Below are 49,501 nucleotides of genomic sequence, written 5' to 3' on the forward strand. Positions count from 1 at the left end.
AAATCTTAAGGGAAATGATTCAAACTCAAATTAAGCCATATGAAATCATCGTTTCTGAACTTTCAATGACCATCGCCTCACACGTTGGTCCAAATATGATCGCTGTGGCGTTCATGGGCGATAGTAGAGAAAACATATAGCGATAGCCTCACTGATTTTTTAAAAATCCGTGGGGCTTTTTTAATGGCATGGCTAGCCTTAAGCCACTAATATTTTCTATATCTTGTAAGTATTTTAGATCATATGATCCTTATTTCGATTTATGATGCAATCTTTTATGAAATGAGTCTTGATTTGATTTATAATGCAATCCTTTGTGAATTGAGTCTTGATTGGATTTGATGACACTGGGATTGATAACATGATATAATGCTATTGTTAAATAACAAGGATTTTTAAGTAAAGGTAGGAAACACATGAAAATTGCTGTGGGCATGAGTGGTGGCATAGACAGCAGCACCACTGCGCTTTTATTAAAGGAACAAGGCCATGAGGTGATTGGCGTTACCATGTTTCTCTTCAATCATCAAGTGGCTGAAATAGAAAATGCAAAACGCGTCTGTCAGGCCCTAGAAATGGAACACTATGTATTGGATTATAGGCTAGATTTTGAACGTGAAGTCATCGGCAACTTTATTACCACTTATGAGCAAGGTGGTACACCCAATCCCTGTATCCATTGCAACCGAATTTTTAAGTATGGTAGGCTTATCGACGATGTTTTAGCACTCGGTGCAGAGGCCTTTGCAACAGGCCACTATGTAAGAGTCAAGTATAACGAAACAGAATCAGAATATGAAATTCACAGAGCCCTCAATGCTCGAAAAGACCAATCCTATAACCTATACCACCTGACGCAAGAAACCCTCTCGAGGCTCTATTTTCCCTTGGGGACCATTGATTCCAAGGAGACTGTGCGTCAATACTTTGAGAAAATTCACATAGAAACTGCCAAAAAGAAAGACAGCTTAGGTATTTGTTTTATTGATCACAAGCGACACGATGTTTTTCTAAAAGAAAAGGAAAGTAGGGCCATGGTTGGTGGCCGCTTTGTGGATAAAGCCGGAAATTTTTTAGGTTATCACCAGGGCATAGCCGCTTATACACTGGGTCAAAAAAGAAAACTTGCCGAGGGGCTCTCCGGCAAGTATGTTGTCACCGATATTTCATCAAAGACCAACGAAGTGACGCTTGGTGAGGAGTCTGATCTCCTTAAATATGAAATCCATGCAAAGGCCTTTAACTTAATCAATAGCTATCACGCTTTTCCACTTAAGGTAAAGGTGATTGTAAGTCAATGGTCTGAAGTCTATGAGGGTATTCTGATGCCACATGATGATGGGTCTGCTCATATAAAATTTGAAAAACCTGTGAGAGCACCATCCTGTGGACAAGCAGTTGTCTGTTATCAAGACAGCCTCTTAATCGGCGGCGGTGTTATTACTCAAGTAATGTAAGCAACCAATTTTTCACGTCATCATCAGCAAAGGCACCCTTGACACTGTTTCTATAAAGCGCTTCATCAAATGCTCTTCCAAGGTCAAAAGCCTCTTGAACAATAGAGAACTCATTGGTCATGTTCGTATCTGAAACCGTTCGATTATCAGTATTCATGGTTACCAATATGCCATCTTCAAAAAATGCCGCAATGGGGTGTGCATTTAAATTGGAGATGGCTTTTGTTTGCAAATTGCTCGACGGACAGCATTCAATAAAAATGCCGTGTGTCTTCACGCAGTCATATGCCTTGGCATCTTCCATCATGGCAACGCCATGACCAAGCCTTTCCGCACCCAGCATTAAAATTGAATCCGACATATTTTGTGCAATCCCCGTCTCACCTGCATGAACTGTCACATGATATCCCAAGGATTTCGCATAGAGAAAGGCCTCTTTAAAACGCGGTGCAAACAAGTCACACTCACCACCACATAAGTCTAGTGCCACAACCCCATTACTTAAAAACGGCTGGCCCGCGTTTATAAGGTCATAGATCCCCTTTACCTCACTATTTCTCATATAGGATAGGATGAGATTTCCCCTGATTTCAAAAGCCTCTTCTGCTCTTTTTATCCCCTTTAATGCACTGCTAATAATTGCCTTATAGCTTAGGCCTTCTTGTGTATGCTGCTGGGGGGCAAATCTTATTTCAATATATTTCACGTTTTCGCTTGCAGCATCCTCCATGAGTTCATAAGAAACCCTCTCAATGGCTGCTTCCGTCTGCATCACCTTGATTGGTAGATCAAATCGTTTCAAGTAAGTATCCAAAGAATCACAATCCATAGGCGCAATTAAAGAAGCCGATACCCCTTCAATGGATTCATCTGGTAAAGGGATCTTCATTTGTTTAGCCAGCGCCAAGACTGTCTCGGGTCTTAGGCTGCCATCAAGATGACAATGTAGCTCAACTTTAGGCATTTTAAAATAATTCATGACTTTCCTCCACTTTGTCTTCATTCGCTTGTTGCTTATCTACCCCTAATAACACCTATTTTCCCAATAAAGTCAAAAAACGCTTGATTACGAAGAAAATGCATGTTGCATCTTCCTCGTAATCAAGCGTTTAAGGTGCTTGGTAGAGACCCCCATACCATATTAATGGGGTTATACGACGATTTATTAATTCACATTTTACAAAATTACCGACCCCACGTCAATTTTTTTGTGAAAATGTTCTAAAACGACTCATAAATACTGCCCATATAAGCGTCTTTACCGTTTGGTCTAGTCATTTTACCATATACACCGCGTAATCTTCAAGCGTATTTTTACGATTATTTAAATTCTATGACTTCAAAGTCATTCCAATACAAGTCCATAATCAAAAGCCTATGTCTTAAAAGGTCTCCTCTACCTAGCAAGAGCTTCAAAACTTCACTGACTTGTGTAGATGCGGCAAGCGCCGGTGTAAAGGAAGGGTTTCCTAGCCTTTGCTCTATACCCTTTCCAATATGCGATTTATAAATTCGATTCAAGGTGTCATCACCCGGTAGAATTGTACAAACCTGTGCATACCAGCCCCCTATAGCACCATAAACCAGTGGAATCTCCAGTTTTTTTGCCATTTCTTGAAGACAAAAGCGCGTCGCTATGCCATCTGTGGCATCCACGATCACATCGTGTGCACTCAAGATTTCAAGGGCATTTTCTTCAGTGAGAAAAGCTTCTATTGGGTTTACTTCCACTTCAGAATTTACTGCCGCCATCCTCTGTTTGGCTTCAAAAGCCTTGCTTTGGGATAAGTTGTCTTCCTGTGAAAGCAATTGACGGTTTAAATTTGACATGTCAAAATCATCGCCATCAACGACAGTCAAATAGCCAATGCCCAGTCTGCCAAGCATCTCTATCACGTAACCACCAAGGCCTCCACAGCCCACAACACAAACTCTTTTTTCATGAAGCATATCACACTCTTGAGTCGAAAGCATCTCTCTATTTTTTTGATAGCGATCCATCTTCAGCCCCCTCCTACTGGTGGAAATATGGAAACGACGTCCTCTGCTTCTAAAACCTTATCCAGACTACCGTCTCGACCATTGATCAGAAGGATTGCAACATCTTCTTTTTTAATGTCTAGGGTCTCAATGATCTTTTGGGGCGTTGGCCTTTCATCCATTTGAACCATTAACTCCTTGCCCCTACCCTCTCTCAAAGTTGCAAACAATCTCACTTTGATTTCCATTCAATCACCTCTCATCTTCACAAACAACACTTTAATCATATACAATAAACCAAGTTTCTCACCCAGAGGCAATCACCACATGATGGTGCATTTCCATAGCAATCACCAAAGGTATCATTTACCATATCACACCCATCCACGAGTTCACAATCTGTACAGGAGGGGTAATGGTTGTTGTAGACCATATTTCGATATAACTCATAAGCTCTCGAATGCCATATCGTGCCTAAGTCTTCATGCATGATATTGCCAAATGTATGAGCTTGAATATTTTTCAAGCGGCCAAACACAACCTCTGAGCCACTATGTGCAAATCGGTAGCAGGGTGCAACCTCCCCTTTAGAATTGATCACCGCTGTGTTATTGTCAACAAATCTACATCGACGTTCCGTTTTTAGATGATGGTCTGATAATCTTACCGCAAGCCCCCGTTTTAGGGCATACCTTTGGATTTGATTATAATAAGCGACCATTTCCGGGTCCTTGTACATGGTGTACAGACACTGGCTACTTTCCTCAAGGTCAACCGGCAGGATATTGGAAACAATCAGCTGCGACACACCATATTCACTGGCTAAATCAATAACGCCAAAAATATCGTCCTTATTGGTAGCAGACAGGACCATTTGAAAAATAACCTGTAAGTTCTTTCTTTGCGCTTTAGTTTGGTTTTTTTTAAGGGTGTTGATTTGCATTAACTGGTTTAAAACAGCATCTAATTTCACCCCTCTAATCTCAAAAAAATTATCCCTAAGACCATCTATAGAAATTACTAACTGATCCACATAAGAAACGATTGCCGCTCTGATTTCAGGGCTTAAACTAACCCCATTTGTAGTCAAGCTAACCTTATAGGGAGACAGGCGCTCTAAAACCTCTATGATTTTCGGATGAATCGTCGGCTCGCCTATGCCACCCACAACAACCTCATCTATGGTTTCTATGCCCTCTATCTGTGTTAGGATTGCTTCCAGCATTTCGTCTGACATATCCACCGTGGCCTCATGCCATGAATGCCTATAGCACATGGTGCAATTTAGATTACAAGCATCCGTTAACTCCAAGCACACCTTTTGAACCGGCATTTTTACCTCCTAATCACATAAATCATTAAAAGAAAGAGGGTCCTAAGACCCTCCTTTATCACTAAACAGCATATCATTTATAATCCCAATACTGTTTTACGTGCATCCGTTGGAATACCGTCAGCACTCCAGCCTCTTAATTCATAGTACTCAGGGAGAAGTTCAGAAAGTCTTGCAACGTTGCCCTTAGAAGGACCAGCTTCAATTGGATCCTCGAGCAATCTCTTAGGAAGTGTATCTTGTGAAGGATCAATACCTGCATCGAGGTTAAACAGCCTTTCTATATTCCAGATACGCTCACCAGCAAGCAATACATCTTCTGGCGTCCAATCCGTGCCAATAACAGCATTGATCATAGAAGAATAATCGCCAGCACCCATAGCAAATGATGTAAACAGACATAAGCCTGAAGCGTCAATAAAGGCTGTTAGATCTTGGAATACTTTAACCCAGCCTGCTTTTCCCTCTAAGCTAAAACGGTCTAACTTCTCAGGCAAGCCTAAAATTTCAGGCGAAATCAAGTAACCTCTAACGTGACAACCACCTCTGTTTGAAGTAGCGTATTGTAAGCCTTGTCCTTGAATTGCCCTAGGGTCATATGCAGGAAGCTCTTGTTTTTTAACAGACATCGAAAGTTCAGGAACACCATAAGATTCACAAAGACGGTATGAACCATCAGCCATCTTATCGCCAAAGCCTTCTCTTAGACCCATTCTCTTTGTCCACTCAACCACTGCTTCATTGTTGCCAAACTCAAGTGATAAACCACCTAAATCAGAATCCTTGATAAATCCCTTTTGATAGAGTTCCATGGCAGCTGCAATCGTAGCACCTGCAGAGATTGTATCAAGTCCCATTTGGTTACACCAGTAATTTGCTTTTATTACTGAAGCCATATCTGAAACGCCACAGTCACCGCCGAATGCCCAAATTGTTTCATACTCAGGACCGCCACCTTCAATATCGTCTACCTTGCAGTATCTACCACAAGCGATTGGACATCTGTAGCAAGGATCTTTTCTGACCAAGTATTTTTCAGCAAGCGTTTCACCACTGATTTCTTCTGCTTGACCAAACTGTGAGGTTTGGAAGTTGTTTGTTGGGAAAACACCATTTTCGTTGATAATATTTACAAGTACCGCTGTTCCATAAGCCGGTAAGCCCTGACCTGTAACACCGTTTTCTCTAATTTTTGCATTACAATCTTTAACAATTTGCTTTAATGCTTCTGCGTCAGCCACTTCAACATTTTTTGTGCCTCTAACCGCAATAGCCTTAAGATTTTTAGAGCCCATAACAGCGCCAACACCTGATCTACCAGCAGCTCTGTCATTTTCATTCATAATTGCAGCCATTTTTGAAAGCTTTTCACCAGCAGGGCCAATGGTAAGAATTCTCGATTTCTCAGCCACTTCTTTACTTAGCGTTTCACTTGTCTCAGACACTACTTTGCCCCAAACATGACCAGCATCTCTGATTTCAACCTTGTCATCTTCAATACAGAGATAAACCGGTTTGTCAGATTTACCTTCAACGATGATTGCATCATAGCCAGCAAACTTAAGTTCAGGCCCCCAGTAGCCACCAGAGTTTGAAGAAGCGATTGTGCCGGTCAATGGCGATTTTGTAATTACCATGTAACGACCGCCTGTAGGTGTTGGTGTACCCGTTAATGGTCCTGTTACGATGAAAAGCTTGTTTTCTTCGCTAAGTGCATCCACACTTGGAGAAACTTCATCTGTAAACAACTTGGTACCAAGACCTCTACCACCGACAAACTTCTTTGCCACTGTTTCGTCTAGTTTTTCAACTGTACAAGCACCCTTTGTCAAATTCACTCTCAATACTTTTCCTTGATAACCGAACATAAATAACCTCCTTTAAAATTTGGCGCAACGCAATGCATTGCTTATAAATGTGACATTTATTCCAAATCCTTTCCAAATATCGGGAGGCATCACGGTTTCCCATTCTACCCATTGGTCAAGTCTCATGGCATTTGCTTTAGAGCGGTTGACTCGGATTTTGGTACAGTTTAAATTAATCTATGCTATTCTTGTGATTCAAGAGTGCCAATATCATTCAAAACCACGATGTCATCACCTGTTTTGATCACACCACTTTTAAGCACCCTCGTAAAAATGCCCTCCTTAGGCATAATACAATGCCCTACCTGTGTTTTGATCTCGCAACCGTTGTGACATTCTTTTCCGATTTGTGTCACTTCATGCATGGTTTCTCCAATCATGAGTTTTGTACCCACTGGCAGCTCGTATAAACAAATCCCCTGTGTGGTTAAATTCTCTGCAAACTTACCACTGCAAAGGCCTTCAACACCAAGCGCTGTCATCTTATCCACGCTCTCCTGTCCGAGCAAACTCACTTGTCGGTGCCATTTTCCTGCATGAGCATCCCCCACAAGTCCGTGTCCTTCCTGGAATTCCCCTTGAGGAATGGTCTCTTTCACAACGCCTTTAACCTTGCTGATATTTATCGCGAGTACTTTTCCATTCATTTTCATTCCCCCTGTCTTATATAATGTCCAGATTTACCACCTAATTTTTCTACGAGTCTGATGCCATCAATTTGCATTTCCTTGTCCACGGCCTTACACATATCATAAATGGTAAGTGCCGCAATGTTAACCGCAGTGAGCGCTTCCATCTCTACACCAGTCTTGCCAACAGTTTTAACAACGGCTTCTATCAAAACGCGATCCTCTAAAATTTCAAAGTCAAGTGTCACATGGGTCAACATCAAGGGATGACACATGGGAATGAGATCACTGGTCCTTTTCGCACCCATTACACCTGCAATTTGAGCCACTTGTATCACATCACCCTTGCTAATGGCTGAATGCTTAATGGCTTCTATGGTAGAGGGTTTCATAAGGATTTGACCTCTTGCAATTGCAGTCCTATGTGTATCTGTTTTTTCGGTGACCTCCACCATATGTGCTCTTCCCTTATCGTTAAAATGCGTAAATGTCATGAAGACCTCCTAAAAACCCTATCTCAGGCTATACCTATATTTTGAGACATTTCTTGAACTCATTTTTTAACTGTTAATTGAACTTTATTTTTATTTTAATTTTGGTCTAAATCTTGATTTAATCTTGGCCTTTGGGGGCTTAGCCTCCCACCTGGACCATATTTCTAAGTACGGTATTGGTCTTGCCAATTTGGTGTTCTAATGGCTTTTTTAGGACAGACGCTTGTATATAATCTCTTAAAACCAATTTCTGATCTATGGCCCATTTGAGATCAAATTCTTCATCCGAATGCAGACAATACTTCAGTTTACCCTCCGAAGTCAATCGAATACGGTTGCAGTCTGAACAAAACTTACATGATATAGGACTTATAAGGCCTACTCTGCCCTTGCCGTTCGGCAGTCTGTAATACTTTGCAGGTGAAGAAGGATCCTTGCTCACCAGTTCGACCAAGTCTGGTACGCGGTCCAAGACCACCGTATTAGGCAAGTAGTTCTTAATGGACCATTTGGCAACCTCGCCTATGGGCATTAGCTCTATAAAGCGCACGTCTATATCATCGTCCTCTGTCAATTTGACGAAATCCACGATTTCATCATCGTTAAAACCACCGATAATGACGACATTGAGTTTAATGGGGGTCAGGCCTACTTTTTTAGCCTCTTCAATACCTGCCAAGACGTCATCCAAGCTGCCACCTCTGGTCATTCTAAAATACTTGTCTGGCTTTAGTGAATCAATACTGATATTAACACGATCCAACCCCGCCGCTTTGAGGGGTTCGGCCATTGTCTTTAAAAGTAACCCATTCGTTGTCAATGCAAGATCTTTGATCTCAGGGTGGTTTTTAATCTTCTCAACCAATGTGACAATGCCGTTTCGAATTAAGGGTTCACCACCTGTTAGTCTAATTTTATCAATGCCCATGTCCACAAATGCACTGATGATTTCATCTATTTCTTCAAGCGAAAGAATATCACTATGCTTCAATTTTTCAACGCCCTCTTCCGGCATGCAGTACTGACACCTTAAATTGCATCGATCCGTAATGGACAATCTCAAATAGTTTATTTTTCTACCAAACCCATCAATCATAAGCTGCTCCTATCTCAATGATATCGCCTGTGCCCTCCAGTGAATAGCCGCCAATTTCAGTCATCTGTCTTTCGAAATAAGGGGATTTTATCCACTCAATAAATCGCATGACTCTAAAGTCCGAAAGTAGTTCATGGGGGATTAGGAAGTCATAGGCTTCGTATCCGACTTCGATGAAATCCAAATCCATTGATTTGGCTGCTGAATAAACCCCTAAACCTGCATCTGCACTTCCTGAAGAAACGGCTACTGCAACAGCAGTGTGTGTTATAGCTTCTCTTTGATAGCCATTAATCTCTTCACACGCAATCCCTCGCTTTATAAGCTCAAAATCCAGAAGCTGTCTCGTTCCAGCACCTTTTTGTCGATTGATGAAGGCAATTTCTTTTCGTCTTAAGTCTTCAAAGCCTTTCACTTGATGTGGATTGCCCTTTTGCACCATAAGTCCCTGTAATCTTTTAACACCCTTTATCAAGGCCATTTTTCGATTTGGAAAAAACCTTTCAACACTGCTAATATTGTAAACACCCGTCTTCTCATCAATAAGATGAATTGGGGCCATATGGCATTCGTTTTTAAGAAGAGACATAATGCCACCTAAGCTTCCAACATGTGTTGAAGTCATTGGCATACGATCTGATATGATATCCAAAAGAAGATCATGACTGCCTATGACCACAAGTCTTTCAGACAATGTGTGAAGGGGCTTCAAGAGCTTAATGTTAACGCGTTGTCCTTTTTCAATCCCTTCAGACAGCCTTGGTATGGTCAAAACACCATCTGCTTTCACTAGGCTCATGGTCGTTCCAGCACCTCTATTGAGAGGGGTTACCACCCAGTTTTGATTGACCTCACCTAGAGTAACCCTGACAAGCTCCTCGTGCTTGAGTGAAGAAACCACCCTCTGAGTCAGTATGCCCTCATGGGAGGACATTAAATCAAGTTGCCCCTGCCAGCTTAGGATAAGCGGCTTTACAAAGGCTTCAAATGCAAAGAAAGCAGATACGGGATAACCCGGTAACCCCACGATACTCTTCTCATTAATTTTGCCTAAAATCGTTGGTTTTCCTGGTTTAATAGCGACCCCGTGTACGACCACTTCTCCTAGAGCCTCTATTGTGCTTACGGTAAAGTCCTTAGCGCCAGCGGAAGAACCTGCAATTGTAATGAGCATGTGATTATCTTCTAGGCCCTTTTGAACAGCCTCTTTGAGCAAATGAGGATCATCTTGACAGGGCTTGTATACCTTTGGGATGCAACCCATCTCAATCAAGAGACCTTCTATGACGCTGGAATTTGAATCTATTATCTTGCCCTTTGTCAGGGCTTCAATCTCTTGAACAATCTCATTGCCTGTGGGCAGTATGCCTACCTTTAAGGATTCGAATACTTTTAAACTTTGAACCCCACCGCTAATGAGGGCGCCTAGGTCCATAGGTCTGATCTTATGAAGTGAAGGCAAGAGCATCTCACCTACGATTATATCCTCTCCCACTTGTCTTACATGCTGCCAAGCATATGCAGCCTCAACAATTTCGACAAGCCCATCACCGATGGGTTTTACGTCTTCAATCATAATGACACTGTCAAAACCATCCGGCAATAGATTACCAGTATTCACATAGACAAAATCTACAGTTTCCACAAGTTGCATTGGTTTTTTTTCATTTGCACCCTGCGTTTTTTCAGAAAGTACGGCAATACCATCCATTGCCGCACAAGGATCACTCGGGGATGATCTTTCTGCAAATACCGGATGACTCGTGATTTTTTGCAAGGCTTCTCTGACAGAGACAGACTCATGTCTTAATGGATTAGAAAGGGCTTCTTTGTACTTATTAAGTGCTTCTTCTAGTGGCATGTTTGAAATATAGACATTGCGCTTGGCCATTAAATTTCACCCCTTTTAAATAATGTAACGACAACTTCTTCCTCTTTATAAAGCCCCTCTTGATCACTTTTTATATGAATATAGCCTGATGCACCTGCCATCAAAGAAATCAAGCCAGATTTTCCAAGTATGGGCTTAGCCATCCAACCCTCTTGAGCCTTAAAAAGCGTCACCATGATAAAGGTATCTCTTCCAGGTGAAGAATGAACACTTTCAGTTACCTTTGCCACAATTTCCATGGCCTTAGCCTCATGCCTTGATAGCTTTTCCATGTAAGGTCTTACCAAGACTTCAAAGACAAGCGCCGAAGCCGTCGGATGACCGGGTAGGCCAAATATCATTTTATCTTGAACCCTACCGACAATTGTGGGTTTTCCAGGTTTAATAGAAATACCATGTACCAGAATCTTGCCACCCTCAAAGGACTCTATGACCCTTTGGGTGAAATCTCTTGTCCCTACAGAAGACCCCCCGGACAGGATGATGACATCTGCCATCTCTAAAGCCTTATTTACACTTTCTCTCAAAGCAGCCATATCATCCTTGACAATGTCTTTGAATACGACCTCTCCACCCAGTGCCGTAATTGCACCTGCAAGTGAATAGCCATTTATATCTCTTATTTGTCCAAGGCTCATGGGGCCATTGCAATCGATAATCTCATCACCTGTGGATAAAACTGCTACCCTTATCTTTTTATACACAGATAATTCACCAATTCCCGCACCCGCTAGCAAACCCATATCATAGGCACTTACGCGTTTTCCATGGGATAAGATCAATTGTTCTCTTTTAAGGTCATCTCCACAGTAAATGATGTTTTCACCAAAGGCCACAGGATGATATATCAATACCATGTCCTCTGAAATCTTTTCTGTATGCTCTATCATCACCATGCCGTCTGCCCCCTCAGGAAGCATTCCACCTGTTGGCACATACATGGCTTGGCCACTTTCGATGACGTCACAGGTTGCCTCTCCCATTATCGAATCGCCCTTTAGGGTCAGCATTGCGGGAATGCTATCTGTGGCACCTGCAAGATCCTTGACCTTCACGGCATAGCCATCAACTGTTGATCTATCAAAAGAAGGTATATCCACCTTCGAGTACACATTTTCACTGCAAACACGACCTTGACTTGAAAGAAGGGCTACCCTTTCACTTTCAAGACCTTGTGTATTTGCGATCGTCATAACTTGGTCCATTGCTTCGTTTAATGTGATTATTTTAAAAAACTGCATATTAAAATCCTTTCTTTATCCCTTATGATGCGGTGTTGCACATTCTGAATCATCACCAACTAGAATTTGAATACCATGAAATATAGGATTTAAAATATACTCTAATGTCTCCTTGACTGCTTTGGGACTTCCTGGCATATTGATAATAATAGAATTGCCCCGTATGCCTGAAACCCCTCTTGACAACATGCCTTTCGGTGTGATTTTTAGACTGTTGTAGCGAATTGCTTCAGAAACACCTGGTGTTTCTCGCTCAATGACGCTTAAAGTCGCCTCAGGTGTTATATCTCTTTTGCTAAAACCGGTACCGCCAGTTGTCAAAATCAAATTGACGCCAAGGACATCCGCCATGTGGATCATGGCATTTGACAATGCTTCTTTTTCATCCGGAACAATCACTTGTTGCACGACCTCATAGCCCGCCTCAATGACCATATCACAAATTACCTTGCCACTTAAATCTTCACGTTGGCCCTTCGACCCCTTATCACTTGCCGTAATTACCCCTACTGTATACATAATTTTTTCCCCTTTCCAACAAAACGACTTCATGACTTATCCGATTGATCTGATCTGTATCATGCGAAATTGTAATCACTGTCATTTTTTTCTCTCTATTTCTTTTGATAATGGCTTCTTCAATAGTCTTGATGGTGTTTCTGTCTATACTTGCTGTCGGTTCATCCAACAAGACAACTTCTGGATCGAATATCAAGGCACGCGCAAGTGCCACCTTTTGCGCTTCACCACCTGAAAGTTGAGTTGCCAATTGATCTTTAAAACTGGTGATTTGAAACTCATCCATAATTTGATGGACGAGATGGCCGACTTCAGCCTCGGACTTCCCCCTGATTTTTAATGGATATGCAATGTTATTGTAGACAGAAGTCTGCATCATGTAGGGGGTCTGACTCAAATACGTGATGCGTTTTAATTCTGATTCTCCCAAGGATTTGCCATTATAGTGGATAGACCCACGTTCAAAAGGCTCAAGACCTGCAATAATTTTCAGGAGTGTTGTTTTACCAGCACCATTCTCTCCTATTATCCCATAAATTTTTCCACTTTTAAAAATATTTCTCTCTATATCAACAACGACCTTGTCTTTATACCGCTTCAGCAGTTTTTTTATTTCGATATCCATATCAGTCTCCCATCGTAAAATGATAAAGGATTGTGTTAACACCAAAAGAAATAGAAAGGAGTACAATGCCCATAGCAATGGCCATGCCATAATTCCCCATGCTGTTGTTCATGGCGATAAAGGTCGTCATTACACGTGTATGATCTTTGATGTTGCCCCCTACGATCATGACTGCGCCGACCTCTGATATGGCACGTCCGAAGCCAGTGACAATGGCAATGAGTATGGTCACGCGCATTTCTACCACCATGAGCTGAAGGACTTGAAGCTTGTTTGCGCCAAGTGTCTTGCCCACGTTGTAAATCGCCATACCCTTATCCTTTGAAGCGTTAAATACAATCCCCATGATAATAGGAGAAACTAAAATCACCTGTGCAATTACCATGGCAGTAGGCGTAAACATAAGTCCCCATGTCCCAAAAGGACCACTTCTAGACAAACAAATAGCAACCATCAGACCCACCACTACTGGTGGTAGGCTCATGGCTGTATAGATAAATCTTGTAAAGACTTTTTTTAATCTGAACTTTTTAATGCCTAAATATATGCCAAGAGGTATGCCGATTAAGGCAGAAAAAAAGGTAGACGATAAGGATAGTCCTATGGACAGTCCTATAATCTTATATACCTCTTTATCTAACCTTAATAAAAGCTGCAAGGCCTCTTTAAAGCCCTCTGTGATGAAGTTCATCTATTTAGCTCCTCAATTATGCGTCTTATTGATGCACTTTTAAAAAGTATTATTTTGCATTTGGGAAAAATAGAGGTTGTCCATAGGCTTCAACACCAAACTGTCCAATTCTCTTTTGTGTCTCATCAGACAAGATCCATTTAATAAATGCCTCTGCGCCTTTTGCATTAATCTGTTCATTTTTATTAGGATTTACAGCAATGACACCATAGTAATTGAGTAAGGCTTCATCTGCTTGGAATACGATATCAAGGTCCAACTTGTCCTGCATTGCAAGATAAGTTGCTCGATCTGTCAAAGTGTAGGCCTGAAGCTCGCTTGCCATCATAAGGACGTCACCCATGCCCTTGCCTGCAGAGATATACCAATCCCCACTTGGTTCAAGTGATAATCCCTTCCATAAACTAATCTCTTTTTTATTTGTGCCCGAATCATCTCCTCTTGACACAAATTTTAGTTGATGTTCACTAATATATTTTAAAACGGATTCAATATCTGTCATACTTGAAGTCTCTAAGCCATCATTTGAACCCTTAGGCCCCACGAGTACAAAATCGTTGTACATGACATCAAATCGCTCGACACCATCACCATCGCTGACGAATTTTTCTTCACTTGCTTTTGCATGCACAAGGAGGACATCGGCTTCACCGTCAACACCCATTTGGATGGCCTTACCTGTTCCAACTGCTACAACCTTAACTTCTATTCCCGTTTCCTTCTCAAAGTAAGGCAAAATTTCATCTAAAAGACCACTATCTTGTGTACTGGTTGTCGTAGATAAAATAATGGACTTTGGCGTGTTGTCACGCGTCATTCCAATTACTGCAAGACCAATCACCAAACATATTAATATCCCTACGATTACTTTCATATTTCGATTCATCATGTATTCTCTCCTTTGAAATAGCCCTAACCCTATTAAATGTATTCAAAACGATCGCCTTGCACTTATTATTATACAATACCATTAATACAAAAACTATCTGATAATTCAGAAAAATAGCCTAATTTTAAGAGGGTCATGCAATAAATAGGATTTTAAGTGGGACATCTACCGTTGTTTCATCCTTATGGCTGTGATACTATAAAACTAATTATTGTACTTTACTCTTGGGGAGGGCTTGCTTTGATTAAAAATTTCGATCGCTATTTTGAAAAAACGGATGGTTTGGAAACAGAGTATATGAAAATCCTATATTATGACCTTGATAAGGATTTCAAAGGCACATACAAGACCTATCAATATACGAGATTATGTACAATTACGAGCGGCCTAAAACACGTTCGAATTAACGACGGTCAAGAATTCACTTATTCCGACTCGGATTTTATTCTCTTACCACCTCACGCTAGTGTGGATATGGTAATTCCAGAGAAAACCATCGCAGTGGTATATGAGCTCAACGACAAGCTCATCGAAGATACCCTTAAAAAAGTGGAAGTCAAGCATGAGCTAAATGTGGATATGACGACCGATTTTGTAAAGAAAAATCTATTGCTCCCTCAAGTGAAAACGCATATAGAACGCATAAAACAATATGCACTCAGCGATGACCCCAACAAGCAATTTTTAATTGACCTCTGTTCACAAGAGTTGACTTATAATCTCATAAACCACTACCGTTTGTCACTTGATCAACGTAAAAAGCAGGAACCTGTAGAATATGCCATTCATTGTCTAAAAAACAACCTGAGTGATCCAGATCTCACAGTTAAAGAAATTGCATATGCGCTTAATATGTCACCCTCAAATTTAGTCCTACTTTTCCGCAGGGCGACAGGTATGACCCCAAAGGCTTATCACAACCGCTTAAAACTCAATAAAGCCAAAGAGCTCCTTAAGCATAAAAACGTTTCAGAGGTTTGCTATGATTTAGGCTTTGAAAGTATCTCCTACTTTATAAAACTCTTCAAAGGACACTTTGGCATTACCCCTAAACAATATTCACTAAAGGTTTTACAGGGAACGTCATATGAAGCATAGCCAGCCATCACACAAGTCCTATCAGGTGGTCATAGACAGTGGTATTCCCATTAAATACATTCAGGATTATTTCAGACTTACTTCAGAGGAAGTGACCCCACATCATTATAGGGGCTCAAACTGGGAACTTATTTTAATGCCGCAATCACTTGAGCCTAAAGGTCGCAAGGTTTCCCTTTATATACCAAGAACCCAGATGCGTTTTATAGGCGAAAAGACTGAGGTGGACCAAGTGGTCACTGCCTACCGATTAGAATTTTTATCCGCGGGTGGGTAATACCCCTCAGGTACTTAATACCCTCTGGTGCGTAATCCCCTCGGGTGATTAATATCAATGAGTGCCTAATATCGATGGGTGCCTAATATCAATGGGTGCCTGATACGATTTTAGAAAAATTTAAGAAACAGTAAAGAATTATTTTAAAAATATGCTCTAGAATAATATTAGTTTCAACATACAAATTTCTATTTGTATAACCCCGGAACTGCAAAACCCTTATTGTCACCGTTAATTAGCGGTGATTTTTTTTATGATCAAACCCAATAGGGCATGGCTAAAAAAACCGCCACTTGGTATAATGTCCATGAGACATTAATTTGGAGGTTTGAATGCGCAAAACATATCCTGAAATTCACTTTTTTAGAATCCTAGCCTGCATCATGGTCATTATCATACATACGACCGCAACGCCTGTCGTTACACTTACGCCAAACAGTCCACCTCAGTTGCTCTTCACCCTTTTAAACCGTTTCTCTAAGCCATCAGTACCCATGTTTGTCTTCATGAGTGGCTTTCTTTTAAATACGCTCTATATTGGAAAACCACTTAAATGGCTTTCCTTTTGGAAAAAAAGACTTCCTAAGCTCTTTATGCCCTATTTTATTTGGGCTAGCCTATACTTTATAATATATGCCACACAGGGCTATTACCCAGTGGACTTGAAGTTTTATCTAAAGGGCTTGCTTCAGGGCAGCTTTATCTATCACCTCTATTTCATGGTGATTATCATACAGTTCTATTTGGCATATCCCATTTTTCATTGGCTCCAGTCCAAAGTGGGCACTGAAAAATTGTTTTTACTGACCTTGATGGTTCAATTTTTATTTATTTTCATACCGCTCCCCCTACAAGACAGGATCATGCCAACCTATTTAAGCTATTTTACCTTGGGGATGCTTTTAAATACAAATGCTAAGCCAAGTCAAAAATCGCCATCCTATTATCTGATCGCCTTTGGAATCATGGGAAGTGTTTATACTGCTGAATTTATACAATCCACAAACAATGGTGTCTATATCAATGCAAGGCTTGCCACTGTAATTTATATCCTTTTCAGCCTGATTGCTTGCTATACGCTTTTGATGACTTTAAAAAGTCTTGGCAGACTTTACCAAGACATTGCACCAGGGGTTAATTTTCTGAGCCAATCAACCTTAACGCTTTATTATGCGCATCCATTAGTCTTGATCCTGCTCAATCTAGTTCTTGATAAACTGGGGATCGCATCCATAAGTTTACGTGCCCTGATTGCCTTCCTCGGCATATTTATAATCCTAATCCCCATACTTTTAATCATTGAACATTTTAAACCTAAACTTGCATTTGTAAATAAACCGTAAACCCTTTTCTAAGGCATTGACACACCTATTTATCAGGCGTAATATAAGTATTAGCTGTTATGCCACTGATTGTATGAATAGGAGAGTCTTAATGGTTCGTAAAATAGAAATATTACTGGTACTTGTTACAATTGTCTTGTTGACATTATTTAGCGCTTCCTTTGCGGATCCAAACGCTGGGAATAAGAATTACGATCGTCAATCTGCTTTTTATGGCAGAGACATCCTGTCAGAATCTTATGACGAGGTGCCTGATGCGGCAAGCGCTGACACTGAAGGTCACAAGGCTTTAATCACCGAAAAAAGAAATGTCGATTTAGATATGTATTTCTGGGGCATTCCAGATTTTTCCCACCAATAAATGATTACTTTAGTGGTGTCCTAAAACTAAAAAAATATATCATTAAGCCTCTATATTATAAATAGAGGCTTTTCTTATATGCTAAAAAGCGCAAAATCCAATAGGATCTTGCGCTTTATGATATTTTAGTATGATATTATTTCAAACGCTTCAAGACTTCACAAAGGAACTCATATACGCGCTTAGTTGAAGAAATACTGAGTTTTTCAAATGGCGTATGCACATCAAATAAGTTTGGTCCTAAAGAAATCATATCAATATCGCCTACTTTTTCTTTTAAGAAACCACACTCAAGGCCTGCATGGATTGCATCTACCTTAAGTTCTGCATCAAACATTTCACCATAAACCGTCTTCATTAACTCTCTAATTGGAGAATCAAGTTTAAACTGCCACTCTGGATAATCCGCCACAAGATAGTTTTTAGAACCTGTCATTTCACTGATAATTGCAAATCGCTCGTTGATTTCAAACTTTAATGATTTAACTGAGCTTCTCACTGCATTTGTGAATTTAACCACTGTGTCTGTTTGCTCAAGAACACCAAGGTTAGAAGAACTTTCAACTAAACCTGCGATACCACCACTCATCGTCTCAACGCCAAACGGTGTCAATCTAAGGATGTTTGCGATATCTTTTGCCGATTTTTCAGTCATAACGACTTTTGGTGCTTCTACTTCAGTGAGAACGAGGTCGATGCCACCATCCGTCGCTAAAACTTCATTAACAAACATTTCTTTAAGAAGCGGCACGAGTTGCTCTAATGTTTCAACGTCAGATGCACGTACACCGAAAGTCATTTCAGCACGCTTTGCAATGGCATTCATTTTTTCGCCACCAGAAATGTGAGCAAGCTCAAACTTAAAGTGGTTTTCAAATGATTTAAGCACTCTACCCAAAAGTTTTAAGGCATTTGCTCTATTTTTATTAATTTCAATCCCTGAATGACCCCCGTTTAAGCCTTGAATAACGAGTTTAAAGCCCTCTGTACAAGTTGCTTTTTGAGTTTCATATGGGTATTCGATAATATTGTTAACGCCACCTGCACACGATGCAAGGAGTGTACCTTCTTCTTCTGAATCGATATTGATGAGAATATCACCCTTAACATTGTCTGGATTTAAAGAAACCACGCCGTCCATGCCCGTCTCTTCAGCCACTGTGAAAAGTGCCACAAGTGCAGGATGCTCAAGCGTTGTCGATTCTAAGATGCTCATGGCCATGGCCACAGCGATTCCGTTGTCCGCACCTAAAGTTGTACCTTTTGTCTTTATAAAATCACCATCGATTACAAGTGGAATCGGCTGGCTGTTGAAATCAAATTCTAAGTCATCATTTTTTACACAAACCATGTCTGTATGGCCTTGAAGGATTACAGTAGGCCCATTTTCATAGCCTGGTGTTGCAGGTTTCTTGATGATGATGTTGTTTGATTCTTCCTTAATCACTTCAAGTCCTAGATTTTTTGCAAATGTAACCAGATATTCTGCAACTTCACCTTCATTTCCTGATTCTCTTGGAATTCTAGTAAGTGCTTCAAAATTCTTAAATACGCTTTCTGGCTGTAAACCCTTTAATACATTTTCCATTATAAATCCCCTCCCTGTTCCCAATGATAAGTTTTTTGTCGTCCTTCAGTGATTAAGCCCTTGCGCATCATATCCGCAAGAATTTTATCCAAAATCTCAGACGGATCATTGACGATTGCCTTGTTTTTGCTCCAAAATAAGGATGCTTTTGTGCCTTTAACCACCTCTGCAAGCTCAACATAGCTCAACAAATTGTTCTTCTTAAAAGCCTTAAGCACTTTTTTTTCACAGCTGTACATGAGTCTAGTGACGAGCTCTTCAGATTGTCTTTGTTTCTTGACATAGCCCCAAGCCATCAATAGGGTAAAAGCAACTGCAAACAATATAATTTCAAATAAAGTAGTAAGCATCTTCAAAATCCTTTCGACATCCTAATTATTGCACTTTTAGGATTTCTTTTCAAGTTTAACAAACTCGTTATTTCTTAATATATTGACATATGATCCCAGTCTCTCATAAAGGGGCTCAACTTCTTGTCCGAACTTTTCTTTGAAGCCCTCTGCAATTTCACTGATGTCACTTTTTCCATCTATGGCTGTCCAAATATAAGAACCATATTGGTCTAAATCTATTTTCATCATCGTTGGCGTTTTAAAGAAAACTCGAACCACTTTATCCAGCCAACTGTTTCTGTCTATTTGAATTTGTACGATATCATTTTCAAGTGTAACCCAATTAATTTTTTCACTTCTTACTGGAACTAGATCTAAAAAATTATCCTGATTTGTAAGTTTTTTAGCCATCTTTCACCTCTTTATAAAATATTGAGAGGATATCAGATACCCTCTCAATATAGTTTATCACATCTTGTTAAAGATACGATTTCAATTTAAAGACTACTTAGAGTATTTTCTTAAGATTGAAAAATGTACCAATGAATACGTTAATGCACCGAAGAATAATAGTGCCCCAATTTGCCCGATACTAGTGCCAAGCGCTAAGTTGATACCACCTACTGCAAATACAGCAAGTAAGATACCGATTAAACCTTCACCTGCGATTAAGCCTGATGCGTAAAGGATACCTGAATCAATTTTGTGTTTGAAGATTGACTCTTCAGTTTGGTTACCTTCAGCCTTGTTAAGTTTCTTATCAAGTAAGCCTCTTACGAAACCACCCACCATGATTGGCGTAGAAAGGTGAATTGGTAAATATAAACCGATTGCGATTGGAAGTACTGGTAAACCTAATAATTCAATTGTTACACCAACACCGATTCCTGTGAATACAAGTGCCCAAGGTAAGTTACCACCCATAACACCTTCAATAACAAGTCTCATTAATGTTGCTTGTGGTGCAGGAAGCTCTTGAGAACCAAAGCCCCATGCATTGTTCAATAAGATTAATACATAACCGATTGCAAGAGCCGCAGCAACTGCTCCGATTAATTCACCAATCTGTTGTTTCTTAGGTGTAGCACCTACTAAGAAACCAGTTTTTAAGTCTTGTGAAGTATCACCAGCCATAGCTGCGATGATACAGATGATTGCACCAACTGTTAAAGTTGCGATCATACCTGATTGTCCATCATTACCAGTTGCTTTGAAAGCAATAGCAGTGATGATTAATGTTGCAATTGTCATACCTGAAACTGGGTTAGAAGATGAACCTACTAAACCAACAATTCTAGATGAAACTGTCGCAAAGAAGAAACCGAAGATTGCGATGAGTAAACCACCACCGAAACCAACTGGTACGAATGGTAACATCATCATTGCAAGTACAACTGCTAAAGCACCAATAATAACAATTTTCATTGATAAATCTTGATCAGTTCTAGCTGTACTGCTACCGCCAGTAGTTGAACCTAAATCTTTCATTGCTTCAGAGAATGTTTGAACGATTAATGGTAAAGACTTAATTAAGCTGAAAATACCACCAAATGCAACTGCACCTGCTCCAACATATCTGATATAGTAGTTCCAAACACCCCAGTATCCTAATTCACTAATAGGTACTGATGCTGGGTACATGATAACTTCGCCCATGCTGCCGATGTTTAAAATTAATGGAATAAATCCGAACCAACCTAATACGGCACCTGCTAACATGTAAGCTGAAATTTTAGGACCAATGATGAAACCTACACCTAAAAGTGCTGGTAAAACGTCTGCACCGATTGCTGCGCCGTGGTAACCAGGAATTTCAGTTTCGATTTCACTTGGGAATAATTTAAGACCGTCTGCAATAAATTTGTAAGCTGCACCAACACCTAAACCGATGAAAGTTACAGCAGCTTTATCGCCACCTTCTTCACCAGCTAAAAGTACTTCTGCACAAGCTGTACCTTCTGGGTAAGGTAATACACCATGCTCTTTTACGATTAATGCTTTTCTTAAAGGAATCATGAAAAGAACCCCTAAGACACCACCGCAAAGTGCGATCACTGTAATTTCCATTACGCTTGGAGTACCCATACCCCATTCTTTCATCCAGATGAACATTGCAGGTAAAGTAAAGATTGCACCTGCTGCTAAAGATTCACCTGCAGAACCGATTGTTTGAACCATGTTGTTCTCAAGAATCGATTCTTTCTTTAAGATACCACGGATAATCCCCATTGAGATAACTGCCGCTGGAATAGATGCTGAAATTGTCATACCTACTCTTAAACCAAGGTAAGCATTAGCAGCACCGAATATGATTGCTAATAAAACCCCTAATACAATTGATGTCACAGTAAATTCTGGCATTACTTTGTCTGCAGGAATAAAAGGTTTGAATTCCTGAGAATTGTTCTTTGACATATTATTTCCTCCCAAATTTTCGATTTTTGGCATTTATGACCATGCGCATGATCATAAACAGCTCATTTTGTATAAGATACTTGATAACATATTCGCACTTGACAAGCATATCAAGATGGTCCATGCTAAGAAGAACAAAATGAGAATCTTTCGGAAGCGCTTCTTAACGACATTATAAATCGAAGTATTCTGAAAATCAACTGGTCGCCCATTTGTCAAATTCTCATTGATATTCAGTAAAAACAAGGGTTCAGGCTTATCTACCACTCGGTAGGCGGGACATCTTGGCATTTACCTACCATTAGGTAGGTTGTACCTTAGATGCCTTAAATCCTATTTTCTTACTTTTTTTTACGTCAACTGCCCTTCACTGGACTTTTTACATATTGAACTCATTCAAGCGTTTTGAATATTTATTCATTCGATCCGGTCAAAAGTGTATTTTTATTAATTTATTAAATTTACTTAATAGGCTAAAACCACCTATTTCCATAGTTTTCGATAAAAAAAATCCTCATTGAACCTATTATTTATAAGTTCAATGAGGATTTCTATTCATTATGGTCAATTTTCATTTAAGATTCATATACCCTTTTAAAAACAGATACTTTTAAGAGGACAGCGATCACGACTGAGAAGCAAACGACTGTCCCAAGAGGTCCAGCATTAAAGCCAAGGTCAATATTCATACCTGCAACCGCTAATATGGCCAGAATGACACCGACAATCCCCTCTCCTGCAATCAAACCTGATGCAAATAGTATACCACTGTCTACCTTGATCTTTCTTTCAAATGTATCCGTCTCTTCATCTTCTTTATCCAGCAAGCCTCTTATGAGGCCACCAATAAAAATAGTTGTTGTAAGTTGTATCGGGAGGTATAAGCCTATGGCAATGGGTAAGATGGGTAAACCTAAAAGTTCAAAAATCAAACCGATTGCGACACCGATAAAAATCAAAGCCCAAGGTAAATTACCCTGCATTACACCTTCAACGATTATTTTAACAAGTGTTGCCTGTGGTGCCGGTAAAGCTGGTGAACCAAAACCCCAAGCCTTATTGAACAGTGTTAAAACACTGCCGAGGACAATTGACATCATCATCACCCCGATAAGTTCTCCCAATTGCTGTTTATAGGGTGTTGCCCCTACAAGATAGCCTGTTTTTAAATCCTGTGAGGTATCACCTGCCATGGCTATGATAATGCATATGATTGCACCAACTGTAAACACTGCAAATATGCCATCTGGCGAGGTTCTACCCAGCAACCTAAATAGAAATGCAGCCATTATAAGGGTTGCCAGTGTCATGCCTGAAATCGGATTGGATGAACTACCGATAAGACCTACAATTCTCGAGGACACTGTGGCGAAAAAGAAACCGAAAATCGCCACAAATAGTGCACCGATAATGCCGATGTTCATGATTGGCAAGACTGCTATGGTCACTGTAATGACCAGTGTAAGCACAACAACTGTCGAAATGGGAATATCCTGATCTGTCCTTAAAAAGCTCCGGCCCTCAAGCAAATGATTGTAATCCCGCATGGATTCAATAAAGGTTTCAACAATCAAGGGCATTGACTTAATCAAACTCAAAAGACCGCCAAAAGCAACAGCGCCTGCGCCAATATAGCGAATATAATAGTGCCATAGCTCTTCCGTTTTGAGTATGCCTATTGGAAATTCTGCAGGGAAAAGCGCAACAATACTGCCTTCACCAACAAGGGCGATGAGGGGTATAATAACAAACCAGCCCAAAAGAGAGCCTGCAAGCATCAAACTTGAAACATTTCTTCCTATTATAAACCCAACACCAAGCAGAGCTGGCATGGCATCCACACCTAGGAAGGAGTGGATCGGTCTAGATATTACATATTCCAGTCTTGAAGGAATTAACATTAAACCCTCTGATATTAATTTATAAACACTGCCAATGGCAAGCCCCTGGAAGGTCGCTTTTGCCTTTTCGCCCCCCTCTTCACCTGCAAGCAGTACATCCGCACATGCAGAACCCTCAGGATAGGGCAGGTGATCATGCTCCTTGACAATTAAGGCCTTCCTCAGCGGAATCATGAACATGACCCCTAAAATACCACCACTAAAACCAATTAAGGTGATTAAAAGCATCGATGGCGGTTCTATCCCCATGCTCTTAGACCATAGGAACATTGCCGGAATTGTAAAAATAGCGCCTGCTGTCAAGGATTCACCTGCAGATCCAATAGTCTGCACCATGTTGTTCTCGAGGATTGAATCACGCTTCATGATGATTCTGGTGACGCTCATTGAAACCACCGCTGCCGGAATGGAAGCGCTAATGGTCATACCAACCTTTAAGCCCAAATAGGCGTTGACAACGCCAAAGACAATTGCAAGCACAATTCCAAAGATTACAGAAGTAATCGTGAGCTCAGGAATGGATTTATGAGCGGGAATAAATGGTTTAAATTGCTCTTTTTTCATATTTTAACGTCCTTTAAAACCCGTAGTTTATTGCTTTCTATACTATTTTACAGTTTTTAAAGACCTGTGTACAGAATTGTTTATAAAATGTAGTATTCGTGCTATAATTAGCCTAACGGAGGGTAGGTTATGTCAAATAAAATGAGTACAAAGGATAAAATCCTATATGCAGCCTTAAAGAGTTTCTTGAGCATCGGCATTGATCAAACATCACTAAACAACATCGCTGAAGCTGTAAACATTAAGAAGCCTTCTATATATTATCACTTTAAATCAAAAGAAGACTTGGTGAATCAGTGTATCAACAACATCCTCGACGACCTTGAACACAGATTGAATTTAACACTTAATGCACTTGATAACCCTAGGGCTCAGCTGGAAGCTTTTTATGAATGCATGATTGAATTTCATAAAAATCTCTCCATTATGGTATATGAAAACCACCATCAGTTGGTCAACTTAAATTCCTTCTTTCAAAGCGCCTCTATTGACAACGAGGTCAACCAGCAGCGGATTGAACGTTATTATCACAACCTTCAGGTCAGCCTTATTCACATGCTATCCAACGGTCAGAAGCAAGGTCTTATTAAAAACTCAATCAACAAGGAGATCATCTCCATCGACCTCATCTCAAGAATTGACGGCATGATTTCTCTAAGTGCCCTCTATAAAAATGCAAATATCAATACGCAAAGACACAGTTTATATGAAAGTGTCTGGGACAGCTTAAAATCGGATCACACCCCTAAAAAGAAAAAAATTCTAGATTACAAGAGCATCGACCTAGGGCGAAAGTGGTAGGATCACAAAATTAAATTAAAAAGAAAGTAGAGGTTTTCATTCACCTCTACTTTTTTATATACGTCGGGACAAGGTCCATAATGGATTCCATAATAAGCTACATATATGTTCTACATAATATGTTCTTGATACGCGCCACAAGATGTTCCTTAATAGGCTTCATAAAATACTGAATTGACGATAAACTTACCTGCCATAGAGCTTTGTCATAAGCTTAATCTTCTCGCTCAATCCCTTGCTTAAATCCTTTTCTGTAATTCTAAAGACCCAATTGCCACCAAGGGTCGAAGGCGTGTTCATTCTCGCTTTCGAATCAAGCCCTAAAAAATCTTGCATTTGTGCAATGGCCAAGTTTGCTGTCGAGGCCCAGATGCCTCTGATGAAGCCCCAATTATAGCCTTCATGCTTGTCGAGTTTCAAGTATTCAACCGCAAATTCACGATCTGATTTCATGACATTGTCCATCCAGCCCATAACCGTATCATTGTCATGGGTTCCCGTATAGGCAATACATTCTTTCTCATAATTATGTGGTAGATAATCGCTTTCTTCACGGGTATCGAATGCGAACTCAAGCACCTTCATGCCTGGAAAGCCAGTGTCTTTTCTTAGTTTAACGACACTCTCCGTAAGGAAACCCAAGTCCTCTGCAATAATGCTCACATCACCAAGTTCCTTCTTAATGGCATCAAAGAGCTTTATGCCCGGACCATCAACCCATACGCCATTTTCAGCCGTCAAATCCCCATAGGGAATTTCCCAGTAGGCATCAAAGCCTCTAAAATGATCTATTCTTATGGTATCAAAGAGCTTAAGACTGTAGTCAATCCTACCAATCCACCATTTGAAGCCATTTTTCTCCATGTAGTCCCAATCATAAATTGGATTGCCCCATAATTGGCCCGTAGCAGAAAACGCATCAGGTGGACATCCTGCCACACAAATCGGTTTAAGGTCTGCACCCAGCTTAAAATATTCTGGATGTGCCCAGACATCCGCACTGTCCTCAGCCACATAAATTGGCAAGTCTCCAATGATTTGAATGCCCTTGCTGTTCGCCACTGCCTTGAGTGCAAACCACTGCTTAAAGAAGAAATATTGCGTAAAGATCCAAAAATAAATTTCAGATTCATGCGTCTCTTTAAATTTTACAACAGCTTCCGAATCCTTGCTGCCATATCCCTCAGCCCAGTTTGTCCAAGATTGGTTGCCATTATAGCTCTTTATGGCCATGTAAAGCGCAAAGTTTTCCAGCCAATCCCCTTCAAGTTGTAAAAATCGATCCAGTTCATGTCTGATTTTAATTTTTGCATTCTCATAAGCCGATTTCAAAAGGGGCATTTTATGATAATATAGTTTCTCATAATCTACCCTGTGCTTATGCTTGCCCAAATCAGTCTTTTCAACTTCCTTTTTATCTAAGTACCCCAACTGAATGAGTTCATCAAGATCTATAAAGTAAGGATTACCCGCATATGCAGAAAATGACTGATATGGTGAGTCACCATATCCCGTGATGCCAATCGGCAGTATTTGCCAGAAATGCTGACCTGATTTTTCTAAAAAATCGACGAAATCATAAGCACCTTTCCCAAAATCACCAATGCCATATTCACCTGGTAGTGATGATATGTGTAATAAAATCCCACTACTTCTCTGCTTCATAGTATCTCCTTCTTTCCTTTGAGGCTTCAAAATCCTTATGTTTAACCTTCATTTATACTTTTATTGTGACGAATACTCACTTTTATGCTTTGAATCTTTTGTGGTTTTAATACTTTATGATTAGCGTTCAATAATCTGTGTTTCCACGATATAGTGGTTCACAGTTGAAACTTTTTTTAGTTTTTCTATGAGCAACTTTGCCGCTTTATAGCCCAGCATCTCAGAATTGATGTCCACAGAGGTCAACATTCTCTTGTGAAATTCATTCATGGAAATGTTGTTAAAGCCAGTCACCCTGACGCCTTCAATACCATTCGTTTCCAAATAGTTTAACGCACCATGTCCCAATAGGTCATCCGTTGTAACAATCGCCTTAGGACTCCCCTTGGAAAATATTTTTTCACAGGCCATATAACCACTTTCAATGGAAACTTCCGCTTCATGAATCACCTGTTCTGGATCTATTGATATGCCTCTAACATTCAAAGCACTTCTAAAGCCTTCAAAACGATCCTTTGAAAAATTGTAGGACAGGCTACAGCCAATATAAGCAAATTTATCGAGACCGGCGTTCACTAGCAAATTCACCATATTGTACATGGCCTGAAAGTTGTCATTATCTACCCACAAGGTATGATCTGCATGCTCTGGTCTCCCTATGACAACAAAGGGGAAATTCTCATTTTTAAGATACTCAATACAGGCATCGTTTTCCATGGTGGTCATCAAAATGATGCCGTCCACCAAATTGGAATTCACATAGTCCTTTAAGAACTTGAGCTCTTCTGCTTCATTCCGAGTATAAGTGTACATAATGTGGTAACCGCTCTTCTGAGAGTAAATACTGATGCCTCTCATGGCCCTGATAAAAAAGGGATTGTCGAACAAATCTGTTTCAGAGTTGGGAATAATGAGACCTAGTGTATTGGTCCGTCTATTGGCCAAGCTTCTTGCGATAGCATTGGGTCTATAATCAAGTGTTTCCATTGCTCTATTGACTCTTACTTTGGTCTCGTCAGATATACTTGGATTGTTAGCGATTACGCGTGAAACTGTCGATGGTGAGACACCTGCAAGTTTGGCTACATCTTTTATTGTAATTGGCATAATAACATCTCCTAATGATAAGTTCACTTCACTCTTTCAGTATATCAAATATTAAGTCCAATGAATAACACTAATATAATTACCCATTTTTTAGCATACTTCACATTCTATTTTATAGCCCCTTGGGTAATGCCCTTTACAATATGCTTTTGCATAACAAAGTAGAACAATACAATCGGAATCATTGCAATAACAAGACCTGCAAGTGCCAGATGCCACTTTTTACTAAACTGGCCAAAGAAGTAGAACATCTTAAGCGGAATTGTCTGCCACTGGGGTCTATTGATCACAAGCTGAGGTAGGAGAAAGTCATTCCATATCCACATGACATTTAGAATCCCAACCGTAACAGTAATTGGCTTAAGCAGGGGTAAAACGATGTACCAGTAAATTTGGAAGATATTACAGCCATCAAGCAGGGCCGCTTCTTCTAGTTCGAGCGGTATGCCCTTTATAAAGCCATGATAAAGGATAATGGCAAGGCTCGATCCAAAACCGATATACATAAAAATCAAACCTGCAGGGTTTAAGAAATGTAGTTTACCCATGAGGTTAATGAGTGGTAGCATTACCGATTGAAAGGGAATCAACATAGCGGCCGCAAATAGGTAATAGAGGATAACCGCTGTTTTTGATTTAGTTCTCACCATCATCCACGCTGCCATTGATGCCAATAATATAATAATGAGACAGCTTGTCAAGGTGATCATCAAAGAATTAGAAAAAGACCTGATGAAATCTAATTTCTGAAAAGCATCCACATAATTTTGAGGGTTGAAATATTGGCCAAAAGGCAATCCTGTAATATTGATAAAAATACCTTTTTGCGTCTTAAGAGAATTTGTCAAAACAATGTAAAAGGGTGATAAAAATAAAAATGCCAATAGCCAGCTGATCACCGAAAGTATCATTTTATTGCGTCTTTCTGACTTCATTATAGTTCGACCTCCTTACTCTTTGTTAGATAGATTTGAGTCAATGTAATGACTGCCACCGAGAGTAAGAATATGACCGCTTTTGCCTGTGCAAATCCCAGTTGATTTCTCGCGAAAGCCGTCTGGTATATATTGAGTGCAAGCATTTCTGTGGATCCGTAGGGTCCACCGTTTGTTAGGGCTAAGTTTTGATCGAATAATTTAAAGGAATTGGATAAGGATAAAAACAAACCTACTGTGAATGCCGGCATTACCATAGGAAGTGTTATAAATCGTAATCTCTGTAAGCTGTTAGCACCATCAATTTTAGCGGCCTCAATCAAGGACTCAGGTATACTTTGAATCGCTGCAATATAGATAATCATCATATAGCCGGACATTTGCCATGACATGAGGATAACAAGTCCCCAAAATCCAGTCGTTTGAGTTGATAACCATCCTTCAAGGAAAGGCAGGTTCAAAGAGCCACCTATATTGTCAAATGCCTTTACAAAGATAAACTGCCAGACGAAGCCAAGGATCAGACCGCCTATTAGATTGGGCATAAAAAATATGCTCCTCTGAAAATTAGCCCCTTTAAGTCCTTGAGTTACAAGTAGAGCCAATAAAAATCCCATTATATTAATTGTAAAAACAGATATGATTGCGAATGTTGCTGTGAATTTAAATGCTGTGAAAAATTCTGGATCTCCAAATGCTTTTTTATAGTTTTCAAGACCTACGAAGGTAACTTGGTTAGAAATGCCATTCCAGTCTGTAAACGAAAAGTAAATCCCCCTGAACATCGGTATGATGACGACAATGAGAAATGCCAGGAAAATTGGTCCTACAAAAAGCCAAAACCATAATTTTGATCGCTTCAAGTCAAGCCTCCTCTGTGATATTGATTTAAAAAAGAGGGGGATTAAGCTCCCCCTCTATACAATTACTTATTATCTCATTTCAACCCATTTGTCTTTTACAGTCTGTACGAGCTCATCCCAAGATGTTTCGCCAGCGTAGTATTTCTGGATTTGCTCACCAAGAACGCCCATACCCCAATCTGTAGGATAGCCCATAAATACCCAAGGCATTGTCTTGCCTTCGCTTGCAAATCTCAAGATATCTTTTGCAAGAGGATCAGCTGGTTGAACATTGTCATAACCCTGCATAGGTGGAATAAAGAACATTTCGTTTACGATGATATTTTTACCTTCTTCTGAAGTGTAAAGCCAGTTTAAGAAATCTTTTGCTGTCGCTTTTCTAGCATCATCTGCATCTTTATTGATTGCCCAGTACATTGGAACACCAATTGCAATTGAATCTTCCTTAACACCCTTTAAAGGCATTGGTAAAAAGCCTAAATTGTCTGCAACAGTTTCGTCAATTGCCTTTACACCACCGTAAATCCAGTTACCCTGTTGGATCACTGCAACTCTTTCAATTGCAATACCTTCATCAACTTGAGTTGCATAATCAACAGCGTTTAAGCCAGATGTTTTTTCTGAACTTGATGAATATTTTGCCATAAGGTCTAAATAGGCTTTAAAACCGTCTGCATATTTGAATTCAATTGAAGGTGCATCAAACGCATCGATTGAACTTGCAAACTCATTTGCAAAAGCAATATTTGATGAGTGTAGTCCAGTTACCCAAGTTTCTCTTGCTGCATACTCAATAGGTGCTTCAAGTAATGGGAACTCAACTTTTAAATCACCTGCATCGATTTTAGTTTTAAGTGTTTGAAGTGCATTTTCAAGTGCATCATAGCTTGTAATTGCAGATGCATCAATACCAGCTGCTTCGAAAATCGCTTTATTGTAAGCTAAGCCATAACCTTCAATGTTGTAAGGCAACGCATATACTTTGCCATCAACGGTTACACCAGAGAGTACGCCATCAAGCGGTAAACCAGCCCAAGGTGCATCTGTCAAATCTTCTAATTTATCCATCCAATCCTTTACGTCTTGCGGTCCACCAACATTGTAGATGTCAGGCTCGTTACCTGATTGGAACTGAGCTCTTAATGCAGCACCGTAGTCGTCACCACCGCCAACTGTTTGAAGATTGATTTTAACGTTTGGATGCTCATTTTCATATAGTGCAATGGCATTGTTCAAGGCATCGACAATTTCAACCTTGAATTGGAAAATGTTAATTTCAACTGGCTCAGCTGCTTGGTCCGTAGCAGCCTCTTGTTCTACTGCTTCTGTAGAAGCCGGTTCTGTAGCAGGTGCAGGCGTTTCTGTTTTTGCCCCACATGCTGATAACGAAAATACCATGACTAAGATTAATAGTAAACTTAATACTTTTTTCATTTGAATCCTCCCCTTGAGTCTAAATGCGATTACTTTATGCAACCGTTTTCATAGATTATTATATTCTCAGCCAATGTGTTTGTCAATTTCATTCTCATCCTTTTTTATGTATACATTCAAAAAATAAAGCAAGTCACACTCAAAACCCTGTTTTTACAGCATTTTAAGATGGCTTGCGCATTTTGAAATTTTACTTATAAAATTAATTAGGCAGATTTTTTATGCAAACGTTTTCATTATCTCGTTTAACATTTCACTGTTTTGACTAATAATTATGCCATTTCCACTTGTCACCGCTTCAACACCCATGTCGACATTCGTCACACAGCCAGCTTCCAAACACAGCAATAGTCCAGCAGAGATTTCCCACAATCGTTTTGTAAACAAAACATGCGCGCCAGATCTTCCCGAAGCGACAAAAGCAAAGTCTATTGAGGACGCCCCCTGAATTCTAATTTTCATAGCCTTATGCATTAAATTTGACATGATTTCCAACTGAACTGGTCTCGACGTAGGATTTGATTTAGAAAAATCTCCAAAAGTAACAATGCTTTTATCCAGTGTTTGATGCTCATCCGCATGCAGAGGTATATCATTCAAAAAGGCCCCCTTACCCTTCTCAGCGAAATAAAACTCATCAAGCATTGGCAAGTAGATAAGACCAACCGTAGGCACCCCATTTTCATAAAGTGCAAGTTGCGTCCCAAAATAAGGTGTATTTTTTGTATAATTCAAGGTGCCGTCTATTGGGTCAAGGACCCAGGTCCGCACCATTGACAAGTCAGCATCAAAATCTTCTTCTTCTCCGATAAACCGATCCTTCGGAAACTTTTCAAGGAGGGCTGCTTTTATGCGTCTTTCAACTTCAATGTCTTTATTTGTAACCACATCACTTTCAGGCTTGTCGGATATTTCAAGTGTACTTTCACCCTCTAAAATAACCTCTTTTACGACCGATTTAATTAAAGCTGATAAATATGTCTTCATCTCTATTTTCTCCTCACTCATTTTACAAAAATGTTATAGTTCTATTTATTTATACTGTTGACAAAAGACCATTTATTTGATAAATTATTAACAAATACACATTCTTATCCTTTGATCGCCTTGGGCTTTTATGGGATGAGATTCATACAACATTCAACCTGAGAGCGAAGAATACTCTGAACTTAAAGGAAGTAATGTCATATTTATATGATTTTCACATTACTTTCACATGCTCTTAGTAGCATTTTTTATTTTTTTTGGGAGGTCATATGAATTCTATCAAAAAACTAATCGACACTTTATACGATACGTCAAATTTAACGGATGAGCAACTCTTAATGCTCTTAGATGAAATTGAGTCTGAAGAAGATCTACAATATCTCTTTGACAAAGCCGTTGCAAAGAAGGCCATTTATTATACAGATACCGTTTACATGAGAGGCTTAATCGAATTCACAAATTATTGCAAGCAGAATTGTACCTATTGTGGTATAAGAGGTCTCAATACAAGTGTAGATCGTTATCGCCTTGACAAGGAAACGATTCTCGCCTGCTGTAAAGAAGGCTATCAATTGGGCTACAGAACCTTTGTAATGCAAGGTGGCGAAGATCCTTATTACACCGATGAACGTCTTGTGGATATCATTAAGGCCATTAAAAAACAGCACCCGGATTGTGCCATCACGCTTTCTGTCGGCGAGCGTTCACGTCAAAGTTATATGGCCTTGAAAGAGGCTGGCGTTGACCGATATCTTTTACGTCATGAAACCGCTTCTAAAACGCTATATGAATCTTTACACCCAAACATGAGCTTTGAGAACAGAAGAAACTGCCTATATACTTTGAAGGAACTCGGTTATCAAGTAGGTGCTGGATTCATGGTGGGCTTGCCAAATCAGACCAATTCAGATCTCGTAAAGGATTTGAGATTTCTCAAGACATTATCGCCTGAAATGATTGGCATAGGCCCTTATATTCCACATGATGAGACACCATTAAAAGGTTCGCAAGGTGGTACGGTTGAAAAAACCCTAATTCTTGTGGCCTTAACGCGCCTACTTGTTCCAGAAGCGCTTTTACCTTCAACAACTGCCATGGGAACCCTTGATCCAAAGGGTCGAGAAAAAGCCTTAAAAGCAGGTGCAAATGTCGTCATGCCAAACTTATCACCAACCAATGTCAGAGAAAAATATGAATTATACAAGGATAAGATTTGTACGGGGGATGAAGCAGCACACTGCAGACAGTGTATTGAAGGCCGGATTAAGAGCGCAGGCTTCTCTGTTGATATGGGCAGAGGCGACCATACCAAGTTTAAGGGCCTAGAAACTCAAGATTCACCATTTCATATCGTTGGCTAATTTGTCACTTAGGTCCCGTACGTTACACCTTAGGGACATATGACCCTAATCACATAGAATTTAAAGAGCTGAATTTAGGAATTACTAAATTCAGCTCTTTTTTATCTTAAACAAGAAAACTCGAAGGATTACAAACCCAGCGTTTTTTCACTGAAGGTCTGCTGATTTTTAATCGCAAGTGCAAGTTGTTCAGCAAGGAAGGCCATAATTTCAACATCCTCATTTGAAAAAACATGACTTTCAAAAGCATCCATATTGATCATCCCATATAGCCCCCCATCAATTTCTATTGGCGTGCATAGCGAAGACTGTATTGGTAACCCCTCATCATTATCCAGTATCTTGGCAAAACCACTACTGAATTTTTCTTGAATATTATTAATAATCACAGGGTTTATAAATTTGCCTTTTGTCACTTCGTAGACAAAGGATTTATCAAACTCAATTTCATACCGAGTCGCTTTTTCTTGATCATACCCCCTACAAGCCAGTACCGACAGCTTTTGACCCTCCAATTTTAAGATACAGGCCAAATCCGCATGCGTGATGTGTGTCATCATATTAGAAAGCACATAGTCAAACAAGTCTACCATGTCTAGGTTTTGAATCATCAAGGGATTGAGCTTAATTAATATATCCTTTACAGCAGACAATTTCTCTATGCGCTCCTCATTGCGCTTGCGTTCTGTAACATCAAAGGCCGTCACTAAAACGCCACTGGTATCCACTGTGGTAAATTTTACGTTTAACCAAATCCATTGATTATTGGGGAGCAATATCGGAATTTCTCTCAAAGTAATACTCTCAGATGTTTTTTGGGTTGCTTTATAGGCAGCTTTCAACCGCTCAAAGACTTCTTCAGAAAAAATCTTTTTAAAGGAGTCTAAGTGGTCTAGTGGTTCAAATGTAACCCCATAAGTATTATAAAGCCAATGGTTGGTATATACAATTTGGTCATCTTCATCCAGCAGAAAAATGGCAACATTTATGGCACTGGTCAGAGCTCTGAATTTTGCTTCCGCCTCTTCTAAATTCATCAAATGAACAGATTGTTTTAAAAGTTCACCATTCAAATGATAATTGACGGACTTGAGCTCTTCCAGTAGGGTTTCTTGCTTCTTAGACAACTTTACACTTGTACAATAGGCTTCGTATTTCTTCTTGCCAAAGAGAATTGCCAAGGTGGACATCAGTAAAATCAAAGCAATACTAAAGATCTTATCTTGATCTAAAACACCCATATAGAGGGCCCCAAAGAGAAGGAAACCGCCAAAAAAGGCTATGGGGACAATCAATCTCACAAAATCCAAAACGAGGTAGACTAAGATGTATATCGTTAAGAATATGGCTAAAACAGACTGAATTGAACTAGGTGAATACAAAAATTCATAAGCCCTTGAAACCAATAAAAAACTGAGAAAAACTTCAATCCATAGGGCTCCCTTGCTCAACTTAAGCGGTATCAACAAAACAATTGCAATCCCAAAGAGAAATGCACTGTGGCTATCACCGACCACATCCGTGCGCAAAGTCGCTGAGGAAACATAAAAAAACAGCTGAACAATCAAATAAATCACACCAAAATTAAATATCATTTTTCGATCGTGATTGGTCATTTGTTCATCTGTATAATCGAAAGGTTCTATTCCGAGAATTGATCGCAACTTATTTCTCATAAAGCCACATTCCTTTCTTCTGATAAATTCTATAAGGCATTCATACCCAAATTTGATATAATAATTAATAAAATTAACGAAAGTGAGTATTCCCTATGAAATTACCTTTTGAAAATCAACATCCCCAGTGCCACGACCACAGCTTTATTGCAGAAGGTGCTAAAGTCATCGGCAAGGTATCCATGGATTTATTCAGCAGTGTTTGGTTCAATACCGTTGTAAGAGGTGATGTAAACGCCATTAAAATCGGTAAATATTCAAACATTCAAGACAACAGTGTTGTACATGTTGCCGATCATCACCCAACCATTATCGGCGACTACGTTACCGTAGGTCATAACGCCGTCATCCACGGCTGCACCATAGAGGATCACTGCCTAATCGGCATGAGTGCAACCATACTCAACGGCGCTGTAATTGGACAAGGCAGCATAATCGCAGCAGGTGCTCTGGTAAAAGAACATCAAATCATACCACCTTTCTCACTGGTTGTAGGGGTTCCCGGCAAGGTCGTCAAGACACTTCACGCAGATATTACGACTATTCACGCACAAGCAGTAAAATACAAAACACTCTGGACAGAGCGTTATGGTTTTCTTAAAAACGCTGGCGGAGAAGTCTATGGTGGCGAAAAAATTGTCTAAAATCAGTCTAAGCATTAAAATAGGGCAGAAATGATTTTCTGCCCTTGTTTTTTGACCATTTTAAATTTAAGATTAGAGATTGCTAGAGTAAAAACACTGCACTGACCGCCCTTACCCCAATTACGTAGCATAATACAAAAATTAAGACTACAACCGAATTGCTTACACGAGATATTTCAATAGGTTCAGTACCATCGCTATTTACAGGATAATAGGCTCTGTAGCTCAGGGCATAGTCCAAAATATTTGCGACCACCATAACAATCATCGCATAGTTAAAGAGCTTGCCAATCATGTTTAAAATCTCATTAACCAACCCTATTAAGAGGGTTTGGTCAAACAAAGTATCCAGTATAGTACCATCTACAACTCTTAAACCCAAGAGCCCAATGACCACAAATACTGCAAATAAAACAAACAACTTGATAGTGAGTCTATAAAGCCCCCTACCCACATCACTCTCAGACAAAAGTGCCTTTTTAAGGGGGAAGAAGTAGCCTCTATATTCATGTGAGTATTCTTTAACCGAAATCTTTGCGACATCATGCCCCATGAGATTGCGAATACTGTCTTGATCTTCCACGATAATCGACGTACTTGGTTCTGTACATAGCTTTAGATAATTCTCTTTTCTCTCTTTACTGATATCATCAATATGTAAAACCTCTCCATACTTCATATGGATACTCAAAGCATGAAGTTTATGATCTTCTTTTTTGACACTCATAGATACCTCCATTGTTGTTATTACATATTATTTATAACCCAATCATAGAATTACTAAACATTAGAATTATTATAGCATACCCCTAAGTCGATTCATATGTTATTTCCCTTACAAAGTTGGGTATGATTATGTCAACATAGAAATCGGAGGTGCTTATGAATACAACAATTCAAACCCTATTAAACCATAGATCGATAAGGTCTTATAGCAAGACGCCTGTATCAGATCAAGATTTAATGACCATCATAAAATGTGCTCAGGCAGGGCCCAATTCCATAAACGGACAACAATTCAGCGTAATCGTCATCAAATCTGATGAAACGAAAGAAAAGCTTGCAGGCCTTTGTGGCGATCAAGACTATATCGCATCAGCGCCTGTTTTTTTGATCTTTGTTGCCGATTATTACAAGGCAAAACTTGCCGCTGAGAAAAACGAAAAACCACTTGTCATTACCCAAGACGTGGAATCGCTCTTAGTCGCCAGTGTTGATATCGGCATTGCGCTAGGGAATGCCATTGCCGCTGCTGAAAGTCTTGGTCTTGGCATTGTTCCCATTGGTGGCGTTCGCAAGAATCCCGATGACTTGATCAAACTTTTGAATCTACCTGAATTCGTCTTTCCTATGGCAGGCCTATGTATCGGTTATGCCGATTCGCCATCCACTCAAAAACCACGTATGCCAATGGAAACTTTTATGCACCTTGAAACCTATAACACAAACCTTGAAAATCTAATAGAAGAATATGATGAAGCCATGTCGGACTATATGTTCAAAAGAACACAGGGCAAGAGCAAACGCAATTGGTCATCATCCGTTTCTGGCCTATACAAGTCTGTCTACTATCCAAAAGTGACCCCAACCCTGATCCAACAGGGCTTTCTCAAGCCTCACAACACTTGATACAACCAGAGTAATAAAGCCATCCTCAACGAATGGTCTAAGAGTTCCGACCTTTAAATGCACAAAGTCCTATGAGACAAAGTAAAAGACTCCGCTTGCCCTTACGCTTGCTGAGTCTTTTTAAAGTTTTCAAGTTCTAAAATCAATTTTTCTTTTGCATCAATCATTTCAAGAAGCACATAGTAGGAAATTGAATTGGCAATCAACTCGCTGGTTACAAGACGCCCCTTTATATCCACCAATAAGGCATAGATTGATTTTTCAAGTTCAACGGCATACTCCAAGAAGAGTTTTCGCTCCCTAATCTGAGGCGTTGTCAAGATTCTCGAGAACTGGTTTACCAAAGAAGAAATTTTATCATAGGTCCCAAAATCAATATCTTCTGCCATTTCATCACTGATGTTTTGGATCATGCTCTGATAGTGATTGATATCTGAATCCACTTGGTTTATCATGACTTGGACCATCATACGCACCCTGACATCTCCATTGTCTTCTTTGATATGCTCATATATGGTTCTTTTCTTTGAGGCCACATCTATGCCTTTTCTTAAAACATCTCGAATGTCATACATAAAAACACCGTCCCTGTTAAATTTCTATTCCAAAAATAATCTTAACCGCTACCCCTACTAAAAATGAAATACCTGAAACGCCAAGGCTTATCAAGGCCATTTCGACAAACCTCTTTTTAAAGGGAACATCCTTAGCAACAGAAATGTAGTAGTTAAAGCCAAAAATAATAAGAACAGCTGTCATTAAGGTCAGTACCAGGCTGACAAAGGGATTGGTTACCACTAGAAAAGGCATTATCAATAGCGCTACTGTTATCACATATGCTATCCCTGTATAAAGTGCCGATTTAGCAGCTGTTTTCTGCGCTGTCTCATCCTCTTCCTGCCTTGATGACAAGTATTCGGATGCCGCCATGGAAAACGAAGCAGATATCCCTGTGATCAAACCCGTTAAGGCGATGAGCTTTGTATTTTGAAAGGCAAAGGTATAGCCTGCTAGGGCACCTGTGAGTTCAACCAGTGCATCATTTAATCCTAGCACTACCGAACCAATATAATTCAATCGCTCTTCATCAATCATGGCAATTAAAGCTTGCTCATGGACTTCTTCATCTGACATAATCTCCTGTATTGTCGATTCATGTTCTGTAAGTTCAAGATATTGATCTTGCGCCTTATCCTCGTCCCTCTCCAGGAGTTTAATACCAAATGTCAGACCAAAGACCAGGCTAATCCACAAAAAGAAATACACTTTGAAAAACCTTGGAGCTACATCAGTCCCTGTCAATGTTTTGAGTTTCTCATAATGTTTGAGTTCATCATCGCTAATACGCCTTAAGATTTGAGCATTTTGATCATCCTTAATTCTATTTGAGAGCTTTTTATAGATTAAATGACCCGTAATTTCATTTTTTTGTTCTTGAATTAAAGCTTTTTTAAAATCTACATCATTAAGCATCACGTTTTCTCCTCGTTCTTTACCCATAACCAAACGTCAATAAGTATACGCTTATTATACCATTTTTCTCAGAAAATCCATGCACATACACACAAAAACAGCTCTGATTGTGGCGATATTATACCCATTATCAGAACTGTATCCAATTTTTTGATTAAATTATGAAGTTGGGTGGATTCTTCAATCCCTTAAATTTTGTAATCCCTTATTTGGGCTCAAGGGACTCCAGTACAACGCGCATGCAATGCCAGCCCAAGGTGCCGCATTTCACGCGAGCAGGCATGTTTTGAAGATTTGAGAAGATTTGTGCATCTTCAAGACGCTCTATGGCTTCATCAGAGAGCTCATGGCCCCTAATCATTTCCAAGTAGTCATCGACCAGCTGGTGTGCTTCATCAAGGGCTTTTCCCTTGACCAGGTCGATCATAATCGACATTGCAGCAGTACTAATAGCGCAGCCGTTGCCTACAAAAGAGGCATCTTTAATATAGCCCTCTTTCAGCTCAACCTGTAAGGTCAAATCATCACCACAGTTGGGGTTATGACCTCTTTCCACATGTGTTGGGTGTGCCATGGCATGTTTATTGTGACCTTCTTTGTTATGATACATGATGATTTCTGTATAGATTGTGTCAGTCGACATATCCAAATACCCTCCTTACTTCATAAAGTCCTTTAACCAGTTGATCTACATCCGATTTTGAATTATAAAGACTATAACTGACCCTGCAAGTTGCACCAATTCCGAGATGGTCCATGAGGGGCTGGGTACAGTGATGCCCTGCTCTTATGGCAATCCCGTAATCGTCTAATATAGAAGAAACATCATGGGGATGTACACCCTCTACATTGAAAACAACAAGCGCTCCCCTGTCTTCAAGGTTAGATGGACCATATATTTTAATAAAGGGAAGGGCTTTCAAGGCATTAATAAGATATTCCGAAAGCATTCTTTCATGCTTTTCAATATTTTCAAGTCCAATCTCATTGATGAAGTCAATCGCTGCCACAAGTCCCTTTACGCCACCGACATTCTGGGTGCCTGCCTCAAACCTTTTAGGAACCTCTTCAAAGGTTGTCTTTTGTCGCGTTACATACTCAATCATATCGCCGCCCCTTAGAAAAGGGGGCATTTTATCAAGCAGTGCATGCTTGCCAAAGAGAACCCCTATGCCTTGAGGGGCAAACATTTTATGTCCAGAAAATACTAAAAAATCCGCATCAATTGCTGTCACATCTATCTTTTCATGGCCCGCAGCCTGCGCAGCATCCACTATGGCAATCGCACCATGCGCATGTGCTTTATCTATCAATTTTTGAGGCTTTACTTTGGTGCCAATACCATTGCTAATCCAAGGAAAAGTCACTATCTTGGTTTGATTGCTGATCTTATTGAGCTCAGAATCCGGCAAAAGACCGTTTTCATCAACCTCCAGGTAAGTTAATACAGCACCTGTTTTTTCAGCGACCATCTGCCAAGGCACGATATTACTGTGATGTGAGGATATCAAAATCACAATTTCATCCCCTGTTTTCAAGAAATTCAGGCCATAGCTGTAGGCAATTAAATTCAAGCTCTCTGTGGCATTTTTTGTGAAAATAATTTCTTCAGGCCTTTTTGCACCAATAAACTCAGCGACAATGCGTCTTCCACTATCATAAATTTCAGTAGCCTTCACACTTAGCATATGTGCGCCTCTATGGGGACTTCCGTTTTCATTTGCCATCTGATGCCTTACGGCATCTAAGACACCAATCGGCTTTTGACTTGTTGCAGCATGGTCTAGATACACCAGCTTGGAATCCGCTTCCAAGATGGGAAAGCGTTTCTTATAAATTAAATCTAAAGACATTTGGCTCATATTACACAACCCTTCTATCCACTTCTTCTGAGACAATTTCTCTAAAGGAAGCGTAGGGCACATTGCTTAGAATTTCTTCATAAGAAGCTTTAATAACGAGTTTTTTAGCTTCCTTTTCTGAAAAACCCCTAGACATCAAATAAAAGAGTTTGTTTTGATCAACCTGGCCAACACTTGCTGCGTGTTCTCCAATGACATCATCTTCAGAACACATGAGGGCTGGGATAGAATCTGATTTGATGGTATCTCCGAGGAGCATGACAAACTCTTCCTCTTTTCCAACAGATTGACTCGCACCGGTATTAAAAAACAAATTGCCTCTAAAAACCTTTAAAGCATTTGTGTCTAAAGCACCCTTTGATAAAATGCTTGAATTTGATTTTTTTCCAAAGTGATTCATGGTAAAGGACAAATCCGACCGTGAATTTTGATCGCCAAAGTAGATGTTTTTTATATTGGCTTCACTGTGTCTGCCCTCTAGGTCTGTTTCATAGCTGATTGCTTTAAATTGGCTGCCCATCTGAACATCGTATATATCCACAAGACCACCCTCAGCAACACTTGTAAAAACCTGATCAAAATGCTGAGAAATATCGTTAAGCCTTTGAAGCTTAAACACCCTAACATGACTTCCTGGTCTTGCGACAATGCGCGTTATGCCATAATGAACTGCGTACTGGCTTTCGTCTTTATCTGAATCTAGATCTTCAGCCATATGGTAATCGAGAACAAGGTCTAACCTCGCCCCGGCTTCAGCGACAATCAGGTGGTTGTCCACCAAGGGCTGTCCGTCTTTTCCAAATTGATATTTGAGTTTTACAAGAGGTGGCTCTAGTGCCTTTGAAGTCGACTTAATCACATAGCCCGTATTATAAAAGCCGTTGATATAGTGGATAAAGGCCTTTCCCAAATTCTTTTTTGAACATTCCTCCAACCACTCAATGGCTTGTTCAGAATCCACATATGTTTCAAAAGGCACTATGGCCACCTTGTCTGAACTGCTTGTCAGAGTCGCATTGACTTCAGAGTAGGTCGTTGGAAACAAACGATTCGGCAAAGCCACGCGATTCCAAACAGGCGTCTCCATTTGACTGAATGCCTTTTGATGTGCTTGTCTAATTTTCATATCTGCCTCCTAGCCTATAGTACCTTCAAGTTCTAAGTTGATTAAGTTGTTAAGTTCTACCGCGTATTCAAGAGGGAGTTCTTTGGTAATTGGCTCCACAAAGCCTCTGACAATCATGGCCTTTGCTTCCGCTTCACTGATCCCTCGACTCATAAGATAGAAGATGGTATCATCACTAATTCGACCTATTTTTGCCTCATGACCGATGTCCACTTTATCATTGCCAATTTCAATGATGGGAAGCGTATCCGATTTAGAACGATTGTCTAGCATCAAGGATTCACAGTTTACAGTTGATTTAACATTAATTGCATTTGGCGTTACTCTTAAGAGCCCCCTGTAAAAAGCATGACCCCCATCTTTTGAAATGGATTTTGAATTAACGATTGAAGTGGTATTAGGCGCTGCATGAACCACCTTTGTACCTGTATCCAAATACTGACCTTTAGCAGCAAAGGTAATCCCTGTGAATTCAGAAGATGCCCCCTCTCCCTTTAAAATACTCATGGGATAGAGCATGGATACCTTTGAGCCAAACGAACCTGACACCCACTCAATTTTACCCTTCTTATCCACCATAGAACGTTTCGTGTTAAGGTTGTACATATTTCTGGACCAATTCTCAATGGTGCTGTATCTAAGTTTTGCACCTTCTTTAACAAATAGCTCCACAGCACCTGCGTGCAAGTTTTGAACCGAGTATTTAGGTGCTGAACAGCCCTCTATAAAATGAAGACTGGCATTTTTTTCAACCACAATTAGAGTGTGTTCAAACTGACCCGCACCCTTTGCATTCAGCCTAAAATAGGATTGCAGAGGAAAATCCACGTCCACCCCTTCAGGCACATAGACAAAGGACCCACCAGACCAAACCGCCCCATGTAAGGCGGAAAACTTATGGTCCCTATTTGTAATCAAAGTCATAAAGTATTTCTTAACGATGTCTTCATATTCTTTCACCGCAGAATCCATATCTGTATAAACGACGCCCTTTTCTTTTAAATCCGCTCTCATAGAGTGATATACAACCTCTGAGTCGTATTGTGCGCCAACCCCAGCCAAAGATTTCTTCTCAGCCTCTGGTATGCCCAATCGATCAAAGGTCTGTTTGATTTCTTCAGGTACATCGTCCCAAGAGGTGTTTAAATTTGTGTTGGGTCGCACATAATGTACGATGTTGTCCATATCCAGTTCACTTAGGTCCGCGCCCCAGGTCGGCATGGGTTTGGCGTTGAAGATTTCAAGTGATTTTAGACGATAGTTGAGCATCCATTCTGGTTCATCCTTTTCTCTTGAAATCTCTCTGATGATATCTGAGGTAAGACCCTTGTCTGTTTTAAAACGATGGTCTTCCTTGTTTATTATATCGTAGACACCTCTATCGACATCCTCAATGTGTGTTTTCTTAGCCATGGGATCACCACTCTCTCTTTTCATAGCCTTTAGCTTCAATTTCTTCAGCTAGACTGACATCACCACTTCTTACGATCTTTCCATCCACTAGTACATGCACGAAGTCTGGGGTAATGTAATTGAGAATTTTATTGTAATGCGTGATTACCAAAATGGCATTGTCTGCCTTAGAGAGCTTTTGAACACTTTCATAGACCACTCTAATTGCATCAATATCTAGGCCCGAATCTGTTTCATCTAAAATTGCCAACTTGGGATTTAAAACCGCCATTTGAAGAATTTCATTTTTCTTTTTTTCGCCACCTGAGAAGCCTTGGTTTAAATATCTTTCAAGGTATTTGGCATCCATATTTAACATTTCCATATTACCCTTGAGCTCTTTTTTAAAGGAAAGGGCCATCGGCATGATGCCAGCCACTTCTTTTTTAGCAGTTCTTAAGAAATTCTCTACAGTGACCCCCGGCACTTCTTCCGGGTATTGAAACGAAAGAAAAAGACCTGATTTAGCACGTTCATCCACCTTCATTTCCAGTAAATTCTTACCCATAAAGGTCACTTCACCTGATTCAACTGTATGTGCTGGATGCCCCATCAACACATTGGCAAGGGTGGATTTACCAGCGCCATTGGGTCCCATAATCACATGTATTTCACCAGCCTTAATGTCGAGGTTTATGCCTTTTAGTATCTCCTGTCCCTCAACGCTAGATTTCAAGTCCTTTATTTTTATTATTTCCGATGTCATATTCGACCTCCAATTTATATCCTAGTAAATTAATCGGGTTTATTTTCATCTACATCGTACTCCTTTTTGATTTTCGCGTCAATGATATTTATTATCATTTACAAAAGTTTTACTTTTAATCTTCCAAGAGATAAACATTCGACACCAGTGCTTTCCGCAAAAATTTCTATGAGGATAGAAAGGGTATCATCTGTTAAAGACTAAAAAAAGCTTGGATGCCGGTCATTATTGATCTGGCTCCAAGCTTCTCGTGTAATCTGTGGTTTAGTGTCATGCACTCTTGCGCTTATTTTCTTTAATAATATCTTCAAGATGTGATGCTGATTTTAAGACGTAATCAGGTTGCAGCATCATTATGGCTTCACTGCTAATTTGACTCCAGCTCACAATGGCATTGGCAATTCCTGCGTGTTTGGCTGCATGAATATCACCAGCAGTATCGCCAATGTAAATTACCTCATGATCCTTGAGGTTCATGAGAGACATGACCTTGAGAATTCCCTCCGGTGACGGTTTAGTCTGGTCCACATCATCTCTAGTGATCACATATTCAAAGTAGGCATCTATGCCCAGATGTTTTAACCCCATGTCCAAAGACGCTGTGCTGTTGTTAGATACAATCGCCAGTCTTATGCCTTGTTCATGCAAGCTTTTTATCAATCTGATCATTCCAGGAAAGGCACATGTTTTGGCGTTGTGATGATGTGCATACCAAATCTTGAAGTGGTTGCTCATGACCTGCCATTTATGAGGATTGATATAAGCCATTTGATCCTCTAGCGTTTTTCCTGTAAGCACTCTGTGTTCCTCTTCAAGCAGCATGTGCCCCCTGTATCTTTCTGCAAAACTGTTTAAACCTTCTTTTATCAGTGTATTGGTATTGATAATTGTTCCATCAAAATCAAATATTACTGCATTCATATTTTTAGCCTCCTTTAAGCTTTTCTCTTAATGCTATCCTACAGGCTGAACATCAGAGGCATATTAAGGATACTTTAAGTTTGTGTTTATTTTTTGATAAGACCAAGCCAAGACTGATAGTAGTTGACATTGTTAAAGTCGCCTGTATTTTTAGTGGTACCACCAATTTCTATAAAATCAAATACCAAGGTAAGGGTTTCACCTTCAGGTGTTTTCAACTCAAGCGTCTGTCTGCCTTGATCTGTTTCAAAGGCCTTTTGAACCAGTGCATCTGTGTCGATTTCACCAACTAAGAATCCGTCCATGGTGACCCTTAAAAGGCCAGCAATACTTGAGCCACCAATCTTATCGACCATTTCTTTTTTCTCAAGAACCAATCGCTCATCATACAGGGTGTACTGGAATGCATCATATCGATTGACCATCATAAGGTAATCGTAGCCTCTTACATCCAAGGGGGCATTTTGATTGATAAAGGATTTATTAAAGTAGTTCATACGGTCATAATAACCATAAGGCGTTTGGATCTCAAATCCTAAATACTGGTCCGCCTGATCTATCGTAAAGTCTTTAGGCAATATTTTTATATCTGACACTTCATAGTGATTGGTCAAATAATATAGACTGTTAGAAATTTCTTGTTGGTGGTCGTCAGAGATTTCATCTGGAACATTCCAGTTTTCAACATCCAAGTTATAACCTGCCGCCACCATATGCTTTTCTAAACGGTTGGTCTGCTCTTTCAAAACCACTCGGTCCCATGAAAATATACCAAAGAAGCTCACTGAAAGCATACAAACTGCAAGGACATAAAGGGGGATTGCCATATCCCTTTTTTTGATTGGCAACATGACATATCCCATAATCAAATAGGTCATGGCCACAATAGAAAGATATCTTGGCATGGTGAGACCGTAGTGCGAAACTCTAATGCCCATGGCAACAATTAACATGGCCATAGGAACAATCATGGCTATTGAAAAGCCCTTTATATATTTGTTCAACCATGGCAGGCTTTCTCTCAAATCTTTCACACTGAAAAGCGTCACAAAACTCACAAGCGCATACCACAAGACTAGGTTTCCAATAAGACCTTCAGGAAGGGTTCTTAAGATTAGAAGTCTAATAAAATAAGCATACAAAATCAAGGTGTAAACAGATTGTATTGGTATCAAAATATAGAGAAAAAGGGTCTTGAATATCTTTGAAAAATCCTCCGGAATCTCTTGATGTTCTATTGAGGGCAAACTTCCCAAGAAATAAGGCACCCCAAAGAAACCAAATACGCAGAAAAAAATATCCGCTGGTAACTCAGATGGAAAATTGAGTTCAAAGAGCCCTTCTACGGAAAAGAACACGGCATTAATGCCCGCATAGAGAATCATGGCATAGAGTGCCGTCAAGAAAAATTTGCCTGCTCTCTCCACCAAAGCAAGAGAGAAACCCTCTCTTCTAGAGAAGTAAGGTACCAAGAAGAAAATCGCATAAAGTAGTGTGAGAAGGACAAAATATTGACCCCAGTAGACGTCTGTTTTGACTTCAGGGATGAAGAAATAGTATGACCCAATAAAGACTAGAGTCAGAAGGCCCTGAATGCCCATATTAATTTTACCTATTTTTTCATACAAGAGCTTTAAGGCACCTGAAAATGGCATTCCCAGTGCAAAAATCATCAAATAATTTTGATAATCATCTGGCATATCCGAATGAACAGATACCATTGACATCACCACAAAAGCAAGTGTCATCACAAGTGTAATGGGGAATCGCTCAAAGGACTGCCTAATAAGGTTTAGTGAGTATCCAAACCATTTTTTAGTTTTTTGAATTAAAGTTGACATTTTATAGCTCCTTCCGTGAGACAGTTGTATAAATTCTAAAAAGTGCTAAAATAATATAGGATAAAAGTAAAAATGGAGGTACCGAAATGCTCGAATTATTTATTAAAAACATAAAAATTGATGACGAAGGCCGTATTGTAATTGCTGTTCACGACCATTTTTCAGAATACCTAACTCAAGATGACTCTAAGAAAATGATCAAAGAAACTCTTGAAAAAATTTTAACGACAGACTTTGTCAAACTTGAAGTAGCCAAAACAAGTGCTCGCGTAACAGTCGCTGAAGGCAAATCTGAAGCATGCAAACAAATGATTGAACAAGAAATGCAGAAAGCGGCGGAAATGGCTGCTGCCTTCATGTCTCAGATGAATCAAAACAAAGAGTCGTGATTATAGGTTAATTATACCCTTTATTCATTAGAATACCATTAAACAAACCCCAGAAATCTCTTAGAATAGCAAGTGATCTCTGGGGTTTATTATTTTGAAGCATTATTATTTTGACGCATTATTATTTGAGCGGTTGATAACCTTAAATTTCAATCAATTCATACTGGTCTGTTCCAAGCCCAATTTCAACGGCATGTTTGATAGTCGCTCTACCCGATTCAAACAAGGGATGCCCATGCTCTTTTTGAAGCATTTCCAGACAAGCTGTGTCAATCGCCACTGGGTCTTTGGAAGCAAAAACACCGATATCCTTAGCAACAGGGGTCATGTGTTGTCCCATACAGTCGCACTCCTCAGTGACATTGATCAAAAATGTGATGTACAAATTATCTTTGTTGAGCTGTGCCCCATAAGCATACTCAGCAACTTTCTCCTTAAAGTTCTTACCACTCCAATCATTCTGTATCGCACCCACTGGACAAACTGCTATACAGCCTGCACAGCCTACGCATTTTTCTGGAATGATCACTGCTTTTTCATTGAGTTCGATGGCATCGACATCACACTTTTTAATACATAGGCCACATGCGATACATTTCGAAGCTTTGACAGTAGGACTGATGCCCGAATGCTGTGCAAGTTTTCCGCCACGCGCTGCAAAACCCATTGCAAGTTGCTTCATAGCACCACCAAAGCCTGCCATGCCATGCCCCTTAAAGTGACTCGTCACAACAAACTGGCTATAGTTTGAAAACGCGCTTCCAATTTTACATGATTTAAAATAGGTTTTGTCGATTTCAATTTCATCGAAGGCTTCACCGTGGTCACCATCTGCAATTGTAATCGGCAAAGCTGTAAAGCCATGTTCCTTTGCAAGTTCTATATGACTTTCTCTGGTAGTTCTAGACCCCCTGTAAAGGACGTTGGTCTCTATAAAAGAAGGTGAAACATCGTTTCTCTTTAGCGTTTCAATAATCCCATCATAACAAACAGCCGGTACGAAAGTCGTATTTCCCTTTTCACCAAAATGCACCTTAATTGGCACTTCCTTTGTAAACTTATGGTTTGTAGACTCTACCAAAACTTCCAAAAGATTTTGTGCTGCTTGGCCCAATACCTCTGAATCATTACTCGTAACCCTTTTAAAATACACTTTACTCATTCTTTACCTCATTTCATTAATTGTTCTATTCTAGCCTTTACGGCATTTGCCCAATTCGGATCCGTGGCATATCGTTTACCAATGCCCTCAACAGAACTGCCATTATAGTATTTGCCATTTGGATTTGTATAGTTTTCAGAAAGATACTGTGCTACTTTATCAACACTTTCGCCTAAAGTATTGAACCTTGCAGCACTGGCATAGGGACTTGAATCATAAGCCTTAAAACCAAACAGATTATTTTTATCCTGGGCAATACGACTTGTTCCAAACCCAGACTCATGAATGGCCAAGCCCGTTAAAAACCAGGCATTAATGCCATATTTTTGCTCTGCCTGAACAAAGTCTTGCCCCATCCCTTCAAGAGCAGTTCCCTTTAACTTGTCGTTGAGTTTTTCAGAGGAAACACCACTTTTTTGTAAAACATCTTGCGCGTTAAAGCCAAAATCCTGTCCCTTAGCCGTTTGAACACCTTGTGCTTTAACAGCAGGATTGATGTTCAACTTACTCTGTAAGATGGTCTGAAAACGGTTTTGTGCCTCATAGTAGCTTTGACTCGGACCGGTTGCACTGGTCAATTGACTTGGCATTGGCATAGGCGTATTAATTTTGATTGTCATTTAAAACACTTCCTTATTCGCCAGAGGATTCTCATTAATAAAGGTTCTTATTATTGTCTAACATATTAGGTTTTAATACATTAGATTTTTATAATAGTTGATTTTTATTTAGTCGATTTTTATACATTATCATATATCATTGTCATCATCAAAATAACTTACGCCATTTTCAAACAAAATACAATCACAAGTTCACCGTTCTGAATTCCTCAACCAAAACATATCATCTTCATCCCATCTTCACATTCAGGCAGT

General features: G+C 39.8%; 48 protein-coding genes and 2 riboswitches. Of the genes, 10 read left to right on the forward strand and 38 right to left on the reverse strand.

Annotated elements, in window-relative coordinates; genetic code table 11:
- The first annotated feature begins 416 nt into the window (after window positions 1-416).
- Window positions 417-1,457: a tRNA 2-thiouridine(34) synthase MnmA gene (gene mnmA / locus AC220I_RS03070; protein ID WP_486722348.1), complete on the forward strand. Its 1,041-nt coding sequence runs from the start codon at window positions 417-419 to the stop codon at window positions 1,455-1,457.
- Here the strand turns inward: mnmA and add are convergent.
- The 14 genes from add to AC220I_RS03140 form a co-directional block, all read right to left on the reverse strand.
- Entirely contained in the window at window positions 1,441-2,436 is a 996-nt protein-coding gene (gene add / locus AC220I_RS03075; RefSeq protein ID WP_486722349.1) for an adenosine deaminase, read from the reverse strand. The two genes, mnmA and add, sit on opposite strands and share 17 nt — an antisense overlap.
- Window positions 2,437-2,535: 99 nt before the next feature.
- Window positions 2,536-2,635: riboswitch (purine riboswitch) on the reverse strand.
- A gap of 142 nt (window positions 2,636-2,777) precedes the next feature.
- Entirely contained in the window at window positions 2,778-3,458 is a 681-nt protein-coding gene (locus AC220I_RS03080; protein ID WP_486722350.1) for a HesA/MoeB/ThiF family protein, read from the reverse strand.
- A 2-nt stretch (window positions 3,459-3,460) separates the two neighbouring features.
- Complete coding sequence (locus AC220I_RS03085; protein ID WP_486722351.1) at window positions 3,461-3,685, reverse strand: MoaD/ThiS family protein; 225 nt, start codon at window positions 3,683-3,685, stop codon at window positions 3,461-3,463.
- Window positions 3,686-3,720: 35 nt separating this feature from the next.
- Entirely contained in the window at window positions 3,721-4,770 is a 1,050-nt protein-coding gene (locus AC220I_RS03090; protein WP_486722352.1) for a radical SAM protein, read from the reverse strand.
- A gap of 77 nt (window positions 4,771-4,847) precedes the next feature.
- Complete coding sequence (locus AC220I_RS03095) at window positions 4,848-6,638, reverse strand: aldehyde ferredoxin oxidoreductase family protein (protein WP_486722353.1); 1,791 nt, start codon at window positions 6,636-6,638, stop codon at window positions 4,848-4,850.
- Window positions 6,639-6,687: 49 nt separating this feature from the next.
- A riboswitch (molybdenum cofactor riboswitch) is annotated at window positions 6,688-6,806 on the reverse strand.
- A 14-nt stretch (window positions 6,807-6,820) separates the two neighbouring features.
- Complete coding sequence (locus tag AC220I_RS03100) at window positions 6,821-7,285, reverse strand: MOSC domain-containing protein (protein WP_486722354.1); 465 nt, start codon at window positions 7,283-7,285, stop codon at window positions 6,821-6,823.
- Between the two features lie 2 nt (window positions 7,286-7,287).
- Entirely contained in the window at window positions 7,288-7,761 is a 474-nt protein-coding gene (moaC, locus tag AC220I_RS03105) for a cyclic pyranopterin monophosphate synthase MoaC (protein WP_486722355.1), read from the reverse strand.
- 139 nt (window positions 7,762-7,900) lie between these two features.
- The gene (moaA, locus tag AC220I_RS03110; RefSeq protein ID WP_486722356.1) at window positions 7,901-8,857 is read right to left on the reverse strand and encodes a GTP 3',8-cyclase MoaA; all 957 of its coding nucleotides are present in this window, start codon (window positions 8,855-8,857) and stop codon (window positions 7,901-7,903) included.
- Complete coding sequence (locus AC220I_RS03115; RefSeq protein WP_486722357.1) at window positions 8,850-10,748, reverse strand: molybdopterin biosynthesis protein; 1,899 nt, start codon at window positions 10,746-10,748, stop codon at window positions 8,850-8,852. The genes moaA and AC220I_RS03115 overlap by 8 nt, the downstream gene beginning before the upstream one ends.
- The gene (locus AC220I_RS03120) at window positions 10,748-11,989 is read right to left on the reverse strand and encodes a molybdopterin molybdotransferase MoeA (RefSeq protein WP_486722358.1); all 1,242 of its coding nucleotides are present in this window, start codon (window positions 11,987-11,989) and stop codon (window positions 10,748-10,750) included. The genes AC220I_RS03115 and AC220I_RS03120 overlap by 1 nt, the downstream gene beginning before the upstream one ends.
- Before the next feature lie 15 nt (window positions 11,990-12,004).
- Window positions 12,005-12,508, reverse strand: a complete 504-nt coding sequence (locus tag AC220I_RS03125; RefSeq protein WP_486722359.1) for a MogA/MoaB family molybdenum cofactor biosynthesis protein — start codon at window positions 12,506-12,508, stop codon at window positions 12,005-12,007.
- The gene (locus AC220I_RS03130; protein WP_486722360.1) at window positions 12,477-13,133 is read right to left on the reverse strand and encodes an ABC transporter ATP-binding protein; all 657 of its coding nucleotides are present in this window, start codon (window positions 13,131-13,133) and stop codon (window positions 12,477-12,479) included. Before AC220I_RS03130 ends, AC220I_RS03125 begins: the two co-directional genes overlap by 32 nt.
- 1 nt (window position 13,134) lies before the next feature.
- Window positions 13,135-13,824 carry an ABC transporter permease gene (locus tag AC220I_RS03135; RefSeq protein WP_486722361.1) on the reverse strand — a complete coding sequence of 230 codons (690 nt, stop codon included), beginning with the start codon at window positions 13,822-13,824 and terminating at the stop codon, window positions 13,135-13,137.
- A 49-nt stretch (window positions 13,825-13,873) separates the two neighbouring features.
- On the reverse strand, window positions 13,874-14,698 hold the full coding sequence (locus tag AC220I_RS03140) for an ABC transporter substrate-binding protein (RefSeq protein WP_486722394.1): 825 nt from the start codon (window positions 14,696-14,698) through the stop codon (window positions 13,874-13,876).
- A 255-nt stretch (window positions 14,699-14,953) separates the two neighbouring features.
- Between AC220I_RS03140 and AC220I_RS03145 the strand changes: the two genes are divergently transcribed.
- From AC220I_RS03145 to AC220I_RS03160, 4 genes are all read left to right on the forward strand, one after another.
- Window positions 14,954-15,811: a helix-turn-helix domain-containing protein gene (locus AC220I_RS03145; RefSeq protein WP_486722362.1), complete on the forward strand. Its 858-nt coding sequence runs from the start codon at window positions 14,954-14,956 to the stop codon at window positions 15,809-15,811.
- On the forward strand, window positions 15,801-16,088 hold the full coding sequence (locus AC220I_RS03150) for a MoaD-like domain-containing protein (protein WP_486722363.1): 288 nt from the start codon (window positions 15,801-15,803) through the stop codon (window positions 16,086-16,088). The genes AC220I_RS03145 and AC220I_RS03150 overlap by 11 nt, the downstream gene beginning before the upstream one ends.
- A gap of 332 nt (window positions 16,089-16,420) precedes the next feature.
- The gene (locus AC220I_RS03155; protein WP_486722364.1) at window positions 16,421-17,431 is read left to right on the forward strand and encodes an acyltransferase; all 1,011 of its coding nucleotides are present in this window, start codon (window positions 16,421-16,423) and stop codon (window positions 17,429-17,431) included.
- Window positions 17,432-17,522: 91 nt separating this feature from the next.
- Entirely contained in the window at window positions 17,523-17,792 is a 270-nt protein-coding gene (locus AC220I_RS03160) for a hypothetical protein (protein ID WP_486722365.1), read from the forward strand.
- A 136-nt stretch (window positions 17,793-17,928) separates the two neighbouring features.
- On the opposite strand, the gene AC220I_RS03165 is transcribed toward AC220I_RS03160, so the two are convergent.
- The 5 genes from AC220I_RS03165 to AC220I_RS03185 all read right to left on the reverse strand — a co-directional run bounded on the left by AC220I_RS03165 (window position 17,929) and on the right by AC220I_RS03185 (window position 24,592).
- Complete coding sequence (locus AC220I_RS03165; protein ID WP_486722366.1) at window positions 17,929-19,380, reverse strand: aminoacyl-histidine dipeptidase; 1,452 nt, start codon at window positions 19,378-19,380, stop codon at window positions 17,929-17,931.
- Window positions 19,380-19,730, reverse strand: a complete 351-nt coding sequence (locus tag AC220I_RS03170) for a hypothetical protein (RefSeq protein WP_486722367.1) — start codon at window positions 19,728-19,730, stop codon at window positions 19,380-19,382. The genes AC220I_RS03165 and AC220I_RS03170 overlap by 1 nt, the downstream gene beginning before the upstream one ends.
- 36 nt (window positions 19,731-19,766) lie before the next feature.
- A complete protein-coding gene (locus AC220I_RS03175) occupies window positions 19,767-20,123 on the reverse strand; it encodes a PqqD family protein (protein WP_486722368.1) in 357 nt (118 codons plus the stop codon).
- A 93-nt stretch (window positions 20,124-20,216) separates the two neighbouring features.
- The gene (locus AC220I_RS03180) at window positions 20,217-22,127 is read right to left on the reverse strand and encodes an OPT family oligopeptide transporter (RefSeq protein WP_486722369.1); all 1,911 of its coding nucleotides are present in this window, start codon (window positions 22,125-22,127) and stop codon (window positions 20,217-20,219) included.
- A gap of 575 nt (window positions 22,128-22,702) precedes the next feature.
- Complete coding sequence (locus tag AC220I_RS03185) at window positions 22,703-24,592, reverse strand: OPT family oligopeptide transporter (RefSeq protein WP_486722370.1); 1,890 nt, start codon at window positions 24,590-24,592, stop codon at window positions 22,703-22,705.
- Window positions 24,593-24,721: 129 nt separating this feature from the next.
- Between AC220I_RS03185 and AC220I_RS03190 the strand changes: the two genes are divergently transcribed.
- Window positions 24,722-25,393 carry a TetR/AcrR family transcriptional regulator gene (locus tag AC220I_RS03190; RefSeq protein ID WP_486722371.1) on the forward strand — a complete coding sequence of 224 codons (672 nt, stop codon included), beginning with the start codon at window positions 24,722-24,724 and terminating at the stop codon, window positions 25,391-25,393.
- Between the two features lie 186 nt (window positions 25,394-25,579).
- On the opposite strand, the gene malQ is transcribed toward AC220I_RS03190, so the two are convergent.
- The 6 genes from malQ to AC220I_RS03220 all read right to left on the reverse strand — a co-directional run bounded on the left by malQ (window position 25,580) and on the right by AC220I_RS03220 (window position 32,384).
- Entirely contained in the window at window positions 25,580-27,058 is a 1,479-nt protein-coding gene (gene malQ / locus AC220I_RS03195; protein ID WP_486722372.1) for a 4-alpha-glucanotransferase, read from the reverse strand.
- A 120-nt stretch (window positions 27,059-27,178) separates the two neighbouring features.
- Entirely contained in the window at window positions 27,179-28,165 is a 987-nt protein-coding gene (locus AC220I_RS03200) for a LacI family DNA-binding transcriptional regulator (protein ID WP_486722373.1), read from the reverse strand.
- Window positions 28,166-28,272: 107 nt separating this feature from the next.
- Entirely contained in the window at window positions 28,273-29,100 is an 828-nt protein-coding gene (locus tag AC220I_RS03205) for a carbohydrate ABC transporter permease (RefSeq protein ID WP_486722374.1), read from the reverse strand.
- On the reverse strand, window positions 29,100-29,963 hold the full coding sequence (locus tag AC220I_RS03210; RefSeq protein WP_486722375.1) for a carbohydrate ABC transporter permease: 864 nt from the start codon (window positions 29,961-29,963) through the stop codon (window positions 29,100-29,102). The genes AC220I_RS03205 and AC220I_RS03210 overlap by 1 nt, the downstream gene beginning before the upstream one ends.
- Window positions 29,964-30,032: 69 nt before the next feature.
- Window positions 30,033-31,397, reverse strand: a complete 1,365-nt coding sequence (locus tag AC220I_RS03215) for an ABC transporter substrate-binding protein (protein ID WP_486722376.1) — start codon at window positions 31,395-31,397, stop codon at window positions 30,033-30,035.
- 219 nt (window positions 31,398-31,616) lie between these two features.
- On the reverse strand, window positions 31,617-32,384 hold the full coding sequence (locus AC220I_RS03220) for an inositol monophosphatase family protein (RefSeq protein ID WP_486722377.1): 768 nt from the start codon (window positions 32,382-32,384) through the stop codon (window positions 31,617-31,619).
- A 278-nt stretch (window positions 32,385-32,662) separates the two neighbouring features.
- On the opposite strand from AC220I_RS03220, the gene hydE reads away from it, so the two are divergent.
- The gene (gene hydE / locus AC220I_RS03225; protein WP_486722395.1) at window positions 32,663-33,745 is read left to right on the forward strand and encodes a [FeFe] hydrogenase H-cluster radical SAM maturase HydE; all 1,083 of its coding nucleotides are present in this window, start codon (window positions 32,663-32,665) and stop codon (window positions 33,743-33,745) included.
- A 128-nt stretch (window positions 33,746-33,873) separates the two neighbouring features.
- Here hydE and AC220I_RS03230 read toward each other — a convergent pair whose 3' ends face one another.
- Window positions 33,874-35,421, reverse strand: coding sequence for a GAF domain-containing protein (locus tag AC220I_RS03230; RefSeq protein ID WP_486722378.1), 1,548 nt, complete (start codon window positions 35,419-35,421; stop codon window positions 33,874-33,876).
- 95 nt (window positions 35,422-35,516) lie between these two features.
- On the opposite strand from AC220I_RS03230, the gene AC220I_RS03235 reads away from it, so the two are divergent.
- Window positions 35,517-36,065, forward strand: a complete 549-nt coding sequence (locus tag AC220I_RS03235; RefSeq protein WP_486722379.1) for a gamma carbonic anhydrase family protein — start codon at window positions 35,517-35,519, stop codon at window positions 36,063-36,065.
- An 82-nt stretch (window positions 36,066-36,147) separates the two neighbouring features.
- On the opposite strand, the gene AC220I_RS03240 is transcribed toward AC220I_RS03235, so the two are convergent.
- Window positions 36,148-36,792, reverse strand: a complete 645-nt coding sequence (locus AC220I_RS03240) for a hypothetical protein (protein WP_486722380.1) — start codon at window positions 36,790-36,792, stop codon at window positions 36,148-36,150.
- Between the two features lie 155 nt (window positions 36,793-36,947).
- On the opposite strand from AC220I_RS03240, the gene AC220I_RS03245 reads away from it, so the two are divergent.
- On the forward strand, window positions 36,948-37,694 hold the full coding sequence (locus AC220I_RS03245; protein ID WP_486722381.1) for an NADPH-dependent oxidoreductase: 747 nt from the start codon (window positions 36,948-36,950) through the stop codon (window positions 37,692-37,694).
- A gap of 101 nt (window positions 37,695-37,795) precedes the next feature.
- Here the strand turns inward: AC220I_RS03245 and AC220I_RS03250 are convergent, their stop codons facing one another.
- The 9 genes from AC220I_RS03250 to AC220I_RS03290 all read right to left on the reverse strand — a co-directional run bounded on the left by AC220I_RS03250 (window position 37,796) and on the right by AC220I_RS03290 (window position 47,075).
- Window positions 37,796-38,269: a hypothetical protein gene (locus tag AC220I_RS03250; RefSeq protein WP_486722382.1), complete on the reverse strand. Its 474-nt coding sequence runs from the start codon at window positions 38,267-38,269 to the stop codon at window positions 37,796-37,798.
- 16 nt (window positions 38,270-38,285) lie between these two features.
- A complete protein-coding gene (locus AC220I_RS03255) occupies window positions 38,286-39,167 on the reverse strand; it encodes a VIT1/CCC1 transporter family protein (RefSeq protein WP_486722383.1) in 882 nt (293 codons plus the stop codon).
- Window positions 39,168-39,372: 205 nt separating this feature from the next.
- Window positions 39,373-39,810, reverse strand: coding sequence for a Fe-S cluster assembly sulfur transfer protein SufU (sufU, locus tag AC220I_RS03260; protein ID WP_486722384.1), 438 nt, complete (start codon window positions 39,808-39,810; stop codon window positions 39,373-39,375).
- Window positions 39,800-41,020 carry a SufS family cysteine desulfurase gene (locus tag AC220I_RS03265; RefSeq protein WP_486722385.1) on the reverse strand — a complete coding sequence of 407 codons (1,221 nt, stop codon included), beginning with the start codon at window positions 41,018-41,020 and terminating at the stop codon, window positions 39,800-39,802. The genes sufU and AC220I_RS03265 overlap by 11 nt, the downstream gene beginning before the upstream one ends.
- Window positions 41,021-41,030: 10 nt before the next feature.
- Window positions 41,031-42,155, reverse strand: coding sequence for a SufD family Fe-S cluster assembly protein (locus AC220I_RS03270; protein WP_486722386.1), 1,125 nt, complete (start codon window positions 42,153-42,155; stop codon window positions 41,031-41,033).
- Between the two features lie 9 nt (window positions 42,156-42,164).
- Entirely contained in the window at window positions 42,165-43,568 is a 1,404-nt protein-coding gene (gene sufB, locus AC220I_RS03275; RefSeq protein ID WP_486722387.1) for a Fe-S cluster assembly protein SufB, read from the reverse strand.
- A gap of 4 nt (window positions 43,569-43,572) precedes the next feature.
- Window positions 43,573-44,313 carry a Fe-S cluster assembly ATPase SufC gene (gene sufC / locus AC220I_RS03280; protein ID WP_486722388.1) on the reverse strand — a complete coding sequence of 247 codons (741 nt, stop codon included), beginning with the start codon at window positions 44,311-44,313 and terminating at the stop codon, window positions 43,573-43,575.
- A gap of 270 nt (window positions 44,314-44,583) precedes the next feature.
- Complete coding sequence (locus tag AC220I_RS03285; protein ID WP_486722389.1) at window positions 44,584-45,234, reverse strand: HAD family hydrolase; 651 nt, start codon at window positions 45,232-45,234, stop codon at window positions 44,584-44,586.
- Between the two features lie 86 nt (window positions 45,235-45,320).
- Window positions 45,321-47,075 (reverse strand): DUF4153 domain-containing protein, encoded by a 1,755-nt coding sequence (locus tag AC220I_RS03290; RefSeq protein WP_486722390.1) that lies wholly within the window; start codon window positions 47,073-47,075, stop codon window positions 45,321-45,323.
- Window positions 47,076-47,161: 86 nt separating this feature from the next.
- On the opposite strand from AC220I_RS03290, the gene AC220I_RS03295 reads away from it, so the two are divergent.
- Complete coding sequence (locus AC220I_RS03295) at window positions 47,162-47,464, forward strand: hypothetical protein (protein WP_486722391.1); 303 nt, start codon at window positions 47,162-47,164, stop codon at window positions 47,462-47,464.
- Between the two features lie 142 nt (window positions 47,465-47,606).
- Here AC220I_RS03295 and AC220I_RS03300 read toward each other — a convergent pair whose 3' ends face one another.
- The gene (locus AC220I_RS03300; RefSeq protein ID WP_486722392.1) at window positions 47,607-48,626 is read right to left on the reverse strand and encodes a DUF362 domain-containing protein; all 1,020 of its coding nucleotides are present in this window, start codon (window positions 48,624-48,626) and stop codon (window positions 47,607-47,609) included.
- An 8-nt stretch (window positions 48,627-48,634) separates the two neighbouring features.
- Window positions 48,635-49,246, reverse strand: a complete 612-nt coding sequence (locus AC220I_RS03305; protein ID WP_486722393.1) for a glucosaminidase domain-containing protein — start codon at window positions 49,244-49,246, stop codon at window positions 48,635-48,637.
- Window positions 49,247-49,501 lie beyond the last annotated feature (255 nt).

This window comes from Fusibacter sp. (assembly GCF_057447755.1).

Coding starts and splice junctions, on each gene's coding strand:
- mnmA (WP_486722348.1), top strand. CDS start 417: ATGAAAATTGCTGTGGGCATGAGTGGTGGCATAGACAGCAGCACCACT.
- add (WP_486722349.1), bottom strand. CDS start 2,436: ATGAATTATTTTAAAATGCCTAAAGTTGAGCTACATTGTCATCTTGAT.
- AC220I_RS03080 (WP_486722350.1), bottom strand. CDS start 3,458: ATGGATCGCTATCAAAAAAATAGAGAGATGCTTTCGACTCAAGAGTGT.
- AC220I_RS03085 (WP_486722351.1), bottom strand. CDS start 3,685: ATGGAAATCAAAGTGAGATTGTTTGCAACTTTGAGAGAGGGTAGGGGC.
- AC220I_RS03090 (WP_486722352.1), bottom strand. CDS start 4,770: ATGCCGGTTCAAAAGGTGTGCTTGGAGTTAACGGATGCTTGTAATCTA.
- AC220I_RS03095 (WP_486722353.1), bottom strand. CDS start 6,638: ATGTTCGGTTATCAAGGAAAAGTATTGAGAGTGAATTTGACAAAGGGT.
- AC220I_RS03100 (WP_486722354.1), bottom strand. CDS start 7,285: ATGAATGGAAAAGTACTCGCGATAAATATCAGCAAGGTTAAAGGCGTT.
- moaC (WP_486722355.1), bottom strand. CDS start 7,761: ATGACATTTACGCATTTTAACGATAAGGGAAGAGCACATATGGTGGAG.
- moaA (WP_486722356.1), bottom strand. CDS start 8,857: ATGATTGATGGGTTTGGTAGAAAAATAAACTATTTGAGATTGTCCATT.
- AC220I_RS03115 (WP_486722357.1), bottom strand. CDS start 10,748: ATGGCCAAGCGCAATGTCTATATTTCAAACATGCCACTAGAAGAAGCA.
- AC220I_RS03120 (WP_486722358.1), bottom strand. CDS start 11,989: ATGCAGTTTTTTAAAATAATCACATTAAACGAAGCAATGGACCAAGTT.
- AC220I_RS03125 (WP_486722359.1), bottom strand. CDS start 12,508: ATGTATACAGTAGGGGTAATTACGGCAAGTGATAAGGGGTCGAAGGGC.
- AC220I_RS03130 (WP_486722360.1), bottom strand. CDS start 13,133: ATGGATATCGAAATAAAAAAACTGCTGAAGCGGTATAAAGACAAGGTC.
- AC220I_RS03135 (WP_486722361.1), bottom strand. CDS start 13,824: ATGAACTTCATCACAGAGGGCTTTAAAGAGGCCTTGCAGCTTTTATTA.
- AC220I_RS03140 (WP_486722394.1), bottom strand. CDS start 14,698: ATGAAAGTAATCGTAGGGATATTAATATGTTTGGTGATTGGTCTTGCA.
- AC220I_RS03150 (WP_486722363.1), top strand. CDS start 15,801: ATGAAGCATAGCCAGCCATCACACAAGTCCTATCAGGTGGTCATAGAC.
- AC220I_RS03155 (WP_486722364.1), top strand. CDS start 16,421: ATGCGCAAAACATATCCTGAAATTCACTTTTTTAGAATCCTAGCCTGC.
- AC220I_RS03160 (WP_486722365.1), top strand. CDS start 17,523: ATGGTTCGTAAAATAGAAATATTACTGGTACTTGTTACAATTGTCTTG.
- AC220I_RS03165 (WP_486722366.1), bottom strand. CDS start 19,380: ATGGAAAATGTATTAAAGGGTTTACAGCCAGAAAGCGTATTTAAGAAT.
- AC220I_RS03170 (WP_486722367.1), bottom strand. CDS start 19,730: ATGCTTACTACTTTATTTGAAATTATATTGTTTGCAGTTGCTTTTACC.
- AC220I_RS03175 (WP_486722368.1), bottom strand. CDS start 20,123: ATGGCTAAAAAACTTACAAATCAGGATAATTTTTTAGATCTAGTTCCA.
- AC220I_RS03180 (WP_486722369.1), bottom strand. CDS start 22,127: ATGTCAAAGAACAATTCTCAGGAATTCAAACCTTTTATTCCTGCAGAC.
- AC220I_RS03185 (WP_486722370.1), bottom strand. CDS start 24,592: ATGAAAAAAGAGCAATTTAAACCATTTATTCCCGCTCATAAATCCATT.
- AC220I_RS03190 (WP_486722371.1), top strand. CDS start 24,722: ATGTCAAATAAAATGAGTACAAAGGATAAAATCCTATATGCAGCCTTA.
- malQ (WP_486722372.1), bottom strand. CDS start 27,058: ATGAAGCAGAGAAGTAGTGGGATTTTATTACACATATCATCACTACCA.
- AC220I_RS03200 (WP_486722373.1), bottom strand. CDS start 28,165: ATGCCAATTACAATAAAAGATGTAGCCAAACTTGCAGGTGTCTCACCA.
- AC220I_RS03205 (WP_486722374.1), bottom strand. CDS start 29,100: ATGAAGTCAGAAAGACGCAATAAAATGATACTTTCGGTGATCAGCTGG.
- AC220I_RS03215 (WP_486722376.1), bottom strand. CDS start 31,397: ATGAAAAAAGTATTAAGTTTACTATTAATCTTAGTCATGGTATTTTCG.
- AC220I_RS03220 (WP_486722377.1), bottom strand. CDS start 32,384: ATGAAGACATATTTATCAGCTTTAATTAAATCGGTCGTAAAAGAGGTT.
- AC220I_RS03230 (WP_486722378.1), bottom strand. CDS start 35,421: ATGAGAAATAAGTTGCGATCAATTCTCGGAATAGAACCTTTCGATTAT.
- AC220I_RS03235 (WP_486722379.1), top strand. CDS start 35,517: ATGAAATTACCTTTTGAAAATCAACATCCCCAGTGCCACGACCACAGC.
- AC220I_RS03240 (WP_486722380.1), bottom strand. CDS start 36,792: ATGAGTGTCAAAAAAGAAGATCATAAACTTCATGCTTTGAGTATCCAT.
- AC220I_RS03245 (WP_486722381.1), top strand. CDS start 36,948: ATGAATACAACAATTCAAACCCTATTAAACCATAGATCGATAAGGTCT.
- AC220I_RS03250 (WP_486722382.1), bottom strand. CDS start 38,269: ATGTATGACATTCGAGATGTTTTAAGAAAAGGCATAGATGTGGCCTCA.
- AC220I_RS03255 (WP_486722383.1), bottom strand. CDS start 39,167: ATGCTTAATGATGTAGATTTTAAAAAAGCTTTAATTCAAGAACAAAAA.
- sufU (WP_486722384.1), bottom strand. CDS start 39,810: ATGTCGACTGACACAATCTATACAGAAATCATCATGTATCATAACAAA.
- AC220I_RS03265 (WP_486722385.1), bottom strand. CDS start 41,020: ATGTCTTTAGATTTAATTTATAAGAAACGCTTTCCCATCTTGGAAGCG.
- AC220I_RS03270 (WP_486722386.1), bottom strand. CDS start 42,155: ATGAAAATTAGACAAGCACATCAAAAGGCATTCAGTCAAATGGAGACG.
- sufB (WP_486722387.1), bottom strand. CDS start 43,568: ATGGCTAAGAAAACACACATTGAGGATGTCGATAGAGGTGTCTACGAT.
- sufC (WP_486722388.1), bottom strand. CDS start 44,313: ATGACATCGGAAATAATAAAAATAAAGGACTTGAAATCTAGCGTTGAG.
- AC220I_RS03285 (WP_486722389.1), bottom strand. CDS start 45,234: ATGAATGCAGTAATATTTGATTTTGATGGAACAATTATCAATACCAAT.
- AC220I_RS03290 (WP_486722390.1), bottom strand. CDS start 47,075: ATGTCAACTTTAATTCAAAAAACTAAAAAATGGTTTGGATACTCACTA.
- AC220I_RS03295 (WP_486722391.1), top strand. CDS start 47,162: ATGCTCGAATTATTTATTAAAAACATAAAAATTGATGACGAAGGCCGT.
- AC220I_RS03300 (WP_486722392.1), bottom strand. CDS start 48,626: ATGAGTAAAGTGTATTTTAAAAGGGTTACGAGTAATGATTCAGAGGTA.
- AC220I_RS03305 (WP_486722393.1), bottom strand. CDS start 49,246: ATGACAATCAAAATTAATACGCCTATGCCAATGCCAAGTCAATTGACC.